We start from the raw sequence: 57,671 nt of genomic DNA on the forward strand, positions 1-57,671 counted from the left end.
CAGACATGGCTTTTTTTCTCCCCTCGCTCTACGGCACTCACTGCTTTCTGTCTTAAATCATCACTATAGGGTGCTGCCATGAAAGCTTCTCCTCATTTCTTTTTCTCTATTATGTCCTAACTATCCCGCTCTTTGCTATAATCAATGATTTTCAATAACAAATTATAGAAAAAAAGGAGGTCTAGCGACCCCCCTTATACTCAATACTTAGATGACAGCCAAATTAGTAGCGGCCAGCATTGGGTTTATGAACAATAAAGCTCATGGTTTGACATTGTTTGATGTTGTCAAAAGCGATCACGCGGATGTAGCAATCAGAATACTCGGTGCGGCACTCGCGAACTTCATTAAGAACTTCTTGGGGGCCAGAAACAGAGAATAAAGGCAGTTTCCACATCGTCCAATGATAATCTGCGGGTTTGGGATCTTTTTCAAATTCCACAGCAGGAATATAACCCTGATCGATCATGTATTGAATTTGTTTAGCAATTTGTTGATCGGTGAGGGGGGGCAAGTAGGAAAGAGTTTCGTAACGCTTCTCTTTAGGTAAAGTTTTCATGGGTTTCTTGATTCCTTATGGGTTGGGTAGATCATCAACATCGAGATTTAATTCCGATGTCTCTGGTTGACTTATAGCAGTACGGGTGAGACGTTCCAAAAGTTGCCGACGATGTTCGGTATTGTCATTAATAATTCCCGTTTTTACCATCTCTGGCAAGAACTCTAAAACCTGTTCGGCTAAATGTTCTCTTACCGTCATGATCCGCAAAACTAACTCTTTATTCTCAGTCATTAACCCCGCAATATAGGCCTCGCCATCCTGAATGGAATGGCTAGAAGTATAGTGACTCAGCCAAATAGCCAAAGTGGGATTAGTTTCTGACAATTGATCGATAATCGTGCGAACCGCTTGGTAAGTTAGGTAACTTTGTAAGACTTTCGCGGTATCTTGAACAACTTTTTTCGGATACATTTTATACAGTTTTCAGTTATTGGCTAGACAGTTATCAGTGTTGAAATTCTAGCGACTGCTTGCCGATTTTGGGCAAGTCCCCAGCATTATTTTGCACCGATAACTGCTAACAACCTTCTGAAGGGCTGTATTAGAGGGTATCCATAGCCTCGAACTCGAATTTGATTTCTTTCCAGAGTTCGCAAGCGGCAGCCAGTTCAGGACTCCAACGGCAAGCTTCCCGGATAACGTCGTTACCTTCGCGGGCCAAGGAGCGTCCTTCGTTACGAGCTTGGATACAAGCTTCCAGAGCCACACGGTTAGCGGTGGCACCCGGTGCGTTACCCCAGGGGTGGCCGAGGGTTCCACCACCGAACTGTAAGCAGGAATCGTCACCGAAGATTTCCACCAGCGCCGGCATATGCCAAACGTGGATACCACCAGAAGCAACCGGCATTACCCCGGGTAAGGAAGCGTAGTCTTGGGTGAAGAAAATACCACGAGCGCGATCTTCTTCCACATAGTCTTCACGCATCAGGTCAACAAAACCCATCGTGATGCCGCGTTCACCTTCGAGTTTACCGACAACGGTTCCCGAGTGCAGGTGATCACCACCAGAGAGACGTAAGCACTTAGCTAAAACGCGGAAGTGGATACCATGATTTTTCTGACGGTCGATAACCGCGTGCATTGCCCGGTGAATGTGGAGCAGTAACCCTTTGTCGCGGCAGAATTTCGCCAGGGTGGTGTTAGCGGTGAAACCACCGGTGAGGTAGTCGTGCATGATGATGGGGGTTTTGATTTCGGCAGCGAATTCAGCCCGTTGCATCATCTGCTCGCAGGTAGGAGCAGTTACGTTTAAGTAATGTCCTTTAACTTCGTTGGTTTCTGCTTGGGATTTAACGATCGCCTCTTGGACAAAGAGGAAACGATCGCGCCAACGCATGAAGGGTTGAGAGTTAATATTTTCGTCGTCTTTGGTGAAGTCTAAACCACCGCGGAGACATTCATAAACGGCACGACCGTAGTTTTTAGCGGAAAGGCCGAGTTTGGGTTTGATGGTGCAACCGAGTAAGGGGCGACCGTATTTGTTTAATTTGTCCCGTTCAACGGTGATACCGTGGGGAGGACCTTGGAAGGTTTTGATTAAAGCGACGGGGAAACGGATATCTTCTAAACGGAGACCGCGTAGAGCTTTGAAACCGAAAACGTTACCAACGATCGAGGTGAGGATGTTGGTGACGGAACCTTCTTCAAATAGATCTAAAGGATAGGCAACGAAACAGAAGAACTGGTTATCTTCGTTGGGTACGGGTTCGATATCATAACAACGGCCTTTATAGCGATCGAGGTCGGTTAAGTTATCGGTCCAAACGGTGGTCCAGGTACCTGTGGAAGATTCCGCCGCTACCGCCGCACCTGCTTCTTCAGGAGGAACTCCTGGTTGGGGTGTTACCCGGAAGCAAGCTAGTAGATCGGTATCTTTGGGGGTGTAGTCGGGGGTGTAGTAAGTCAGGCGGTAGTCTTTTACGCCGGCCTGGAAACCTTTGGATTTGGCTTGCACCATTGGGATTATTCCTCCATAAACTGCATGATTAGTCGCACCTGTAAAATCTCGCCGTCAACCGACATAGATTTTTCTTAAGCTCCTTTCCCCTGCTGCCAGGAGCGAAGTTAGGGAGCAATTTTCACTAATGTTTTTTTCAACTGATCATCTTAACACGAACTTTATCCTATTCTGATCATTTTTTTTCTCTATCTCTAAAATTTTGATTGTTTTTTTTTCTCGGGGGGATTAGTTTCTTTAATCTGTCGTCATCTAACTTTGACAATCTCTACAAAAACACAAAAAAATCAACAAAAATTTACCTGATTGACACACAGAAACTTCTGCTCATCAGGCTTTGAGCGATTAAAACTACTCCTTAATTGAGGAAGATTATCAATAATTACAACCTCAAAAAGTTGTCGGCAATCGCTAAATATTAATGGGATTTCTAAGCAATTATACCCAGTACCTAGAGGACAGTTAGACAGCCGTGAACTCTAGATAAATTAGGTCTAATTACTCAGTAATTATTGTTGAGATTTTTGGCTTGTGAACGATTATTTTCCCCTTCAAGAATTATGGTTATTGTTGCCATTAAAACGATGACGTTCTGGAAATAGCGTGACCAATAACTGATTGATATAGACCTTTCCGACCACCGATGCTTGATTCGGTCGGTTAGTAGTAGATGCTTGTTCTCTGGTTTCCGCAGGACTGGCCTCGGCGACCATTTCCTCGCCATCCCAAGGACTGGCCACGGTTTCGGAGACCACTTCCTCCACTGACGGCACTGGGGACACTTGACTGACTACGGGTTGCGGTTCCGGTAAAGGGGGCCTTTCCGGTTCCGATCGGGTCGCTGACACCTCGATGGTAATTTGACGGGAAGTATCTCCGATCAGGGAACCGGACGGTACGAGCGACATCGCTGCCACAGAAGCATTAAAAATCGTTGTGGTTGACCCGATACAGGCATTTTCACCGATTTCACCCCGACCGACAATTAGAACACCTGTACCTAAAATTGCCCCTGCACCGATAGTAATCACACCCTGATAGGCGGTTAAAATTGTTCCCATACCCAGGCAAGCACCCGCACCGATAATTATTTGGCTATTGGGGGCTGCTCGGAGAATCACCCCCGGAGCCACGATCGCACTCTCATCAATGGTTACATCACCATTGACATAGAATTCCGAGCGGCTAATAGGTTGAACGGGGGGTAAGGACATAATTGACAGTTACTCAGTGATCAGTGATCAGTGAGCGGGGGTTAGGGGGTAGGGGTTAGAGTTTCCGGTATTTTTCCCGATCCGCCAACACCTAACACCTATCTCCCTTCACCGATCGCCGAGTCCTGAAATTAAGGGCGTTGAATAATCGATTCGAGAACACGACGTTTCGCTTGGGAGTCAATCCCGATTAGACGAACGTATTCCCCTTGATGGTCGCGCAGACAGGTTTCTAAAGCGGCCACCACATCGGATTCGCGACTGCTCTCGATCGGGGTGCAGCTTTGCCAAGAACTGGTTTTAAAACGACGTTTATCCGCGTGTTCGGCCCCGATTTTGTGACCTTGGTTCAATAAAGAGCGAATTTGAGTGATCGTTTCCGCCGTTAAGGTACTGGTTAAAGTGGCAGTACCGCCGCCGGAGGAACTGGAAGCAGAGCTTTTGAAACTCGGTTCAGCAACGGTGGCGGTTTTACCGTTGCCATTGCTAGCCACCGAACCATCGGGACGCTGGATCACCGTTTCTAAAACCCGTTTTTTGGCTTTAGCATCGATACCGAGTAAGCGGACGTATTCGCCGCTATGTTCGCGTAAACAATCTTCCAAAGCAGTAATTACATCAGATTCGCGATTGCTTTCGATCGGAGCGCAACTCTGCCAAGAACTGGTTTTAAACCGGCGTTTATCGGCGTGTTCGGTGCCGATTTTGTAGCCTTGGGCGAGCAGGGAACGAATTTGAGCGATCGTTTCCCCACTTAAGCTACCACTGCTGCTATGACTGGCTCCGTTACTAGCGGGGGCGCTGTAGCTGCTGGCTTTGCCGCTGCCGTTACTAGCGGGGGCGCTGCCGGGGCGGTGAATAATCATTTCGACGACCCGTTTTTTCGCTTGCGGGTCGATCCCGATCAGGCGGACATACTCATCGCTATTTTCAGTCACGATCGCTTCAATATCGCGAATGATGCCCGCTTCGCTCTTGGTTTCGATCGCAGGTCCGGTTAACCAAGAACTGGTTTTAAACCGGCGTTTATCCGCGTGTTCGGTGGCGATTTTCAGCCCTTGGGCCAGCAGGGAACGCACTTGTACGGACAGGTCCGAATGGCCGTTACCGTTGCCATGACCGCCGTGGACGGCGGTGGTGGTGCGGGCCGGTTCTCCCGGTGTGTCTTCGGGGCGTTGGATAATCATTTCCAGTATGCGCCGTTTAGCGGCGGGATCGACTCCGATCAGGCGGACGTATTCGCCTTGCAGGTCTCTGAGGGAGGCTTCTAGGGATTGGGATACCTGTTCTTCGCGGCCGCCGTCGATAAAGCCGGCACTTAACCAAGAACTGGTTTTAAAGCGGCGTTTGTCAGCGTATTCGATGCCGATCTTGTAGCCTTGGGAGAGGAGGGAGCGAACCTGCGCTCGAATGTTTGTATTTAAACTCATAGGTGTCACCGAATTTCTATATAGCGTCTCATTAGCGATGTTTATAGCGGCTGCTGGTGCAGGAGTCGCTGGACTGTGGGCCTTGACCGGGACGCTGGGGGCGAGGTCGATATCGACAATGTGACGAGTGAAGGCTCGATCGATTTCTGTGACATCGGGTAAGCGGTCGGCCTGTTGTTGGCTGGTGATCACGGAACCGGATGGCACGAATTTACCGGCGGGGATTTCCACGTCTTGAACGAGGGCGTGCATCATGACGATGCAATCGGCCCCGATGCGGGCATTAAAGACGGTGGAGCGAAAACCGATAAAACAGCGATCGCCCACATAGGCAGGCCCGTGAATGAGTGCCATGTGGGTGATACAGCTGCCCCGGCCGATCCACACCGAATATTCTCGGCCGTCATCTCCCACCACACGGCTTTTTTCTAAACCGTGGATGATTGCTCCGTCCTGAATTTTGCTGTCGTCGCCAATGTGAAAGGGGGTTCCTTCATCGGCGCGGATGGAAGTCCCCGGAGCGATCACCACTCGCGCCCCGATCTCGATAGCGCCACTGAGGTTAGAGAAGGTGTGGACTTTGGCACTCTCGTCTATGCGCGTTTCCTCTGGGGATTTGGTCCGCTTTTTCGGACTAGCCGCCGTTGTGCGGACGACCATAGTTAGTCTTCCTCCATACTGAATTTGGCTGGCTGGTTGTTAATTAACTGTGTTTGGGTCCTATCGATTTCTAACCGGATTGACGAAATTCGTCTCTCTTGCTGTAGAGGGTGCGATTTTCTACGGTTATAGTGTCAATAATCCCCACCACCATCGCGTCAAGGGGGCGATTGTTCTGCCCGTCTTCGATCCGAGCCGCTCCTCCCCGGGACACTAGCACCCATTCATTAAGCCCCGCTCCGACAATATCACCCGCTACTTCGTATTTAGGCAAAAGTTGCCCCTGTGCGTCGATGAATTGCAAAAGCAGAAGTTTCACTCCCGTCATACTGCGCGGTTTCAGGGTGCTAACGACGGTTCCGCAAACTTTGGCAATTTGCATGGAATTTGTTTACACTAAAAGTTAGTTGCGCTCTAGATTCGTCTTAAAGGTTGTGGGTTAACACTTTCACGAAACTGTTCCACGGCTTCTGTATAACGGATGGGAAGAACGTATTCGAGGTTTTCGTGGGGACGGGCGATGATGTGGGTCGAGAGGACTTGACCACCCTTAACACGATTAGATGCCGCTTCTGTCCCCGCCGATACGGAGGCCTGTACCTCCGAAACGTCCCCCCGGACGATGACGGTGACGCGACCACTACCAATTTTTTCGTAACCTACTAGGGTTACGCGGGCGGCTTTCACCATGGCATCAGCCGCCTCGACGACGGCTGGGAAACCCAAGGTTTCCACCATGCCCACTGCAATTGACATAATATTTTTGTCTCCTAATGGTTGGCTTTCTTCGACTCTATAGATGCTGACCCCGATTAACGGTGTTTAATAGCTGCGGAATTGCTCTACTTCTTCGGTGTAGCGAATGGGCAGCACGTATTCGAGGTTTTCGTGGGGACGAGCGATGATATGGGTAGATAGCACTTGTCCTCCGTTAACCCGGTTGGCGTTTTCCACTCCGGCAGCCACAGAAGCTTGCACTTCTGAAACGTCTCCCCGGACAATGACAGTGACGCGACCACTACCGATCTTTTCGTAACCCACTAGAGTCACCCTGGCGGCCTTGACCATGGCATCGGCCGCTTCCACAACGGCGGGAAATCCTAGGGTTTCAATCATTCCTACTGCAATTGGCATTTTTTTGTTCCTCGCTTGTCAAGCCAAACTAAACTATTAATTTCGTTAGCGTTATCAACTTTGTTTCAGTCAAATTCTTTCCTTGTTACTTTTCCTGCTCTAGCTTTGGTGGCAGTCGGGATCGTGGCAAGGTGGGGGTAAGACCATCCTAGATTTTATCTCGATCGTGACCGTTTTCATCCACTAATTTTATTTTCTAGGGCTGGTTGGTAAAAATTTGACGAGTCAGGCAAAATTATCAACCTAAAAAAAGCATAGGAAACTATGACACCTTTGACAATATAAAACATTATGATTATTTCTCATCTTCCGGTTAACGAAAGTTAATCATTCCTTCCCTTCGTCCATCAGCCTCAGCAATTCTGAGGAGATTTACGGTCAAAACCTTTGCTATGACTGCATTTGCCCTTTAACTTCTCTCTTGGCAGCTCAATTGTCTCTGCTGGATTTACTGGCAGATAAAAGCCTATTTTTCCCTAATTTCGGCTTTTTTATAATTTTTTTATACTATATACGGCTGGGGTTGGGGAGAGAGGAGTGGGGAGAATAAATAAAAATAATCTCCTGACTCCTGACTCCTGACGGCTAAAAAACTGATCACTGATTCTAGCGATCGATCTCACCTTCGTAGGGTTGGACACCGATCGAGGGATAATTATCGTGGTTAGGACTGAAAACTTCTAACACTGCATGAGCTAACTTTTGGAAAAAGTCGGGACTCTCGTGCAAGGATTTGAGTGCCGCTTCTAATTCAGGACGGGAGAAATCGAAGCCTTGGGAGCGAGCTATCTCTAGTAATTGCTGAGGATCTTGGGTTGAGCGCATTTTTTGACCCAATTCTTCGTTTTTAGCGGCTAAGGCGAAGAAATCGAACACTTGATTTTTAGACATATAAATACTTTTCCTTTGATGATTAAAGGTGTGGCCTCGGCGGCGTGGAGGTTAAACTGCCTAGTTATGGTTTATTTTTATCCTACCAGTCAGGAGATATCCTCAAAGCAAAAGTTTCGTTTTTATTTGCTTGTATGGCTGAGTATGCTTTTTCTGGGAAGTGGGGTGTGGGGTGTGGGGTGTGGGGTGTGGGGTGTGGGGTGTGGGGTGTGGGGACAATAAATAAAAATAATCTCCTGACTCCTGACTCCTGCCGACCGCCGACCGCCGACCGCCGACCGCCGACCGCTTCTTTCAAGTCAGAGGATAAATAGCCTAAAATAGAAACCTGCACTCTTGTTTCTGTAGCCAGCATCATGAATAAGTCCCCACGTCGTTACCATATCACCACCTTTGGTTGTCAGATGAATAAAGCTGACTCCGAACGCATGGCGGGTATTTTAGAAGATTTGGGGTTTCAATGGTCTGAGGATGCCAACGAAGCCGATTTAATCCTCTACAATACCTGTACAATTCGCGATAATGCCGAACAGAAGGTGTATTCCTATCTCGGTAGACAGGCTAAACGCAAACAAACTCAACCCGATCTTACTCTAGTGGTCGCTGGCTGCGTGGCCCAACAGGAAGGGGAACAATTGTTAAGACGGGTTCCCGAGGTGGATTTAATTATCGGTCCCCAACACGCAAACCGCTTGGGAGACTTATTACAACAAGTTTTTGACGGTTCCCAGGTGGTGGCCACCGAACCCATCCACATCATGGAAGATATCACCAAACCGCGCCGGGATAGTAATATTACCGCTTGGGTGAACGTCATCTATGGTTGCAATGAACGCTGTACCTATTGTGTGGTTCCGGGGGTGCGCGGGGTGGAACAATCTCGCACTCCTGCGGCAATTCGAGCAGAAATGGCACAATTAGGACAACAGGGGTATAAAGAAATCACCCTTTTAGGTCAAAATATCGATGCCTACGGACGGGATTTACCCGGAGTGACGGCAAGCGGCCGACATCTGCACAATTTCACCGATTTACTCTACTACATTCACGATGTGGCCGGCATTGAACGTCTCCGTTTTGCCACCAGTCACCCCCGCTATTTTACCGAACGTTTGATTAAAGCTTGTCAGGAATTACCTAAAGTTTGTGAACATTTTCATATCCCTTTTCAATCGGGGGATAATGATGTTCTCAAGGCGATGAAACGGGGCTATACTCAGGAAAAATACCGACAAATTATTGCTAATATTCGCGATTTAATGCCAGATGCTGCCATTAGTGCCGATGCGATTGTCGGATTCCCCGGAGAAACAGAGGCACAGTTCGAGAATACTTTAAAATTAGTCGATGAGATTGGTTTTGATCAATTAAATACGGCGGCCTATTCTCCCCGTCCCGGGACTCCGGCCGCTATTTGGGATGATCAATTAAGTGAGCAGGTAAAAAGCGATCGCCTACAAAGATTAAATCATTTAGTGGCAACAAAAGCCGCCGAACGTTCCCAAAGATATTTAGGCAGAATTGAGGAAATTTTAGTGGAAGACGTTAACCCTAAAGATGCTAGTCAAGTTATGGGAAGAACTAGAGGCAATCGCTTAACTTTCTTTACCGGAAATATTGAGGAATTGCGCGGCAAATTTGTTAAGGTTAAAATTACCGAAGTCCGTCCCTTTAGTTTGACGGGAGTGATCTTTTAAGTAGTGGTGCAAAATTAATTTCTTGTTTAGGAGAGGCAATAGGCAATAGGCAATAGGTAGTTAAATATGTATAACTAATTTTGCTTAGTTACTTAATAGTTAACAGTTACCTCTCAGCAGTGAAAAAAGGCAATAGCTATCGGGAATAATTGGGTATTTTATGGATATTATCGCTATTTTGCAGCAAGATTATCAAAGATTTCCCCTCGATCAAACCTATGATATTTATGCTGATAACGTTTATTTTCAAGACCCTCTCAATCAATTTCGGGGGATTAAACGCTATCGGGAAATGATTGGTTTTATGAGTCAATGGTTCCAAGCTATCAAGATGGATGTCCACGCAATTGAACAGCAGGGAAATATTATTAATACCCGTTGGACATTGCACTGGACAACTCCTTTACCTTGGCGGCCTCGCATCGCTATTTCTGGACGCAGCCAATTAACTCTCGATGACAATAATCTGATTATTTCTCATATTGATTATTGGGATTGTTCGCGCTGGGATGTGCTGCGTCAGCATTTACCTTTTCCCAGTTCTTAACTAGATTTTTTAACCAGAAAATGCCGACCAACGAGTGCTCGTTTGCTTGATAAAATCCTGTAAAAATGCTAGGCGCTGATTTTGTTCCCAGACCTGTTTAACTTTATCCTGCAAACTCGTCCAATTCCAATCATTATTCAGCTGCTCGTTAATTTCCTGTTCTTGAAAATATTCAATTAAACTTAAACCAGCTAAACGAGTTAGATAGGCTGCCCCAATTCCCTGCACTGTACCACCGGCGATATAAGTAATCGCATTTCCCTTGAGAATCGTTCCTAATGCCTGGGTTGTCACTTCTACCATGCCCAATTGTACCATCATTTTCCCCAGGGTGGCCATGGCTGTTTTTGCTTGTTCAAGGGACATTTTTTGTTGATAAATTCCCCCTAAATCCACTAGCATTTGAGCGTTAGTAGCTGCTGCTAAAACTAAATCTAGGGCCGCTAGGGGATTAGCAAAAGTGGCAGTAGCGGCTATCCATTGGTATTGTTCGATAACAGGTAAAGCCTTTTTGCGTCGGGATTGATTAAGTAATTGTTTGGTTTCCTTGGCTAATTCTAGCGCTTGTCTCCAGATAGTTCCAAGAACTAATTCGGACTTTTCTTGTTCGATAATTTGTCGGAGATGATTATCTAAAGGAGCGATAACCACGGTTTGAGGTTCCGTCCATTCCTTGATTTCTCCATTGCTTTGATGTTGACGAACTTTTAGGGGTTCAGGGGCAGCAGCTATGGCTAAAATATGATGAGCGGGAATAGTTTCTTTTAGTCTTTGTTTCAGTGAAAGGAGTATTTCTTCTCTGGTTTCGGCGGGTAAACGATCCTGTTTATTCAGTAACAGGATAACACGCTGGTGCATTCGATCGAATTGCTGGAGGATTTGCCATTCGGAATCGGTTAAATCCCCATTGATAAGATAGAAAACTAAGTCGGCTGCTAGGGACTTTTTCTGGTTAGCGGTGGAATCGAAAGTTAGAAGCGGTTCCGTTTCCAGAAAAGCGATAGATTCCCCAAAGTTGCCGCTTTCTAGTAGTTTTTTTAAGGCAGTTTTACCAGTTTTTCTCGCACCGGTAATGGCAATTTTCAGGTCTTGGCGACTAAATTCTTGGTTTAATTGGGTTAAAGTGGTTTTCAGTGGGGTTAAGTCTTGATTTGGGTCTTCTTTGGCCAGATAATTAATTATCTTCTCGGCCTTGCTAATCGCTTGTTTAACCTTTTCTAGACTCAAGGGAGTGGGGGAGGAAAAATCGATTTTCGAGTGGGGTTTTTGCCAAAACCAGATACCAGCACCAAGAGCAAACGCACCTAAAATACCCCAGGAACCGATTTCGCTCAGTGTACTATTGAGAGTTTCCCCTAGGGTGAAAGCGATGGTAATGCCTATCCCCATCACTAAAATCGGTTTACCCAATCTTACCGTCATTTTCCTCATCCTCGCCAACTGCTGTGATTATTCTAGCTTTTTTGTGCTGGATTTCATCCCAAACTCAACTTTTTAGCCGACAATTCCCTGGGTTCGCCCCGGCCTCTCTTGCCTAAAAAGCCCCAGATATGTCATAATGATCGATTGCGTGTAAATTTACCCGATCCCCTGTTGTTATGGCTAGTAAAAAAGGCGTTCGCCTGATCATCACTGTAGAATGCACGGAATGCCGCAGTAATCCCGATAAGCGTACCCCCGGCGTTTCTCGCTACACCACCAGCAAAAACCGTCGCAATACCACCGGCAGACTGGAAATCAAGAAATACTGTCCCCACTGCAATAAGCACACCGTCCACAAGGAAATTAAGTAAGCACACTTTAGTTAAAAAGTCAAGCAATCTTTACAAATCTATGAGCTACTATCGTAAACGTCTCTCTCCCATCTCCCCCAGTCAACCGATTGACTACAAAGACACCGAACTACTCCGCAAATTCATCACCGAACGCGGCAAAATTCTGCCTAGACGCATCACCGGTTTGACTTCTAAACAACAGCGAGATTTAACGGAAGCGGTAAAACGGGCCCGTTTAATGGCTTTATTACCTTTTGTCAACCAAGAAGCCTAAATTCAGTGATCAGTGATCAGTAATCAGTAATCACTGATTACTGAAAATAACATATATAGTTAACTAATTACAGCAGTTATCTTAAATGGTGAGGTAGGAAGTTCTCCTTTTGGAGAGCCGGTCGTCCATACCAAATTAGGTTATGCTTCATCTTGATGAGAAACGCTGTAATTGAACTCTGATAAGTAATAGGACAAAATTAAATTCTTGGTGAGGATAGGCACTCATGCAATATGTGTGATTAATTGTGTCTAGCTACTTAACTTAAAACTTAAACCTGATCACTGATAACTGATAAGCGATCTCAGTATATTGGGGTTGCTTTCTCGTTTTTGCAAAGAAATATATCGAAATCGGCAGCGGATAGGAAAATTCGTGCGAGAATCTTAAAAAATAATTAAATCGCCCTAGTAGTAGCCAACGATTTTGTGATTATCGATCCAAATCCACCAATTAGCACAAAGGGAGGCTCTTATGGAAAAGCAGCCATCAGCAATCGATACCGAGTTAGATGGACAGCTACAAGAGGAGGATTCCGAGCAGTTTCTGCGTAGTATATTTAATTCCGTGCAAGCGTCGATTTTTGTAGTGGACGTGCTGGAAAATAGAGATTTTCGCTATGTGGGAGCAAACCCCGTTCATGAACGCTGGACAGGACTGCGCTCATCGGATATTAAAGGCAAAACTCCCGAACAAATCCTTCCCCCCGATGATGCGCGTAGTGTGCGGCAACACTATAGTGATTGTGTACGTTACGGAACGACTATTTCCTACGAACAGTATTTACCTTTTCAAAATATACCCTACTGGTGGCTAACAACTTTAACACCCCTACGGGATAACAATGCGCGTATCTATCGTTTAGTGGGAACCAGTACCAATATCACCGAACGCAAACAGGCCGAAGAAGCTTTAAGATTACAAGCAGAACGGGAACAACTACTGGGGGTAATGCAGGAAAGAATCCGGCAATCATTGGATCTTGATCGCATTTTGCAAAGAACCGTTAAAGAGGTGCGACAATTCCTCAACTGCGATCGAGTATTAATTTATCGTTTATTCCCCGATCATAGTGGCATGATTGTGGTGGAATCCCATACTGCGAGGATTAATTCTGTCTTAGGAAACAGCATCCAGGATCCCTGTTTTAATTTATCCCCAGAACGTCTGGAAAATTATCGTCGCGGGAGAATTCAAGTTATTGAAAATGTCCATAATTCGGGACTTGATCCCTGTTATCGCAGCCTGCTAACCTCTTTGCAAGTACAGGCTAACTTGGTGGTGCCAATTATCTGCGATAACCAACTCTGGGGGTTACTAATTGCCCAAAATTGCCAAAAAACTCGCTCTTGGCAATCCCAAGAAATCGATCTGCTCAAACAATTAGCCATTCAAGTGGGAATTGCCATTCAACAAGCGGAACTGCACCAACGGGTAAAATGCTTGAATACTGCCTTAGAATCGGAGGTTCAGCAAAGAACCGCCGAATTGCAGATGACTTTGAAGTATGAAGCATTAATCGGACGGATTACCGAAAAAATTCGCGATAGTCTCGATGAAAATCATATTCTGCAAACTACCACTAGGGAATTAGTGCAGGTTTTACCCGTAGAACGCGCCCAAATTGAGCTTTACGATCCCAGTCGCAGCAAAGCCACTATTGTCCACGAATATACCACTCAAAAGCTTATCTGTCAGGGAATTACCCGTCAAATTAGCGATTTTCCCGAAATCTATCAACCGCTGCTGCACAAACAAATTTTACAATTTGTCGATCGTCTTCCCCTTGGCAATCCGCAAATTGGTCGTGTTAACCGTTGTGCTTGTCCTATCTTTGACGATCAGGGTTTTTTGGGCAATCTTTGGCTAATTCGACCGTCTAATCAGATTTTTAACTCCTTAGAAACTAATTTGATTCAACATATTGCCGCCGAATGTGCGATCGCTATTCGCCAGGCGCGACTTTACGAATCTTCCCAAGCACAAGTGAGGGAATTAGAAAAACTGGAAAGATTAAAAAGCGAATTCCTGAAAACCCTTTCCCATGAACTGCGAACCCCGATTACCAGCATTCGTCTAGCGGTGGAAACCCTAGAAAGTCTCCTAGAAGATCAAGGAATCGAGATCGATCCAGAGGATTCGATCGGTCAACTGTTGCAAATTCTTAACATTGAATCTCAGCGTCAGAGTAAGTTAGTTAATGATCTGTTGACTTTAACCTATCTGGATGCGGAAACCGAACCCCCGGCGATCGAAGCGATCGACTTACTTTCTTGGCTACCCTTATTAGTGGAACCTTTTCGCACTCTCACCCGCGAGCGACAACAGCAGTTAATTTTAGATATAGATGGGGATATACCGGAAATTAACACCAGTCTGTGTCATATCGAGCGCATCATAGCGGAATTACTGACTAATGCTTCTAAATATACCCCAGAACGAGGAATAATTAGGGTAAATGTCTGGCGTGCGGACGAGCAAATATTAATTAGTGTGAGCAATTCAGGTGTAGAAATCGCTCCAGAGGAATTATCAAAAATATTCGCCCCTTTTTATCGCATTCCTAACCACGATCCCTGGCGCTACAGTGGTACTGGTTTAGGTTTAGCTTTGGTCTGCAAACTGATTAAACCCCTGAATGCCACCATCGATGTCACCAGTGCCAATGCTGTCACCACTTTTACCCTCACCTTGCCAATCTAGTCGAGCAGAAAACTTTTTAGAAAAAAACCTTGCAATTATTTCGAGGGCGTGCTATGTTGATAAAGGACTGAAAAACGCCGAGATAGCTCAGTTGGTAGAGCAGAGGACTGAAAATCCTCGTGTCCGCGGTTCAAATCCGCGTCTTGGCATCGAAAAAACACTAAAATTTGCCCTGTATTTACTTTCTAGTCTGCTAGGTTTTGTAAATGCAGGGATGGGCGGTTAAAATGCGTCTTAGCTTATAAGTGATGATACGGGCCGCCGATATTCGATCAGATTTGAGTCTTCAGTTCACTGATTACTGATCACGGAAAAGTCTCCCCAACCGGCAACCACTTTTTGATTTTTGGCTTGACGTAAGCGGTCACGGATTAAGATAATCTAACAAGTATGTACGATAATGAAATCCTAGACTCTAACAACTCCTTAAATAATCCTCTCGATGGGAGCGATCCGGACCTAGCAGCGGAAATCCCCCCCGATCCAGAGGAAATGCTCTCATTGCTTACTTCTGATCATCTGAGCGAGAGAATGATCGCGGCCCGCGCCTTTTGTGAATTGCGTGACGAAAGAGCGATCGCTCCTTTACTGAAGATGTTAAGCGATGTCTGTCCCCTAGTGCGTGTCAGTGTCGCCTACGCTTTGGGCAGAAATCCCAGTCTTAGTGCCGTGGAGCCCTTAATCGATTTACTGGCCAGAGATTGGAATGGTTACGTCAGAAAAGGGGTGGTTTGGGCCCTGGGTAACTGTGGTGATCGCAGAGCGATCGAACCTTTGGTTCATGCTCTCAAAACTGATATTTCGGCCGTGCGATTATGGGCAGCCAGTAGTTTGGCCCAGATTGCCAAGGTCAATTATGAAGATATCATCACCGTCTTGCCGCCTTTAATTGAAGGATTGCGCCGAGATTTAATCGCGGCGGTGCGGAGTAATTGCGCTTGGTCGATCGGTCAATTATGCCGAGAATTGCCCTTAAATGTGATTTATGCCACGGCGATCGATGCTTTGATCGAAGCCTTGGTGGAAGATGAGGATTTAGGTGTCAAGGAAGATGCGAGAGGTGCTTTATTAAAAGTGGGCGATCCGAGAGGATTACAATTGATCGAGGAATTAGAGCTTGAAGGAATTATCTAAACCGCTAATTTTGGGCGTTACGGGGGCATCAGGGCTGATTTATGCCGTCCGTACTCTCAAATATCTACTTTTAGCCGACTACACGATCGATCTAGTGGCTTCCAAATCAGCTTACACTGTCTGGCAAGCAGAAGATAATATTCGGATGCCGCCAGAACCGGAGCTGCAAGAACAATTTTGGCGCAGTCAATGCGGGGTGATGGAAGGGGGAAAATTACGCTGTCATCGTTGGGGGGATGTGGGGGCAACGATCGCCAGTGGTTCCTATCGCACCCTTGGTATGGTAATTATTCCCTGTAGCATGAGTACAGTGGCTAAATTAGCGGGGGGGTTAAGTTCCGATTTGCTAGAAAGAGCGGCGGATGTGCAGATTAAGGAGGGCAGAAAATTGGTTTTAGTGCCGCGAGAAACCCCTTTTAGTTTAATTCATCTGCGTAATTTAACCACTTTAGCCGAGGCGGGCGTTAGAATTGTGCCAGCAATACCGGCATGGTATCACCATCCCCAATCGATCGAGGATTTAGTCGATTTTGTCATCGCTCGTACTCTCGATCAGTTAGATATCGATTGTGTGACAATTAATCGCTGGCAAGGACATTAACAGTTATCAGTTATCAGTTATCAGTTATCAGATGTAAGTTTTAAGTTAATTAGTTAGTTAGTTATCTTTATCTTTATACCTGTTTACTGTTTACTGATCACTGTTTACTGATCACTGTTTACTGATCACTGTTTACTGATCACTGTTTACTGATCACTGAGTCAAGGGAGGTAAAAATGGGCTGGATTATGGTCTTATTTGCGATCGCTGTAGGCGGATTACTGATCTGGCAGAATCTGGGAGTGATCACTTTGGTCTTTTTTGGCGGTATTATGACGGTAAAACTGCCCCTAGCGGTCTGGGTGTTACTTTTCACCCTAGCGGGAATTATCAGTGGTTTAACCCTGCAATTTCTCTATAGTTTTGGTCGTCCTTTAGCTGCCCCAAAAGCCTCCCCTCGTATAGGAAATAATCCTACAGTCCCACCGCCATCTCCCCGACCTACCTATATTCAAGATTCTGCTCCGTCTCCACCGAGTAACGATTGGGAAAGAGATAGCGGTGATGATTGGAATTTTGATACACCCCCCCTTCGACGTAGCTCAGGGCAAGCCGAAAAACCGACGATCATTCAGGAGCGGGAAGAATTCTCGCCTAGGCTTGCAGATGAGGAGAAAGCAAATTTTGTCAAGCCACCAAGTGACAGTTCTCAAACCGGCTCGGTTTATTCCTATAGTTACCGCACAGCCAAACAGACTCGCGGGGAAAAAGCCGATCAAGTGTACGATGTCAATTATCGGATTATTACGCCCCCCGCCGAGGATCAAAACGAAGTAAACAAAGCGGATGAAGAAGAGTGGATTTAACTTTGACAGAGACAGAACCAGTGCTGATCAGCTAAAAATTGCTAAAAAGACGGTAAAAAAAGGCTAAAAAACTTAAAAAAGCTAATTATGCCCCTCGTTGGCTCTCTGGTTCGTTAAAGAAAAATCTAAGCTAATCCGATAATACCTGCTGGCAAATCCTGCTAGGGGGGTTTTATCTGTTAAAATTTCTTGTCGTCGTGAAGTGAAGCGGGAAGAATATGCGAATTCTATTTGTGGGTGCCGAGGCCGCCCCAATTGCCAAAGTTGGGGGAATGGGAGACGTAATTGGGGCATTACCGAAAGTCTTGCGTCAGCTAGGTCATGATGTGCGGATTTTTCTGCCCTACTACGGTTTTCTCCAGGAAAAAATGGACATCCCTTCCGAACCCATTTGGTCAGGATTCGCCATGTTTCAGGATTTTTCAGTCTATGAAACGGTTTTACCCGATACAGATATTCCTCTCTACCTCTTTGGTCATCTAGCTTTCTCTGGACGCAGTATCTACGGAGGCGAAGATGAGGCCTGGCGATTTACCCTATTTGCCAATGGTGCGGCGGAATTCGCCTGGAATTACTGGAAACCGCAAGTTATTCACTGTCATGATTGGCATACGGGCATGATTCCCGTCTGGATGCACCAAGACCCCGATATTAGCACCGTTTTTACGATCCATAATCTCGCCTACCAGGGTCCTTGGCGGGAGGCGTTAGAAAAAATGACTTGGTGTCCTTGGTATATGCAGGGCGATAATACTATGGCTGCGGCGGTTCAATTTGCCAATCGCGTCACGACTGTCTCTCCCACATATGCCCGTCAAATACAGACCCCCATTTATGGCGAAAATTTAGAGGGATTATTGTCCTATATTTCTGGCAATCTGGTGGGGATTGTCAACGGCATCGATACGGAGGTGTATAACCCAGCTAAAGATGTTTATCTTAAGCAGAATTTTACCCCAGAAACCATCGAAAAACGTCTGGCTAATAAAATTGCCCTGCAAGAAGAAGTGGGGCTACAGGTCAGCAGAAATGCCTTTGTCATGGGGATGGTGACGCGTTTGGTAGAACAAAAAGGTATTGATCTAGTGATGCAAATTTTAGATCGCTTTCTCACCTATACTGATGCACAATTGATTATTTTAGGTACAGGCGATCGCTATTATGAAACCCAACTATGGGAGATGACTTCCCGTTTCCGGGGGCGAATGTCCCTGCATCTTCTCTATAGTGATGCCCTTTCCCGTCGCATCTATGGGGGGGCCGATGCTTTGTTAATGCCTTCCCGTTTTGAACCCTGTGGCATTTCCCAATTAATGGCCATGCGTTACGGTTGTATTCCCATGGTACGCCGCACCGGTGGTTTAGTCGATACGGTATCTTTCCACGACCCGATTCAGGAAAGAGGAACAGGATTTAGTTTTGATCGCTATGAACCTTTAGACCTGTTTACCTGTATGATCCGGACTTGGGAAAGTTTCCGTTATAAACAGGATTGGCAAAAACTACAGCAACGGGCAATGACTCAAGATTTTAGTTGGTATAAATCCGCTTTGGAATATCTCAAAATCTACAAACAAATCACCGGACAATCCGATCAATTATCCGATGAGGAAAAAGATAAATTTGTCGCCCTGACTAGCAGTTAAATCCTGATTAAGTAGGGGTGAAGATATATCACCCCTACTGGCTAGAAATTAATCGGTAACGGCGTTGAGAAGAACTTCCGCTAGGGTCATATCTTCCATATCATCGATAGTAATTGTGTCAACAATATCGAATTTGGCCCCCGCCGATTCTAGTTGATCGTCTAAAGCTTTGAGAAATTCTGTCGCTTGTCGATCATGGCCTACTTGAATCAGAGAAATGGCTAATTCTTCATCCCGATCGAGTTTTCGAGAAGCTTCGATAATTTGACGCATCACCGCTTTGCGATCATCTGGTTCTCCGTCGGTAATCACCAGAATAGTTTCTCCGTTGGGTTTAGTTTTGCCAGCAGTTTTGCGCTGAAAATAATTATTGAGGGCATCTTGGAGAACAGCGGCTAGGTCTGTCCTCCCCATGGGTTCATTTTCTTGATAAATTTGTGTCACCTTATCGGAAGTAACATTATCATAGCGTCGGAAACGTCCGGAAAAAAGATAGATAGTGATGCCGTCGGGATCGAATTCCTCGCACTTTCTAGCCAAGGCGAGGGTGGATTCTTGGGCAATTTGCCAACGGGTTTTCTCGCTGGGTTTATCAGCAGTGGACATACTGCCACTTTTGTCAATAATCAGAGTATAATCTCTGTTTTCTACCATAGGGGCTATACCTCCAAGCAATTTGCGCTCGTCCTAGTCTAATAATTATTAAACTCTAGGATGGAAACTCTACCTCGATCGACTAGGGTTTTTTAACTATTGGGGGAAGGAGACAGCGTAATCAACAGCAGAAACTATCGCCAGAAAACCGGTCGGGCTAAAATGAAAAAAGTATGAAAATTATTTCTTAACCTGATACTGTTAAATTAGCCGATGAGTGATAGCAAATCGATCGCCTCAACCGAGAAAAAGCCAGATCATCCACCTTCTTGGAGTTTTTGGACGGTGTTTAGTTCCACCTTCCTAACCATATTTTTTGCTGAAATCGGCGATAAAACCCAATTAGCCACCCTTCTCATCAGCGCCGAATCTCAATCCCCCTGGGTGGTTTTTGCCGGGGCAGCCAGCGCTTTAATCGCTACCAGTCTCCTCGGTGTCCTGATTGGTTATTGGATTGCGCGTCGTCTTTCCCCCAAAACCTTAGATATCGGTGTCGCTATCCTTCTCCTTTTGATCACTGGTTTACTGGTCGGCGATATTCTCTAAGCAATCAGTGATCAGTGTGACTGTTTACTGTTTACTGTTTACTGTTCACTGTTCACTGAAAAAAGCTTCCCATCTCCCTAGAATTTATGAATTGGCAATTATTCGGACTGACATTTATCACGGTTTTTTTGGCAGAAATAGGCGATAAAAGTCAATTAGTAGCGATCGCTCTCGGTGGCAGTTCCAAATCACCTAAAGCTGTCTTTTTTGGCTCAATTACCGCCTTAATCTGCACCAGTTTCTTAGGAGTCCTTGCGGGCGGCAGTATGGCGCAGTTATTCCCCGCTAAGATATTAAAAGCGATAGCGGCCATTGGTTTTGCGCTGCTTGCTGTCCGGCTGCTTTGGCCAGATTCAGATTGATAATTGGGTTTGCGGCAAAAAGCTTTTCGGTGGGGGCAGGGTGTGGGGTGTGGGGTGTGGGGTGTAGGGTGTGGGGTGTAGGGTGTGGGGTGTAGGGTGTGGGGTGTAGGGTGTGGGGTGTGGGGTGTCGGAAGAATAAATAGAAATAATCTCCTGTCTCCTGTCTCCTATCTCCTGCCTCCTGTCTCCCGACTCCTGATAGCTAAAAAACTGAGGCAAATTCCAGAAAAATAATTAATTTTTTGGAAAAAAGTAGCGAAAATTACAAAAAATATCCAAAAAGTAGCGAAAATCACAAAAAATCTGCTAACCTAGCCGTAATATCACACAGATATTTGTAGAAAGATTCCCGAAAATCTCCTCAGCAAAAACATCCGTGTGAAGTAGCTAATATTGTCAGCGAGGTTAGTTCAAGATCATCATGTCAAATTTAGGACGACGTAAATTTCTCCTGTACGGTTCTGCCACTTTGGGAACCAGTATTCTGTTAAAAGCTTGTGGTGGCAATCAAAGCCAAACCCCCACGGCTAGTCCTAGCCCAGCTGCTAGTCCCGCCCCGGCTTCTGGAGAGACAATTAAGGTGGGTATTCTGCACTCCCTCAGTGGCACCATGGCCATCAGTGAAACCAGCGTAGTTGATGCGGAAAAACTGGCGATCGAGGAAATCAATGCCGCCGGTGGTGTTCTTGGTAAACAGATTGAGGCAGTGGTGGAAGATGGCGCTTCCGATTGGCCAACTTTTGCCGAAAAAGCCACCAAACTGATCGATCAGGACAAAGTTGTGACTGTCTTCGGTTGTTGGACTTCCGCCAGTCGTAAGGCGGTTTTACCCGTGTTTGAAGCCAAAAACCATATGCTCTGGTATCCTGTCCAGTACGAGGGTCAAGAGTGTTCTAGAAATATCTTCTACACTGGTGCTGCACCTAACCAGCAGATCGAGCCGGCAGTGACTTGGTTGCTGGAAAATAAAGGGAAAAAATTCTTCCTCGTCGGTTCCGACTACGTTTTTCCCCGCACCGCCAACACGATTATTAAAGAGCAGTTAAAGGCGAAAGGCGGCGAAACCGTGGGCGAAGACTATCTACCCCTAGGTAACACGGAAGTTACCCCGATTATCACCAAAATTAAGCAAGCTTTACCCGATGGTGGCGTTATTTTCAACACCCTCAACGGTGACAGTAACGTGGCTTTCTTTAAACAACTGCAAGCGGCCGGTTTAACTCCCGATAAATATCCGGTCATGTCGGTGAGTGTTGCCGAGGAAGAAGTTAAACAGATTGGTAAGGAATATCTCCTCGGTCAATACGCTTGTTGGAACTATTTCCAAACCGTAGATACCCCCGCTAACAAAAAATTTGTTGAGGCTTTTCGAGCTAAATTCGGTCAGGAGCGCGTCACTAACGACCCGATGGAGGCGGCCTACATCATGGTCTATCTCTGGAAGCAAGCGGTGGAACAAGCGGCAACCGCCGATGATCTCGACAAAGTTCGCGCCGCGGCCGTGGGACAAAAATTCGATGCTCCCGAAGGACCGGTGGAAATGTTCCCCAATCATCATATCTCCAAAACCGTCCGCATTGGTCAGGTGAGAGATGATGGTCTATTTGACATTGTTTGGTCAACTCCGGGGGTAGTGGATCCGCAACCTTGGAACCAATTTGTCCCCGAAACTAAGGGCTTTGCCTGTGACTGGACGGATCCGGCCAAGGGCGGTAAATTCAAAATGGAAAAATCCTAGTTTTAGGAATTTTTCCAGACAGTAACGAGAGTGAGGTGGGCATTACTGTTCACCCCACTTTTTAAAGCTTAAAAATGCACAGGAATAACGAAAAGTGTCAGCATTATTGGAAGGATTGTTTAATGGTATTAGCATCGGTTCTGTGCTATTGCTGGCCGCTTTAGGACTAGCGATTGTCTTTGGACTGATGGGGGTAATTAATCTCGCTCACGGTGAGTTAATGATGTTAGGGGCCTACAGTACTTTTGTGGTGCAGAATATCTTTAAAGGTTTCGGTTCTCCCCTCTTTGATACTTATGTTTTATTCGCCCTACCGATCGCTTTTTTAGTGTCGGGATTGGCGGGATTATTATTAGAAAGGGGGGTGATTAGGTTCCTCTATGGCAGACCCCTAGAAACGCTGCTGGCCACTTGGGGAGTTAGCTTAATTCTGCAGCAATTTGTCAGAAGTGTCAACGGGTTATTAGTAATTAGTTTAATAGTTTTCTGTCTGTTATTTTTTGGGGCGATGACGGTGTTAAGTCGTCGCCTAGATTGGGAGAGAATTCGCAATTTAGCTATCGGTGTCACCCTGCCTTTATCCCTAGCTATCGCTGGATTATTAGGCTATCTTTTATCTTTTAATCCGGTTCTCGCTCGACCCTGGTTTAGTGCCAGAAACGTCGATGTCACGGCTCCTGCTTGGTTACGGGGAGGTTTACCTTTACCCGGTTTTCAAATGCCCTACACCCGTCTATTTATTATCATTTTAACTGCCCTTTGTTTGTTAGGAACCTATTGGTTTTTAAATAAATCTTCTTGGGGTTTACGCATTCGTGCCGTCACCCAAAATCGCCAGATGAGTGCCTGTTTAGGCATTCCGACAAATCAAGTGGATGCTTTGACTTTTGCCCTCGGTTCGGGATTAGCTGGAGTTGCTGGTTGTGCGATTAGTTTTTTGGGTTCCGTCGGTCCAAATGTGGGACAAAATTATATCGTTGATACCTTCATGGTAGTGGTGGTGGGGGGAGTGGGTAATCTCCTAGGAACTATTATCGCAGCTATGGCCATCGGTGTGGCTAATTATTTAATTGGTTCGGGAACTTTTGCCCTGATTTTTGGTTCCGTAGAAGCACTAAAACCCCTAACGGATTTCTTCACCTTTTTCTCCACCACTAGCATGGCAAAAGTGATGATTTTTGCTTTAATTATTGCTTTCTTGCAATTCAAACCTGCGGGAATTTTTCCTCCTAAAGGACGTACTGCCGAGTTATAGATTATGATTACCGAAACCATCACTAGAAACGAATCCCGACAACGGGAAAAGAAAAAGTTAATCACGGAAATCGCTGTTATTGTTGGTTTAGTGGTCATCTTTGCGGTGTTACTGCCCTTAGCTTTGTCGGCTTTCCGTTTGCGTTTATTGGGGCGATTTCTTTCCCTGGCTATTGTCGCTTTGGGGATAGATTTAATCTGGGGTTATACTGGTTTATTAAGTCTTGGTCATGGCATCTTTTTTGCCCTCGGTGGTTACGCTTTGGCCATGTACCTAAATCTTCAGTTACCCCCCGGACAAATGCCCGAATTTTTTACTCTCTACGGGGTGACAGAATTACCTTTTATTTGGCAACCTTTTTATTCCCTACCTTTGACAATTCTAGCCCTAATTATCGTACCAGCGATCGTGGCGGGATTATTAGGTTATTTAATCTTCCGCAACCGCATTAAAGGGGTTTATTTCTCGATTTTGACCCAAGCGGCTTTACTGGTATTTTTTAACTTTTTTAACGGCCAACAAAAGTTAATTAACGGCACTAATGGCTTAAAAACCGATACCCAAACAATTTTCGGGTTGCTGGTAGGCTCCGATGCCGTTCAAGTGGCCTTTTATTTACTCACAATTGTCTGTTTACTGGCTATTTATCTGCTCTGTCGTTGGTTAACTACCGGCAGATTTGGGCGCTTGTTAGTCGCCATTCGCGATGACGAAGTGCGTGTCCGTTTTTCCGGTTATGATCCTACTTGGTTTAAGGTGTTAGTTTTTGCCATTTCTGGGGCGATTGCTGGTGTTGCCGGCGCTCTTTATACCGTGCAAACGGGAATTATCACCCCTAACTCTATGGATGTGGCTTTTTCCATTGAAATGGTGATTTGGGTGGCTGTGGGGGGACGTGCTACCCTTGTGGGGGCAGTTATCGGTACTTTATTAGTACGCCTAGCCCAAACTTTTTTAAGCGAACAATTTCCGGAAGTCTGGGTATTTTTCCAAGGGGCCCTATTCCTAATTGTGGTGACAGTGCTTCCCGATGGTCTTCTCGGTGGAATTAAACGTTTGCTGACTCATTTTGGTTTCCGCAAAACTTTAATCACCTATCCTAGTATTGAGGAAGCTCCGGAAGTGCAACTGGAAAGAGAAGAATTAGAGCATGAGTGATTTTATTCTATTAGTATTCAGGAGTCAGTTTTCAGATGTGAGTTTTCAGTTCACTGATTACTGTTTACTGTTCACTGTTCACTGAAAATACTTCCCAACTCCCTCTTAGAAATTATGACTGGAAAAATCTTAGAAATCGAGAATCTTACCGTTAGTTTTGGGGGTTTTAAAGCTCTCAATAATCTTAATTTCAGTATGGATACGGGAGAATTGCGAGTGATTATCGGTCCCAATGGTGCGGGAAAAACCACTTTTTTAGATGTGATTACGGGGAAAGTGCAACCCACCATCGGACGGGTATTATTTAAAGGTCGAGATCTCCGCAAAATTCCCGAATATGCGATCGCTCGTTTAGGTATTGGTCGCAAATTTCAAACTCCTAGGGTATATTTAAATCTAACTGTCCGAGAAAATCTCGATTTAGTTAGTAATCGCAATAAAAATGTTTTCTCAACTCTTTTCGGTCGTCCTCCTCTAGAAGATAGCCGACAAGTTATTGGTTTATTGGAAATAATCGGGTTAACTGCTAAAGCTGATTTACCCGCTTCTTTACTCTCCCACGGGGAAAAACAACGCTTAGAAATTGGCCAATTAGTGGCTCAGTCACCAGATTTACTGCTAGTAGATGAACCCGTAGCAGGATTAACCGATGAGGAAACGGAAAACGTGGGTAATTTGTTATTAAATCTAGCGGAAAGTCATTCGATTATTGTCATTGAACACGATATGGAATTTGTCCGTCAAATTGCCCGCAAAGTCACGGTTTTACACCAAGGAACTGTTCTCTGTGAGGGGAATATGGAGCAAATTCAAAATGATCCGAAAGTTATTGAAGTTTATCTAGGTTCCTCGGAAGAATAAAGAGTAAAATGATTAAAATTAGTTAAAAAGGGTTGACAATGTTACACATATCTGATCTCAATGTTTACTACGGAGAAAGTCATATTTTAAGAGATGTTGATCTTAACATTAATGCGGGAGAAATGGTCTGTTTAATCGGACGTAATGGCGTGGGTAAAACTACCCTATTAAAAACCTTGATGGGTATCTTAAAACCGCGAGCGGGAACAATTAATTATGAGCAACAAAACCTGATTAATAAAACCTCAGATCAAAGAGCCAGATTAGGACTGGGTTATGTGCCGCAGGGTAGGGATATTATTCCCCGTTTAACGGTAAAAGAGAATTTAATTCTCGGTTTGGAAGCTTTACCCACAAAAAGAAAAAATGCCACAATTCCCGAAGAAATCTTCGATTTATTTCCCGTTTTAAAAACCATGTTATCGCGGATGGGAGGAGATTTAAGCGGTGGACAACAACAGCAATTAGCCATCGCTCGCGCCTTAGTGGGGGAACCAAAATTATTAATTTTAGATGAACCCACGGAAGGAATTCAACCGTCAATTATTCTCGAAATTGAAGCGGCGGTGCGGCGTATTGTTGCCAGCAAAGGAATTGCCGTTTTATTAGTAGAACAACACCTGCATTTTGTCCGCCAAGCTGATCGATATTACGCCATGCAGAAAGGGGGAATTGTTGCTTCCGGTTTCACAAGCGGATTAAGTCAAGAAGTCATTCAGCGATTTTTGTCGGTTTAAACTTAACTTTTTCCTTGATAAGTAGGTAGGTGTTAAAAATTATCAGACACCCCCCTTATCAAGGGGGGATTAAGGGGGGATCAAAGAAAAAATCTATCTTCAATTTAATTATAACCACTTACTTATATGACTCAAATAGTCGTAATTGGTGGCGGGGCAGCGGGATTTTTTGGCGCAATTAAAGCGGCAGAATCTAACCCAAAAGCCGGCGTTACTATCCTAGAAGCGGCAAAAGAACCTCTGGCGAAAGTGCGGATTTCGGGAGGGGGACGCTGTAATGTCACCCATCATTGTTTTGATGTTTCCCAATTGGTTAATTATTATCCTCGCGGTGGCAAAGCACTACGGGGAGCTTTTAGTCGGTTTCAACCCCAAGATACTATTAAATGGTTTGAATTGCGGGGGGTAAAACTCAAAACAGAAGCGGATGGACGAATGTTTCCCAGCACCGATAATTCTGAAACTATTGTTAATTGTCTGCGGGAAAGTGCGACTTTTGCTGGGGTTAATTTAAGGCTAAATTCCCCAGTTAAATCGGTAAAAAAACAGCAAGAAAGTTTTTTGATTGAATTAAAAAGAGAGGAGCAAATTAGGGCAGATAAGCTTTTAATTGCTACGGGAAGTAGTCCTTTTGGTTATCGCACCGCTCAAGATTTAGGTCATTCTCTAGTCTCTCCTGTCCCTTCTTTATTTACCTTTCAAATTGCCGATCCTCGTCTGCAAGATTTGTTAGGGGTTACTGTGGATAAAGTGCGAGTTCGTCTTGGGGGAAGCAAATTAGAACAAATCGGACCCTTGTTAATTACCCATTGGGGAGTCAGTGGACCGGCTATTTTAAAACTTTCTGCTTGGGGGGCGCGGGTACTTCACGAGCAACATTACCGAATGCCTTTAATCATTAATTGGTTGGGGGATTATCATCCTGAAAAATTGCGAGAAATTATCTTACAAACTAAAAGTGAATATCCCAAAAGAAAACTTTTTAATTATTGTCCCTTTGAGCAGTTACCTAAGCGTCTTTGGCAGAGTTTATTAAGTTACTTGACTGTTAACTCGGAAACTCCCTGGGCAGAATTATCTAAAAATACTCTCAATCGATTAATGACTGAATTACAGCAAGGGGAATATCAAATCAAAGGAAAAGGGGTGTTTAAGGAGGAATTTGTCACCTCTGGGGGAGTGAATCTTCAGGAAGTGGATTTTAAAACTATGGAAAGTAAAATCTGTCCGGGGTTATATTTTGCCGGGGAGGTACTAGATATCGATGGAGTCACGGGGGGATTTAATTTTCAAAGCGCTTGGACCACTGGTTATCTCGCCGGACAAGCTATGGGCAATAGATAGCAGTATGCCGGTGTATTAGGCTGCCCCAATACACCCGACGGCAATCAAACTCCGAGAAAATCTCATTTTAACTGATAGTTGATAACCGATTCCTTGATGCTGTTATTCCCAAATTGGACCGGCTGCAATTATTTCTTGGGAGGCAGTGGTAAATTGACGGAAATTTTCCACGAAACGATGGGCCAATTCTCGCGCCTGTAGGTCGTAGGATTCGCCATCTTGCCATGCTTGTCGCGGGTCGAGGATTTTTTTGGGAACTCCCGGGACAATTTCGGGGACGAGAACTTGAAAGATGGGATGAGGATGGAAAACTACTTCCTCTAAATCGCCATTTAAAGCGGCGGAAACCATAGCGCGGGTGTGTTTGATCGAAATGCGATCGCCAACTCCGTAGGGACCGCCAGACCAACCAGTATTAATCAGATAAACGGAGGTTTCGGGATGTTGTTCTAAACGTTCCCCTAACATTTGGGCATAGACAAGGGGTGAGAGAGGGAAGAAACATTGACCGAAACAACTGGAAAAAGTCACCTGTGGGGCGCTGATTCCCCGTTCCGTTCCCGCTAATTTGCTAGTATAACCGGAGAGGAAATGATACATCGCCTGGTTTGTGGTTAATTTGGCGATTGGCGGCAGTACCCCAAAAGCATCGGCAGTTAAGAAGATAATAGTTTTCGGGTGGGTTCCCATGCCAGATACGGCACAATTAGGAATATAACGCAGGGGATAGGCGGCGCGGGTGTTTTCGGTCAAACGTCCATCATCGTAGTCGGGAAGGCGATTATCGGGGGAAAGGATCACGTTTTCGAGAATAGTGCCAAATTGAATCGCCGCCCAGATTTGGGGTTCGTATTCGGCACTTAAACGGATGGTTTTAGCGTAACAACCGCCTTCAAAGTTAAAAATGCCATCTTCTGACCAACCGTGTTCATCATCACCGATGAGGCTGCGTTTAGGATCGGCGGAAAGGGTGGTTTTACCCGTACCGGAAAGACCGAAAAAGAGGGCCGTATGACCGTGTTTATCCATGTTAGCGGCACCGTGCATCGGTAAAACCCCTTGTTTGGTCATCAGGTAGTTCATCATCGAGAAGACGGATTTTTTGATTTCGCCAGCGTAGCGAGTGCCACCGATGAGAACGATTTTTTTGGCCAGGTTGAGGACGATAAAGGCTTCGCTGTTCAGGTCGTCATCCTCGGGATCTCCCTGTAACCCCGGCAGGGCAATCACGGTAAAATCAGTTTCATGGGCAGCTAGTTCGATCGCACTGGGCCGGAGGAATAACTGATGGGCAAAGAGGTTATGGTAGGCGATTTCGGTGACAACGCGCACGCCAAAGCGACAATTAGGATCGGACCCGACGTAACCATCGAAGATATATAGGTCTTTTCCCTGTACATAGGCGAGGACTTTTCGGTATAACTGCTGGAATTTTTCCTCGCTAATCGGGGCGTTATGCTGATTCCAGTCGATTTCCTTTTCGCTGGTGGTTTCTTTGACAATGAATTTATCTTTGGGGGAACGACCGGTATATTTACCCGTTTCCACCACTAAAGCCCCATTATCGGCTAAAACGCCCTCATGATGTTCGATCGCCTGTTCGACTAATTGCGGTACGGAAAGATTGCGATAAACGCGACCGAGATTTTTCATGCCTAGGTTTTCGAGGCCGTAGGTGGGATGAATTTGATTTTCTAATTCGCAGTGGAAATTGACATTCTCCATGCGATCGGACAAGGAACAAGAGATACTATCATTGGTCAGCGTGTGTAGAGTCGGCATAACCCCAATTCTCCTGATAATTTAGTTGTCGGTTTAGAGCTAAGTTCCAGGTCTCTGATTAGTGCAGTTATAGAAACTAGAAAAACTCCGTTCTCTGTCCTTTTCACTCCCAGACACCTAAGGAGCTATATTGATTAGTTTATTTGACGATATTTGCCTGATTAATCTGGTCTTTTGCTGTCGGTAAAGCCAATTTTAGAGCGGTAATTCAGGCTTATTTGCGTATTTACCCGTCATCTCCCAGTCAGGGTTTTTACCTTTTCCCTCTTGCCGATCTAACTGCTTTTTCTAGATATTTTTAGTCTATCTGTACAATAGGATACGGACGATGTTTTTTTTACAAAAGTTAACAGCTAAACAAAATTGGTCCGCTAATCTAGCAGTTATCTTAATGGTGGGGTAGGAAGTCTCTGGTTTTGGGCAACGTCGGAACGCCGGAACAATAGCTGGTCGTCTAGAGATGATGCCAAAGATCATAAACGTGGTCAAATTGATTTCACCGCTAATAAAAAAAGTCGATTGACACAGGAACCAGTTAGCGGCCAAAATTGACCCTATTAGCCGTTGGCAAGCCTTAGAATTGATTGTGTAACAGGTTAATTAAGTCTAGCTCGATCTCGAAAAAAACAACTAATAATGATCATCGCAGGAGAAAGAAGCGGAGTCGGTAAAACTACGATTACTCTGGCAATCTTGGCCTATTTAATCAGTCGTGGCGATCGAGTGCAATCTTTTAAAGTCGGGCCCGATTATATCGATCCCATGTTCCATACTCATTTTACCGGTCGCCCCTGTCGCAATCTCGATCCGGTTTTAACTTCTGAAGACTATGTAAAAACCTGTTTTGCCCAACATTGTCAAAATGTCGATTATGCTCTGATCGAAGGGGTAATGGGGCTATTTGATGGTATTCAATTAAGCGAGACTCAATTTCCCGATTATGCCAGTACCGCCCATATTGCCCGTATTTTAGGGCTTCCTCTGCTGTTAGTTATCGATTGTAGTCGTTTATCTACCTCTGTCGCCGCTATTGTCCGCGGTTATCAATCTTTAGACAAAAATCTCCATCTAGCCGGAGTTATCCTCAATCGGGTTGGTAGCGATCGCCACCAGCAATTACTGCAAACCGCCCTAGAATCAATCAATATGCCGATTGTCGGGGTTCTGCGTCGTCAAGATTCCCTGACAATTCCCGATCGCCATCTAGGATTAGTTCCCAGGGATGAACTAGGAGAAATCAGGCAACTGCAAGATCAACTGGCTTCTATTGCCCAAAACTGCTTTAATTGGGACATTCTCTTGCCTTTACTGACTATTTCTCCCCAAGAGAACCCGAAAAATCCCCCAGAATCAAATAAGCTTTTTCCCCCTATCCGTATCGGTATTGCCAGAGATAAGGCTTTTAACTTTTATTATCCCGATAATCTCGATATTTTAGCCAATTTAGGCGCGGAATTAATCTTTTGGAGTCCCTTGCAAGGGGCAAATTTGCCCGAAAACCTACAAGGATTGTACTTTGGTGGCGGTTTTCCCGAAATCTTTGCCCCAGAATTAGCCGCTAACACCCCTATCTTAACTCAGGTGAGAAAAGCGATCGCCTCTGGAATGCCTACCTACGCCGAATGTGGGGGATTAATGTATTTATGTGACAAAATAGTTGATTTTGAGCAAAAAAATCATTCTATGTTGCAAATAATCCCCCAATCTGCTATAATGTCGCCGAAGTTAACCCTAGGTTATCGGCAAGCCATCGCCAAACAGGAGACGATCCTGCTCAAAGCAGGTCAACCAGTGCGCGGCCATGAATTCCATCGCTCCCAATTAAGCGGGGTGAGCGACGCACCGATTTATCAACTGCAAGCATTCCCCAAAAGTGACATCAATGCCGAAGGGTGGCAAGGTAAGAATCTGCACGCTTCCTATCTCCACCTACATTTTGGGGCTAATCTCAGCCTGCCGAAAAAATTTTTAGCTGCCGGCCTTGATTTTTTCCGCACAGCTGCGTTAAGCTAGTTGCAGATAAATTCAATAATTAATCCGTTAAGGGATACAGGAGGTGATGTCGATGGTAGAAAGTAGTAAAAGCATGGGTCTCTTAATCGACAATAGCCGGCTGTGCGCCGGGGCTGTTCTCTAGATCCCCACGTCTAAACAAGATTTAGACTAGCTGGAGTTCCTTCCGGCAGTCTGGTGTCGATTCCGATGACCCGCTACACCGCCCTTACCGAGCAATTGGTAAGGGCGGATAGTTTTTGAGGGTTTGCCGTCATCTGGGAACCCCAGAACCAGAAGTAATACCAATTTTGTCCTAAGTGAGCCTTTCTTGACTTTAACTCTACGGGCGTAAACTAACCCAGCGCCGCTTCTGGTTTGGGGACACCGTTTTAACGCCATTGACCGAGATAATATCATTGGCCAAATTCTCCGCCATCATGGGAATTAATCGGTTTATATTATTCTTATAAGCTTTTATCCAGAATTGAGAGAGTTTCTCTCTCGCCTCCTCATTGACGTAGATAGTTTTATCTGGCATAATCAATACCATTGCCACGTGACCGGAGTTTTCTGTGATGGCAAAGACAAACTGATCACGGTCGGACTTGAGACCTTCGTACCAGTAGTCTATGTGTTCTTCTAATTCGTATTCATAGAGAGCGCGTTCCATCTTGCCATCTTGTAGCAAGGCTTTACGCAGTGTATTGGCTATCTTTCTTTGTTTCATGGTCTTGTCCCTGTTTTTGTCGGCGTTAAGTTTTGCTGATTAGACATCACTCCATATTAGGAGCACTACTATAGAAATCATCAATTAACCTGACAACAACCCAGTCCAGTCGTCGTTATCAAAATCACAGAACCTTGCCCGACTCGTCTAGATGAGCCTGTTATTTGAGATTAAGTTTTCTCTCCGTAAGGATTCTAACCTACTTTAGTTTTTGTTTAAGTGCCGTCAGGAGCGACAGGGTGGCCACTTTGTTAACTGGTCAAGGGAAAAAAAATGAGATCGCATCTTTCCCTAAGTAATTAAATTGTGTATAATGGCAAAAGAATAGAAAGGCTATATGCGTCGTCAAACTGTGTAGTCAACCTATAAGGTGTGAGGAAAAAACCATCATGTTAAGAATGTTCTGGAAATCATTGCTGGTTAGCCCAGCGATTTTGGGAGCTACTCTGGTAGCTTCTGCCAATGCTAGTAGCTTCGATCCCGCCAAATCTACCAGTGTTTCTACCGAATTTAACAATCTAGAAATCGCTCAAGTTCAGGACAACGCTGCAGGAACTGGCGAATTACTCAATCAGCTCGAACAGTACGGTAACGAAGGTCAAGTTGCACCCGTACAGGGCAACACCATCGATCAAGTCACCAGCGTTAACCAACTGCGCGATGTTTCCCCCACCGCTTGGGCCTATGAAGCCCTAAGAAGCCTTGTGGAGCGCTATGGTTGTATTGTTGGTTATCCCGATCGCACCTTCCGCGGCGACCGAGCTTTAACCCGTTGGGAGTTTGCCGCTGGTTTAAACGCTTGCTTAAACGTGATGGAACGTTTAATTCAAGATGGTGTCAACGTCCTCAAGGAAGACTTAGATGCCCTCAAGCGCTTGATGGATGAGTTCCAGGCCGAATTAGCGGCGTTGGGAGCTAGAGTTGATAACTTAGAAAGCCGGGTGTCTTTCCTCGAAAATAACCAATTCTCCACCACCACCAAATTAGCTGGGGAAGTTATCTTCGCTGTCACCGATACGGTCGGTGCTGGTAGCCCCGCCTCCCAGGCCGCCATGCAATACCGCGCTCGTTTGCTGTTAAACACGAGCTTCACCGGTCAGGACGTACTGAAAACTCGTTTAGCGGCGGGTAGTGCCACTCCCTTCGGATTTGATTACAAATCGACCACCACACTACAAAATGGTGATCCCGCTTCCGTCAGATTCGATAATCTGCAAAGCCCTTCCCTATTCCAAACTTGGACCGCGGCCGGTAACGGTAGCAATGTGGTTCTCGACTGGTTGGCCTACTATACCCCGATTGACTTAGGTTATTTTGGTCGCTTCAACACCTACGTCGCCGCTTGGGGCGGTATTTGGAATGACTTCGTTCCCACCACTAACCCCTTCTTTGAAGACTTCGACGGTGGTAATGGTGCGCTTTCGACCTTCGCTTCCGAAAACCCCATCTACCGTATCGGTGGTGGTTCTGGGGCCGGTGTTAGCCTACAGTTAGGCTTCCTCCAAAGCATTGTCGGTCCGACCTCCCTATCTTTAGGTTACTTAGCCGGTGGTGGTGGCTCTAGTTCTGCGGCCAATCCTAACCCGGGTAATGGTCTCTTTAACGGAGATTACGCCGCTTTAGCACAGATTAACGCTAACCTCTTTAACTTCCTCAACGTTGGCTTCACCTACGTTAACGCTTACCAAGGTGCCGATACCGCCATCTTCGGTAACGGTGGTTCCTTCGGTGTAACGGGGACTTCCGCCGCTAACCTTTCCCAAACTCAGTTAAATACCCTGCTCAACGTCAACGGCAACGATCCTGATAGCGTCACCCTACAGGATGAAGTCGGTTTCTTCAACTTCGGAGCCAAAGTATCCAACAGCTACGGTTTAACCGGTGCAGTGGATATTGGTTTCGCCAGCTTGAGTGCCTTCGGTTCCTACTCCACCGTGCGTTTACTCGGTCTCGGTGATGCGGAAGTGTGGACCTACGGTGCTGGTATTGCCTTCCCCGACTTGGGTAAAGAAGGAAATATCTTAGGTCTGTTTGCTGGTGCGCAGCCCTACATCGGTCACTTAAGCTTCCGGGAAATGGGTCTAAAAGTATCTAACATCGTTCCCTACCACGTTGAATTGTTCTACAAGTACCAAGTCACCGACAATATTTCTATCACCCCCGGTGTCATCTGGATTTCTGCACCTGAACAGTTCAAAGGCACTGGTAACGAGTGGATTGGCACTCTCCGCGGAACCTTTACCTTCTAGGATTTCCTAAATTAAACCCGAAACCCCACCCATGGTGGGGTTTTGTTTTAGGCAAATAGACGCTGATATTCTATCTGGATACAAGCATCCATAATCACATTTAAACCCGCCTCGATCGCTTTTTTTTCGGCAACTGGGTGATAAATTCTCAATTGTGTCCAAAGGGTAGCAGCCCGAATAGCAATAGCTGACTCGACAATTTCAGGTAAATAATCAGGATGACGAAAAACGTTAACAATATCCACAGGTTCGGGGATAGCCTCTAGAGAAGGATAGCAGCTTTGACCGTCAATTTGCTTGACCATAGGATTGACCGGATAGACTCGATAACCCACCGCTTGCAGGAATTTGGCCACCTGATAGCTGGCGCGGCTCGATTTCTCGGAATGCCCGACCACTGCGATAATTTTACTATTGCTGAAGATGGTTTTGAGCGCACCATCGTCCCCTTTAATATTCGGCATTGTCCCACCTATCTTAGAACCGAGTTTCGTTTCCCATAAAGATGAAGTTTAACCTAATTTGGTATCGACTTTTGACTCCAGCTTTAGCCACTCTCAAGAACTGGCAGCAATGTTTAACTTTTCTACAGGAAAAACAGTTATTACAAATCGAAATCAATCCCTCGGTATCTGTAGGAAAATTTACCCGATGGTCGCCCCTAAATCCTCTGACTTTAGTTACCACAAAACCTGATGAATTATCTTAGTATTATCATTCCGACCCTGAACGAGGAGTTAAGAATTGCCGCAACATTAAAACAGATAGGAGCGGGAGTAGAAATTATTGTTGTCGATGGGGGAAGTACCGATAAAACTAGAGAAATAGCCGAACAATTGGGGGCGAAAGTAATTATTTCCCCCAGTAAAGGTCGTGCATTTCAGATGAATTTAGGAGCCAAAATAGCCAAAGGAGATATTTTGTTATTTCTGCACGGAGATACTTTACTTCCCCATGAATTTCAAAAACAAATTATCAATACTTTATCCCAATCTGGGATAGTAGCGGGGGCTTTTAAATTAAAAATTGATGGAGAGGAAAAAACCCTGCGTTTAGTAGAAAAATTAGTTAATTGGCGTTCTCGCTGGCTTTCTCTTCCCTACGGAGATCAAGGAATATTTTTAAAAGCCTCAATCTTTGCCGATTTGGGCGGTTTTCCTGAGTTGCCAATTATGGAAGATTTTGAATTAATACAAAGATTGAAAAAAAGGGGTAAAATAGCCATAGTTGCTGCTCCGGTGATTACCTCAGCAAGACGTTGGCAAAAATTAGGAGTTGCCAAAACCACCTTAGTTAATCAATTAGTAATTATTGGTTATTATCTAAAAATTCCGCCCCACTTGTTGAAAAGTTTTTATCGTTTATGGTAATAAAATAAAGGCTGGCTTAAAAAGTATTTTAGGTCATTGTGTAATGTGGGGGCGCAACGTGGTCAGTGAGTTTATCGAACTGCTGACACCGAAAATGTAATATAGGGATGCAGCCGATTGCGTTTAGGAGTCCGTCGATAAAAACTTTTCTTTCCCGAAGTACCGATCGATAGGATAATTGATAATCAGAACATCTGCTCTGAGAATATGTCTCTTGATCGCCGTCAATTTCTTTATCTTTTAGGTGCTACCCTTGGCACAGCCACTCTTGCTGGTTTTAACTCTGCCGCTTTTGCCGCTACCAGTCCTTATAGTCTTATTGCCCTCCCCTATAGCTATGATGCCCTAGAACCTTATATTGATAAGGAAACGATGCAATTTCATCACGATAAACACCATGCAGCCTACGTTAATAATCTCAATCTGGCAGTGGCAAAATATCCAGAATTGCAGAAAAAAACAGTAGTAGAATTAATTAAAAATCTTGACTCTTTACCCGCCGATATTCGCACCACTGTCCGCAATAATGGCGGCGGCGATCTTAATCATACGATGTTTTGGCAGATTATGTCCCCCGATGGCGGTGGCGAACCAAAAGGAGAAATAGGAGCGGCAATAATCGCTAAATTTGGCAGTTTCGAGGAATTTAAAAACGCTTTCAACCAAGCAGGTACTAAACTTTTTGGTAGTGGTTGGACATGGTTGGTTTTAAATCAGTCAGGACAACTGGAAATTATCAGCACTGCTAACCAAGATAGCCCCCTAATGATGGGATTACAGCCAATTATGGGCAATGATGTCTGGGAACACGCCTATTACTTAAAATATCGTAATCAACGGGCTGAGTATTTAAAACAGTGGTGGAATGTGGTTAACTGGGAGGAGGTAAATCGCCGCTATCTTCAGGCAAAAGCTTAACCATGACAACTTTTACGGTAACAGTTCCCGCTACCACTGCTAATATTGGGCCCGGCTTCGATTGTCTCGGAGCGGCCTTAACTTTATATAATCAGTTTACTTTTACCCTGCTGCCGGCAACAACAGCTAACCCTGTCAGCATTAGTGTCAAGGGAAATGAATCAGCTAAAGTTAGCCAAGGGGCTGATAATTTAATCTACACTTCTTTTTTGCAAGTTTATCAAAAAATAGGACAGAATCCGCCCCCTATCGCCATCGAGATCGGTTTAGGGGTTCCTCTGGCTAGAGGTTTAGGTAGTTCTGCCACTGCTATTATCGGTGGGTTAGTGGCCGCTAATCAATGCGCCGGAAATCCTTTATCTATGGGGGAAATCGAAGCATTAGCGATCGCATTGGAGGGTCATCCAGATAATGTGGTGCCAGCTTTGCGGGGCAACTGTCAGCTATCGGCAGGGGACAGCACAAATTGGGCTATTTGTCAAGTATTTTGGCAAAAAAATCTCATTCCCGTCTTGGCGATTCCCGATTTTGAACTGGCTACGGAAAAAGCTAGGGCGGTTTTACCGGAAAAAATTAGCCGTCAGGAGGCAATTTTCAATATTTCCCGCTTGGGTTTATTATTGCGGGGATTGGAGACGGGTAACGGCGATTGGCTGAGAATTGCCCTAGAGGATAAACTGCATCAACCCTATCGGCAATCTTTGATCCCGGGTTACGAAAAGGTGAAAAAAGCCGCCATTAACGCGGGTGCTTACGGGATGGTAATTAGTGGCGCAGGTCCGAGCCTATTGGCTTTAACTAACCCCGACAATGCCCAAAAAATAGCCACAGAGATGACCAATGCTTGGGAGGAAGTGGGGATTAACTCTGAGGTGAAAATTTTGGCTTTAGATACCCTAGGGGCGCGGGTAAACTGTTATGAATTATAAATTATGAATTATGAATTATGAAGTGGGGGAATTATGAATTATGAATTATGAATTATGAATTGGGGAGGTGGGGAAGTGGGGAGCTTTTCAGTGATCAGTAAACAGTGAACTGATCACTGATAACTGATAACTGATCACTGACTCCTCACTGCCAAAAGCGTTAGTATAAAAATAAATATAAATAATTATTAAGAAAATGACGCGAATTACCGTTATTGGTGCAGGGATTGGCGGACTAACGGCGGCGGCATTATTGGCGCGTCGAGGTTATCAAGTCACAGTATATGATCAGGCGCTTGTCCCTGGGGGTTGTGCCTCGACTTTTTCCCGTCGGGGTTTTACTTTTGATGTGGGGGCAACTCAAGTGGCAGGATTAGAAGTAGGGGGCATTCATCAGCGCATTTTTGCTGAATTAGGGATAGATTTACCCGATTCTGTCCCCTGCGATCCCGCCTGTGCCGTTTTTCTGCCGGGGGAAACCACTCCGATTAACGTCTGGCGCGATCGGCAAAAGTGGCAAGAGGAAAGACAAAAACAATTTCCGGGCAGCGAACCTTTTTGGCAATTATTACAAAAACTTTTTCAAGCAAGTTGGCGTTTTCAAAGTCGCGATCCAGTTTTACCCCCGCGCAACTGGTGGGATTTAGGGCAATTAATCGCCGCTTTGCGTTTAGATACTGCCATTACCTTCCCCTTTACTTTGATGACTGTGGGAGATGCTCTGCGATTATACGGCTTAGAGAGGGATAAACGCCTAAAAACCTTTCTTGATCTCCAGTTAAAGCTTTATTCCCAAGTTACTGCCGATGAAACTGCTTTACTTTATGCCGCCACCGCTTTAGCAGTTTCTCAGTCTCCCCAAGGTTTATCCCACCTTCAGGGTAGTATGCAAGTATTAAGCGATCGCCTAGTAGCAGCTTTGGAAAAATACGGCGGTAAATTGCAAATGCGCCACACAGTGGAAAAAATACTGACAGAAAAAGGAAAAGCCACGGGAATTATCGTCAGAAATCAAAAAAATGGTCAAATACATCCAGAAATGGCCGATGAGATTGTCGCTAATATCCCGATCCAAAATTTACCACAATTAATCGATCGCGAAGCCATTCCCAGTCTTTATCACCGGAGAATCGAAAAACTTCCCCCCGCATCCGGTGCTTTTGTGGTTTACTTAGGAGTTGATCGCGCTGCTATTCCCCCCGATTGTCCCCCCCATTTGCAATTCCTCTACGATGACGATGGCATAATCGGCGAAAATAACTCTTTGTTTGTTTCCGTGAGTAAAGAAGGGGATGGCCGCGCTCCAGTGGGAAAAGCGACGATTATTGCTTCTTCCTTCACCGATACCAGTCTTTGGTGGCGAAAAGGAGAAGATAATTATCAGCAATTAAAAGCAGCATACACCCAAGAGGCGATCGAGCGTCTCGGTAATTATTTCCATCTCAGTCCTGATCACATCGTTCACATCGAATCAGCTACTCCTCGCACTTTTGAACGGTTTACGGGGCGAAATCAGGGCATTGTCGGCGGTATTGGTCAAAGACTGTCCACTTTTGGCCCTTTTGGCGTAGCGACGCGCACTCCGATCCCCCATCTTTGGTTAGTAGGAGATTCCACCCATCCGGGAGAAGGTACTGCCGGAGTCAGCTATTCGGCGCTAACGGTAGTTAGACAGATTGAGAATCAATTATTAGCTTCTAGTTAAGTGGGTGGGTGGAATTAAATCCGACATTCCGCACATCTTCATATACCTTTATATATTTTTACATTCCCCAAGATGTTTTGACGAAAAAGCTTCATTGTAGAAACTACTATTGAGAACATTTTCAATAATTGATTTTTTCTGAGAAAACAAATTACAATTCTTCACCTTGATGAAAATCGATCCTTGTAGCTACAATCTTTACTGGCAAAGGGTTGTAAGCAATATGTTAGTAAAAATTATCAATTGAATGTTAAGAAGTGTGGAAAGTGGTTTGTAATTATTCTGTACAAAGATGAGAGGATTTTTCGTACCTGCTCTGATACTCTGGCTTTTATTCACCTTTAATGAGAGGAAATAACCTAGTGAAGCTCAATGCCCTTAATTCTTTAGCTTTCGCCACAGGGACAGCAACTCTACTGCTGGGTGGCGTGTCTTCTGTGAGTGCTTATACCATTTATACAAATCGGACTGCCTGGGAAGCGGCACTCGCCACTAACCCCTCGTACAAGATTACCACCGATACCTTTAGCAATACTATTTCTTCGGCACAGTCAATTACCCTAGATTCAGGGATTGTTTCCACTAATTCCGCTCCTCCCATACTGCCTAATCCTCCGTTTAATAACAACAGTGTCAATTCTGGTGTTTACGATAATGCTTCCGGTACACTTCCGGGTGCTTCTGATACCATAACCTGGCAGTTTCCTGCTACCGTGTTGGCTTTTGGTGCTGACTTTTTCCGCGTTGATGTGTTAACTGTTACTGGCAATTTTGATGGCACAGGAGACCAAACTATTTCTATCAATCCGACAATTGGTGGAGAGAATGGGTTTCTTGGTATTATCGGGACAGCAGAATTTAGTTCTGTTATCTTTGCCAATAATACAACAGGTGTCGATAGTTTTAGTATTGACAATGCTTCCTTTGCCACCAAAGTTCCTGAACCCAATGCGGTTGTTGCTTTCGCCATACTTGGGGGTAGTCTGTTGTTAATTAAGAAAGCCAAGGGCAGCTGACTGGCTGATAATCAGTGATCAGTGATCAGTGATCACTGATCACTGAAAAGATGGCAAGAAACTGCTATTTAATACTGCACACTTACCACATACTGCTCACTTAAAACTCAAATCTGTTAACTGATCACTGATCACTGTTATAAAGCGCCAGCTGCCGTGCGATCGAGTATTCCCGCTCCTAGATGAGAGGTAATATTAATTGCTTGCAGGACCGGCTGAGAGTCAACTCCTTTGGGATAATCGATAACACTAACCGCGCCATTTCCCTGTTTAATATTCCAGAAATTGGCGGGTTTTAAACCCAATAAATAACAAAGAATCACCTTATTAATGGCATCGTGGGCCACTACCATAATTGTCTTAGGACTATCGCTATTACTATAGGTTTTAACGATTTGCCGCCAACAAGCGATCGCTCGATCCCAAACTTCCTGTAAATTCTCCCCTTCCGGCATTTGCACGGTTTCTGGGGCATTTTTCCAGTCTTCTAACATCCCGGGGAAACTCGCTTCAATTTCCTCCTCTAATTTACCTTCCCAAAGTCCGTGACAGATTTCTGTCAGATCCACTTGGGTATCTAAGGTGACATTGGGGTGATATTGCAGGATAATTTGGGCAGTTTCCTTGGGACGGGACAAAGGACTGGTGACAGCGTGATCGATCGCCGTTTCTCGCAGAAATTCGGCGGCTTTCTCAGCTTGAGCTTTGCCATTATCATTGAGGGGAATATCGCGCACACCTTGAAAACGTTTATCCCGATTCCATTGGGTTTCTCCGTGACGCACCAGCAGCAGCCTAGAACCTTGGAAAGGAGGACGTGGTGGGGGTAAAGCTATCCCTAGGTGTGCCGTTTGATTGAGGGATTCCACCTGAACAGGATCACCAAAATTACGCGTAAAATTGAGAACATTAACACAACAGTTAGATTGTTGCAGGGAATGGTATAAGGAAACCGGAATACCGATGGCACTGAGGATTAAACAGCGATTAATGCCGTTATGGGCAACAATGAGGATAGTTTGGCCCTCGTGTTGGGGAATAATTTCTCGCCAAAAATCCTGCGCTTGTTGATATAGGGAGAGAACGGGATAATGTTCTTGACCATCGGGCAGTATCATCTTAAATTCGTGAGGTTTTTGCTGCCAATCCCGATATTCTTGGGGGTATTGAGCTTTTACCTCCTCTTTGACCATATTTTCCCAGATAGGCAGATCGATTTCTAGTAACTGCGGAGTGGGTTGAATGACGGGAGAGTTATTTAAACGAGACTGAATCACCTCAGCAGTAGATTTGGCTCTTTGGAGAGGACTACAGTAAAAAGCGGCGATATCGATTTGACTGAGGGCATTTCCTACTTTTTCCGCGTCCAGATGGCCTTTTTCCGTCAAAACCGAGCCATCACTGCGACCTTGTATTTTCTGTTCTGCATTATAACTGCTTTGTCCATGACGAACAATAATCACACGGGTAGCCAAGCGGTTCAGTCTCCTTAACTAAAAGTCTCAATATCAGATTACAGGCGATCGGGATCGGAGTACAAATCAGTGATCAGTGATCAGTAATCAGTAATCAGTGATCAGTAATCAGTGGAGACTGTTAAGTAAACAGTGGGTAGCATCGATCATTTGTACTAAAATTTCCTTATGCAGTTTCAAGGCAGCACAGCGTATCAAAACTTCCTGACATGAAAATCTCTTGGGGATCAAGGGTTTGGCGGTTTTATCAAGAAATCATGACAAAGTACTTGGTCAAAATCGGAATCTTACTGTTTAATAGGTATTTATAACAAGCGATCCCCTTGATCCCCATCGAGTGGATCTCTCGTTCACACAGCAATCGATGAGTAGTTAGAAGGATTACCCAGATAACTGCTTTTGCAAATGCTCAAAAACATTTGCCGTCGTAACTAATCGGAGAGTGTCAACTCATGGTCCCAGAATACCCCCCCTTAGATGAGATGACCTTGCGGCAACTACGACGAGTTGCCAGTCAATACAGCATCTCTCGTTACAGTCGGATGCGGAAAACGCAATTAATCGAGGCAATTACCCAAGCTATGGGAGTAAGCGGCAATTTTAAATCTACTATTAAAGAGGAAAAACCAGTGGAAGCAGCAAAATTTGAATTAGGTCAAGCTAACCCGATCGAAGATATCCTAGGTTCAGTGGATGATGGTTTAGGAGATCTGCCCGGTGGCTACGGTGAAAATCGCATTACCCTCCTACCTCGCGATCCTCAGTGGGCCTATGCTTACTGGGATATCCCCAACGAATCGAAAGAAGATCTACGTCGTCAAGGGGGACAACAGTTAGCCCTGCGTCTTTATGATGTCACCGATATCGATCTCAATAGCCAAGGCGCCCACAGTGTCCAAGAATATCTCTGTGATGAATTGGCCCGGGAATGGTATTTACCGATCCCGGTCAGCGATCGAGATTATGTTATCGATATCGGTTATCGTTGTGCTGATGGTCGTTGGTTAGTTTTGGCCCGTTCTCCTTTAGTGCGGATTCCTCCCGTCTATCCTTCCGACTGGATTGAAGATGTTTTTGTCACCGTTAACTGGGAAGAAGAACTGGTGGGCAAAACTGTTTACGAACTCGTTCCCCCCAGCAAACGCTACGGCAGCAGCGCCGGAACCACGGGAACTAGCCCCATCTACGACCAAATTTTCGAGAGTGTCGGCGACATCGAGGCCCTACGGGTGGCCGGTTCCTTGTTTGGTTCCATGCAGCACGTCGCTGGTTCCGTACCGATGTCGGAAGTGATCAGTTCTTATGTATTCCCCTCTGGAGTTGGTATGTGGGCAGTTCCCACGGTATCGGGACTAACCGCTTCCGGTATCGGGATGACTGCTTCTGGTATCGGTATGGGTGCTTCGGAAACCCTACAACGTCCGCGCAAATTCTGGTTAGTTGCCGATGCAGAATTAATCGTCTATGGTGCCACCGAACCAGATGCCACCGTAACTATCGGTGGTCGTCCGATTAAACTCAATCCCGATGGCACTTTCCGCTATCAGATGTCCTTCCAAGATGGTTTAATCGATTATCCGATTATGGCCGTGGCCGCCGATGGTGAACAAAATCGTTCTATCCACATGAAATTTACCCGGGAAACCCCCTCTCGCAATACCAACACTAAAGATGAGGCGGTTCTAGAATGGTTGTTCTAGATTGGGTTTTCTAACGTTACCAAAGCCAACCTAATTACTTCCCCCTAACTGAGATTTAGTTAGGGGATTTTTTTTGGGGGTTGCTTGCCGCTATCAACTTCTATTCCCAAATCTGACAGCTTAAATCGCCCGATTTTTGGGAAAGACGCAGATTTTCACCGTAATCGACGGGAACATCGATCACCGTAGGGACATCTTGCCGGAAAGCCTCCTCTAGTGTCGGGATCAAATCCTGAGTAGATTCCACCCGATAGCCTTTTAATCCCATACTTTCAGCAAATTTAACAAAATCGGGATTACCAAACTTAATAAAAGAAGATGTCCCAAAATAGTTTAACTGCTTCCATTCGATTAAACCGTAACCGCCATCATTAAAAATGAGAGTGACGAAGGGAGTTCCCACCCGCAAAGCTGTCTCCAACTCCTGACAATTCATCATAAAACCGCCGTCCCCCGTCACCGCCACAATGCGCTTATTGGGATAAACTAACTTAGCGGCGATCGCACCAGGGATAGCAATACCCATAGCGGCGAAACCGTTAGAAATAATGCAAGTATTGGGACAATCGGAGTGATACTGGCGCGCCATCCACATTTTATGAGCGCCCACGTCACAAATAGCGATATCTTCCGGTCCCATCACCTGACGCAGATCGTAGATCAATTTTTGTGGCTTGATCGGAAAACCCGTATCATTGGCATAGGTTTCGTAATCAGCCCGAATTTCCGTCTTTAATCCCGCGGTGACAGGAGTTGGTTTATTCTGGCGATCGGCCCGTTTGAGGATATCGATGAGAGAATCGGTGATATCACCCACCACTTCCACCACCGGGGCATAACTGCTGTCAATTTCCGCCGGAGTCATGCCGATGTGAATAATCGGTAATTTCCCCTCTGGATTCCATTTTTTCGGCGAATACTCGATTAAATCGTAACCAACAGCAATAATTAAATCACTGCGATCGAAGGCACAACTAATCAAATCCCGTTGCTGTAATCCTACCGCCCAAAGAGCCAGAGGATGGGTATAGGGAATCACCCCCTTACCCATAAAAGTGTTAGCCACAGGGATATTCAAGGCCGTGGCGAATTCCGTTAAAGCCTCACTAGCATTAGCGCGAATTGCCCCATTTCCCGCCAAAATCAAGGGATTTTTGGCTTTAGAAATCACTGCCGCCGCCATATTCAAAGTCCGATAGGAAGCGTAAACTTTTTCCTGACTGTCGAGGGGCAAAGGACTACCATCGGCAGGCATAGCGGCGATATTTTCAGGAAGATCGATATGAACTGCCCCCGGTTTCTCACTTTGGGCGGTTTTAAAGGCTCTCCGTACCACTTCTGGGGTGATACCTGGCCGCACGATCTGTTTATTCCATTTCGTCACTGGGGCGAACATGGCCACCAGATCCAGGTATTGATGGGATTCAATGTGCATCCGATCGGTTCCCACCTGGCCGGTGATGGCCACTAAGGGCGCCCCATCCAAGTTAGCATCGGCTACCCCTGTCATCAGGTTAGTCGCCCCCGGTCCTAAGGTGGAGAGACAAACCCCCGCTTTTCCCGTCAAGCGTCCGTAGACATCGGCCATAAAAGCCGCGCCCTGTTCGTGACGGGTGGTGATAAATTTGATCGAGGAGTTTTTCAGGGCTTCCAAAACATCGAGGTTTTCTTCCCCGGGTAGCCCAAAAATATACTCGACCCCTTCATTCTCTAGACATTTAACTAGAAGTTCGGCTGTGTTTAATTCCCCCATAGTTCCCTCCTGTAGAGCTTACTTCATCAGTAAAGTCTCTAGAGATAGTTCATCCCGGCGGATTGAGGTTGTTGCGCTCAACTCGTCGGGATGATATCAGTAGACTATATGTACCAATGTAGCTGACTAAAATTTTGTTTAAGTCTATCCATATACCATTGTGACTTAGATCTTGACCCTTGGCAGATTATTTATTAGCACAATGGAGGGGAATTTTTTTTAGACCGTTAATTCTTCGGCGGCGTGGGCTAGTTGGGCGGCGACTTTGGCTAAATAGGGACGACTTAACCACCAGATAAAGGGGGACAGCCAACCGCGCAGGGTGACAGAATAGGAAATATAAGTACCACAGAGGGTTGATTCCACTTGGTAGGTCATTTTTTGTTCCATGCCGGGGATAGCGAGAACTCTGAGGCTGAGGAGTTCCCCGGGGCGGACATTTTCCACGAAAACCCGGATAGGAATGGGAGTCAGACGGGTGACAGCTTGATAGATTAACCCCGGTTTAGCGATTAAACCCAAGGGAACATCAGCCTTGGCGATCAAAGGATGCCAAGAGACATCGGCCACATTGATTAATTTTTGCCAGAGGACATCGACGGGGGCGCTACTGACCACCCGATAGGTTTTGTAGAGTGAAAACTTACAGAATAGTCTGCCTTTGGCCGCTACAATCCTTAGGGAAAAATTGAGAATCACCGATTGCCTCCCGCAAAAATAATCCAGGGAATCTTCTATTCTAGAAAATAAATGGCTTTCCGGGAGTGTGAGCTTTTTATAATTTTAACTTAGTGTCAGCAGAAGTCCCTCGCTTAAGTGCGATCGGATAAAGGCTGACTTTGTATATAGACAATTCTCAAAAACTGAGCCACAACAAACAGATCTCGACCACTATTGCTTACGCGATAACCGAGCTTCGGCGGGTCGTGTTACCAGAAAAAGTATGGGTCTTTTAGCAAATTAAATTGTATTCAGTGCAGATAGAGCATCAAGGATGAAGGGAAATCCTGTCAGAGAAGCAACCCTCTGGGGGTGTTAAATTCTTAAACAATTCATCTAATTTGACTTCCAAGCTTTCTTTGACTACTGTTGAGGTTACTGCTGCCATGATTTTTCAATCATATACGACCTCTTCATTCTAGATCATTTGCCTTTTTCTCTATTTAATTTGGTATGTAACCAACAATTCCCGACAGAGAAGTCATCATAATCGGTCAGAAACCGGACCTAGCCGCCTCTACCGATGATGGCGTGGAGGATCGCCTCGGTGGTGTTATCCTTGACATCAGCGATCACTATATCGACGAAAGTAGTCGTCTCAAAAGCTACCTCGACCTTTAGCCCTGGCGGAAAACTTTCCCGTCAGCGAGCGATCGCATTTTTCATCGTCTCTCCAGAGGGTTATCAATAAAAGCGCTCGCTATTTACAGGCCATTACTGCGATTGTGTAGGCGTTATTATTCATCCCGTTAATATTAAAATTAATCTGATAGGGCTGTCTACCCGTGGGTGATTGGAAGGGTAAAGAATAGGTTTCACCCCGTTTCATTTCGACATTTTTCTGGAAGGCACTATTAACCGAATTATCGGGATACTTGAGATTGATCGTTACTCCGTATTTGCCATCGTTTTCGGGAACCATGACCCCTTTAAAAGAGGCAAATTTCACCCCGGAGGGAACGGCGAAATCGGTGTTAAAGTTATTCTTTCCTATGGCATCGATCTGTTTGCGGATATGGGTCTGATTAGTGGCTACTTCCTTGAGGTACTGACAGTTTTTCGGAAGTTCTGTAGCCTGATCTTTAGTAGCGGCAACAACCCCTATCGAGGTCAGTCCGAGGATTAAACCGACACAGAGAAGGCTGAAAGTTTTTGTCAACATGATAGTTTTTCCCGTTAAGGTTTTCTAAAATTGGCTCTTCGGGGACGATTAAAGATAATTAAGCCTTAATTGTCCCGCCTTGACTTTTTCCGTGACCAAAGTTCTCACTAATTCTAATTCTTGGCGCGGTACTTGGTCATTATCGCTCGCAGTGGAGCGAGTTCTCCTGTTTCTTCTGGGGTTAATTTCTGTGCGTCAACCCGTGAGATTTTCAGAGAATTGCTCCTCGTTTACTACTAATATTTAACGTTGGCAGGCTCGGAGAAACTATCAAAATTCTGCAAATCTAACTTTTATTTTGTTAAGAATTATCTCGCAAAGTTGCCGACGGACACTCACCGAACATTTTCTTATAATCTTTGGCAAATTGACCCATGTGCCAGAATCCCCACTGTAGGGCGATCGCACTAACGGTAATTCCTTGACCCGCAGACGCTTTTAGTTGTCGTCGTACCCCGTTAAGACGTTGAATTTTGAGATAAGTCGCCGGTCCCAGGCCAAAACATTCCTGAAAACCGTAACGGAGGGTACGTTCACTGATGTGCAGTTCTTGGCAGAGATCGAGGATCGAGAGGGGGCGATCGAGATTGTCCAGTAAGATCTCCTCTGCTCGCTTAATGTAGGGATGTCGTATTGAAGGGCGCAGCGGCGGATCGTTTTGATGGGAATCGAGTACATCTAGAACCAGAGAGATAAAATCCTCTCGGATCAGCGATTGCATAGCTGGCTCTAGAATTGTCTGGGGTTGTCTACAGAAAAGCTCAAAAATATATCTTAAATGAGAGCGGAATCGTCTCAGGACAGTCGGCTCTGGTTGAATTGCCAGGGTTGAATCCGTAATTAAAGATGCTACCCCGAGCCGATCGGTTTGTTCGGCCTGGGAAAACAGAGAATCGTTATCGATAGTAACCAGAGCGAGGGGCAAGTTTCCCGATCGAAGCATATCGATCCCCCTGGAACTTTTCTGCAAGAGAGCGGAATTCGACGATAAAGAATACCCGTGCCACTTGAAGACTCGGGGTGTAGACAAGGGTATCCCGACGGTGATTGTCCCGGGAGGAGAATCCCCTTGAGAACGAATTCCTCGATTGTAAATCGGTCGGGCGAATTGTATGCCCCCGACTTGAGCTACGAACAGTTCCCCCTCGAAAGTTCCCGCCTCGATCGGTCGATGAACCATGTCCCAACGAAAAGCTCTCATCCGCGACCCTAGTTCATCGATATCGTGAAAAGTAATCGTCTCGATCAGGGGCTGTAAATTGATATTCATTTTGTCTGATTTGGGATAGCGAAATTATTAAAAATTATTAAGTATTATTAAGAGTTATTCTCTTGTAAATATGCAGGATACCTCACTAATCTTAATTGTAGAGTTTTTTGGCTTTTATGGGTTAATAACGTCAGACTCTGACTTTTTTCCTTGATTGAAAGAAATAGGGGTTTCTCGTTATCCGCAATATTTTTTAAAATTTATGGTCAATTCTTAATAAAAAAATTACCGAAAAGTTCTATCTATAAGTCTAAGTTTGCCATTTTTTGATAGCGATCGCTCTTAGCAAGCGTCTATAATAGTCTTCTAGAGGCTAATAGATAGAAACTCGCTGTTTATTCAAGCAAGAAAATTTAGAAAGAAGATAGGAGATAAATACCCTTAAAATTAATTAGCAGGAGGAAATATTACCAATTAAAGGTTCGCTGCTATGAAATTCCGTCAATTGATGCGGGCAACAGAAAATAAATACAATCGGCTGCTGGCAAATCTAGTCTTGCTCTACATTATTTACCCATTTTTAGTATATCTACCCCTGGGAGATTTGCTGATTTTCTTTTTCTTCTCCCTCTCCCTGATCATCGCCGTCTATCAGATCGATCGCAGTAAATTGGCTTTAAGATGTAATATCAGTCTGTTTGTAATTGCACTTATCCTGAGAGTATTCGGCAGGATTATCCCTATTTATAGCGATTTAACCGGTTGGTTCGATCTGTTTAGTACATTAATTTCTCTAGCTTTTATTAGTTTATGCGTGTACTCGATTTTACGAGAATTAATTCTCGCCGAACAGGTAACATCCGATATCATCAAAGGTGGAATTTGTGTCTATTTTCTCCTAGGATTTTTCTGGGCATCCGGTTATAGTATCGTCCAGATTTTCGAACCCGATTCCTTTAGCTCCGCCGCTAAAACCGTCAACCAGGCGGATATAATTCATTTCAGCTTTACTACCCTAGCTACGGTTGGCTACGGTGATATAGTTCCTACCAGTAAAGTCGCTAGAGTTCTAGCCAATTTAGAAGGAATGACTGGAGTTCTCTATCCCGCCGTTTTTATCGCTCGTTTAGTCAGTTTACACAATGGTCGTTAACCAAAACAATCCAGCGCCTTGGAGAATATTAGATGATTATGCGTCGCTTTATGCCGATTCTTTCTTTACTTTTGCCTTGGGTCACTGCCGCAGGAGTCTTGGCGGAAATACCGACTCTATCCCAGGAAATCCGCCCAAAAACGGCGGAACAGGTGATCGAGCAACTCTGTGCTAATTTAATCAAACAGCGAGCGTTCACCGTCAATATGGATGTCACCTATGACGATGTACTCGACTCTGGGGCAAAAGTTCAGTACAGTGCCTATCAAAACATCTGGGTAGAGAAACCCGATCGCCTGCGCTCGGACTACACTGGGGATGAACGAGTTACCCGCTTTTTTTACGATGGTAAAACCTTCACCCTTGCGGATCTGGAACGGGATCTATACGTCACGAAACCAGCACCAAATACTCTAGATGAAGCCTTAGACCAAGTAGAGCAAAGGTACGGGATCAGCATTCCCATGTCAAATCTGGCAGCGAACGATCCCTGTGCAGAGCTAATGGCCGATGTCAAGCAAATTATTTTTATCGGCAACGACATGGTCAACCGCGAACCGATGTATCACCTGCTGCTGATTGGTAGCGATCGCGATTATCAAATCTGGGTCACGCAAGATGCCACCCCCCTACTGAGGAAAGCGATTATCACCTATAAAACTCTACCCGGTTCACCCCAGTACACGGCAATATTATCCGACTGGAATTTTAATCCCAGTATAACCGCCGATACTTTCACTTTCCAACCGGGATCAGAGTCGATCGGGATCGAACTTCTACCCCCTAGGAATAATCAATCCCAGCCATAAAAAAATCAAGGAGTCCGGGCCATGAAAAGATCTTTATGTCAAAACTTATGTGTTCTTGCCGCCCTCCTTTTGGGTACAAGTTTACTGATCACGGATTATGTGGACGCTCGCGGTGGCGGTGGCGGCGGTAGTCGTGGCGGTGGCGGTGGTAGTCGTGGCGGTGGTGGAGCTTCCCCACGGGTTAACCGCAGTAGTGATCTGCAAAACCGAGGGAATTTTAGTAATCGTTCCCAACCCTCTAGAGATTTTTCTGGAAGACAGGGAGAACGGCAAACTAATCAACAAAACCGTCAAGGGGAACGCAGCGCAAGACAGGGTGAACGGCAAACCAGTCAACAAAACCGTCAAGGGGAACGCACGGAAAGACAGGGTGAACGGCAAACCAGTCAACAAAACCGTCAAGGGGAACGCACGGAAAGACAGGGGGAAAGACAGAACGAACGTACTGAAAGAACCGATATCCGTCAAGGGGAACGCACGGAAAGACAGGGTGAACGGCAGCAGCAGGTTGGTGATCGCCAACAGAACCGTCAGAACTTTATTGACGATAATCGCAACGGTTACTGGCGTGGTGGCGGTTGGTACGGTGGCGGTTATTACGTCCCCCCGGGTTGGGGTTGGGTGGGGTTGACCACTGGCCTAGTCATCGGTTCAGCGATCGCCACTCTCCCCCCCTACTACAATACCGTCTATGTGGGTTCTACTTCCTACATTTACTCGGACGGCATCTATCTTCAACCTAACGGTAGTTCCTACACGGTGGTGGCCCCGCCAATCGGCGCAATTGTCACCTATATCCCAGACGGCTGCACTACAATTACGGCTGACAATACGCTTTATTACAATTGTAGCGGTATCTACTATCAGCCCCTGTTTGAGAATGGTTCCACGGTTTATCAGGTGGTTCGCTTCTAATCGGTTTCTTCTTCATCAATAATTGCCGATCGATCTAATAATAATAAATCTCGCAGGCGATCGGTATCTAATTCTGTTAACCAATTTTCCCCAGCATCTACGGTTTGTTCCGCTAATTGTTTCTTGCTTTCGATCATCTCATTAATGCGTTCCTCTAGGGTTCCCGTACAGATGAATTTATGCACCTGAACATTGCGTTTTTGTCCGATGCGAAAAGCGCGATCGGTGGCCTGGTTTTCTACTGCTGGATTCCACCAACGATCGATATGAAAAACGTGATTAGCGCGGGTTAGATTTAATCCTGTTCCCCCTGCTTTCAGGGAGAGAATAAAAATCTTCGGTCCTTGGGGATCATTTTGAAAGCGCTCGATCATTTCTACCCGATCTTTTGTTTTGGTAGAACCGGAGAGAAATAATATTTCCTCGGCTAATTTTTTCTGGAGATGGGTTTGTAGGAGTTTTCCCCACTCGGCAAATTGTGTAAAAATTAAAGCTCGATCGCCTTCTGCTATCACTTCCTCTACCATGGCTTCTAAGCGTAATAATTTACCCGATCTTTGACTGGTTTCTAAACTATTTTCTTTCAAAAAATGGGCGGGATGATTACAAATTTGTTTTAGTTGCATTAGCAAGGTTAAAATTAATCCATGTTTCTGAATTCCTTGAGTTTCTTCAATTTTCTGGAGCGTTGTCTCGACTAATTGTTGATAAAGTTGTCCCTGTTCTTTCGATAAACCACAAAAAATATTCATTTCCTGTTTTTCTGGTAAATCTTCAATAATATTTTTATCGGTTTTTAATCTCCGTAAAATAAAAGGACGGACGAGGGAACGCAAATTATGCAGGGATTCTTGATCGCCGTATTTTTCAATGGGAAGGGCAAAACGACGCTGAAAAAAGGATTGAGTTCCTAAAAAATTGGGATTGAGAAAATCCAAAATTGACCATAATTCCGTCAGGCGATTTTCTACGGGAGTTCCCGTTAAGGCAATCCGAAATCCTGCGGGTATTTTTCGCACTGCTTGGGATTGTTTAGCCGTAGAGTTTTTAATATTTTGAGCTTCATCTAAAACTAAACCTTGCCATTGTACTGCTTCTAAACTGGACAGATCACGATAGATTAAAGGATAACTGGTAATAACAACCGATTTATTTTTTACCTCTTGAGCAAAAGCTTGACCTTTTAATCTTTTTTCGCCATGATGCACAAAAACCGCCAGGGTGGGAGCAAATTTTCTTAACTCATGTTCCCAGTTATTAACCACAGAAGTGGGAGCAACTACTAACACGGGGTTAACTAACATATCGTCTTCTTTTAATGCTAGTAAAAAAGCGATTAATTGCGGGGTTTTTCCTAAACCCATATCATCCGCTAAACAAGCACCTAAACCCCACTTTTCTAGGAAAGCTAACCAACTAACTCCCTTGAGTTGATAGGGGCGTAATTCTCCCCGAAATTCCCGCGGTGGGTTGATTAATTGAATCCCTTGATTGTTATTTAAATTATCAATTAATTCCTTTAATGCTCCCTCCGCTTGGAAATTAACTACCGGCAGTTTAGCAATTAGATTATTATCTCCTGAACTCAAGCGCAGGGCATCCTCCACCGAGAGATTAAGGGGAGCGATGGTATTATTTAAAATTGCCTGAGCTGCTTTAACATCCGTAGGTTGTAGGATTAACCATTTGCCCCCCACTTCCACCACTGGCGATTTTTTCTCTAATAACTTATCAAAATCTTTTTTCGATATTTCCTGTTCCCCTACCACTAATTTAAGCTGAAAGTTTAATAAACTGGTTAAACTTAATCTTTCTCCTTTCTTGGGAGTTACACTGGCAGCAATCTTAATTCCTAATCTTTGTTCATTACTACCAGCAGTTAACCCCGTTGGCAAAATTACCCCTAATCCCTGCTCTTGCAATTGCCAAGCGATCGAGCGAATAAACTGATAAACTTCGATCGAATCAAGAGAACATTCCTCTGGGTGTCTTTGCTCTAAACTAATTCTAATCGGTTCGTACAATCGCGATGCTAATCCCAATCCTTTTAAGAGAATTTCTTGGGGATTATTGACAACTCTTTGATAACTATGATAACTTTCTTTCCCCTCTAACCAAATCAACTTGGCACTAATGAGAAATTCGGGATCATCTAACGCTTGTAAATAATAGGTGAGTTTCCACGCTGTTCCCAGACTGGGAGGTTGTAAGGATAAACAGACACGGTATTGATTCTCGATTAATTGGCGATTATTGCCATTAACTAAACTTTCTTGGATAGGAAAAACCCAGTTATTATAAGCATTTTCTAGACGCTGTAAATTCTTGGCTTCCAAAGCAATGTCATGATGATCACCGCTTAAAGATTGTAGCCAGGGTTTTACCATCAATGAGGGGGAAATATTAACAGTACTATCTATTTTTTGTCGTAAACGAGCATCGACAATATTTTTTAAGCAATCGAGAATAATTGTTTGGGGTTCGCTATTTTCTTGATAAGCAAGACAAACCGGGGGGATGGTTTGGATAAACTTAGCTAAACGAGTGCGATCGATGGTACTATCTAACAGGGGATACCAGCAACTTTCACCCTGATTTATTCCCGCTAAAAATTTCCCTCTTGCTAATAAATCTAAACTCCAACGGTGCAAATACAGCCAAAATCGTAGATCATTGCCGATAAATTCGGCCTTAGCTAGGGGCAATTTCTCCCATAACTGTACTATCATCCCCGCAGAAAAAGTTAATCCTGATATCTGCCATGGTTGCCAAGACAAGGATTTAGTTGAGGGTTCGAGAATTTGCCCAGACAGCAGCGGTAAAAAATATTTTTTCTTAGGGGGAGAATAACTAGGGAGACTGAGCTTGATTGATTCTGGAGAATACTGGTTAAGCTGAGGAGAAAATTTCTCGATAAATAGGGCTAATTCCCCAGATTCTAGACAAAAAGGATGATTTTCCTTTGTTTCACTTAATTCCTTCCCTTGCCACTGTTCACCCCAAAGAAAAAAAACACTATCCTGCGAACCAATCAGCCAATTACCGTGTAGAGTAGTCATTATGAAATAGGGAAATTCCTTTAAAAAACTTGCTGTTGAAAAGGTAACAAATCTCGATTTTGTCGCTTCTTCTGACGTTAAGAGCCTCTAATCTTCTATTTTAGTGGACAAGGGCTGATTTCTCAAGCAGAATCTAGTTAAGCGATTAGCCCCGATCAAATGGTTATTATCAGTAATAATAAATAGATTTATTTTTAAACTATGTACAAATTGATCGCCCTCACCCTCGTCCTCAGTCTTCCCCTTAACTTGTCCCTAGTTGGTCAGACGGAAGATTTAAACCACCTACAGCAATTATTATCCACCCGAAAATGTCCCCAATGCGATCTGAGCGGTTCGGGGTTAGTGCAATCGAATCTAGTCGGGGCAAAATTAAATGGGGCCAATCTCGTCGGTGCCAATCTTAGTCAAGCTAATTTGAGTGGAGCGGATCTGAGTGGTGCCAATTTAACCGGAGCCTCTCTTTTTGGTGCTAATCTGACTGGAGCGAACTTAACTGGAGCAATCTTGACGGGTGCGGATTTAAGAGGTGCTTATCTCAATAATGCTAACCTCGACAACACCAAACTAGACACTGCCTATGTACAGGGTGCGGTGGGAATTCCCAGTAGTGCTGGTACTCCTGAACTATTCTACGGACTAGGGATGGTGGAAGGAAAACAGGGACGCACCAGCGCCGCTATAGAAAATTTTAATAAGGCCTTGACAATTAACTCAGAATATGCTCCAGCTTATCTGGCCCGGGCCATGGCTCACTATCGTCTGGGACAAAATGCTCTAGCGGCCCAGGACGCTCAAATGGCTTCGACTCTCTTTGAACGACAAGGTAATACCCCCGGTTACGAAGCGGCAGAGAATTTTATTAAAGGCATGGAAATCGCCCTAAAACCGCGAGAACAAGGTGGTGGCAACGCTCAATTAGACCAAATGGTGCAGGGGATTGGTTCTCTGCTCTTACAGTTTGTTTTACCCGCTTTGGGACTGTTTTAGTCCTCGTCCGCTGGCTCTTCTAAATGTTCCGAGACCGCGTAATAAAGGTCAAGGACATGATGATCGGCAAGACGATAAAAGACTCTCCGTCCCTGTTTTTGGTATTTAACTAATCTTAAGGCTCTTAGGGTTCTTAACTGGTGGGATACGGCTGATTCACTCATCCCTAAATCGTCGGCTAAGTCACAAACACATAATTCTCGTTTGGCTAAAAGCGATAGAATTCTTAGGCGGTTGGCATCCCCCAAAAGGCTGAAAAATTCGGCCATTTTTTGGGCTTTTTCTAGTTCTAATCCCTGCAAGTGCTGGAATTTCCCCTCTTGGTGATGGGATTCCCCACAAACCGGTGCTATTTTCTCTATGGCCATGTTTTTTCCCGATCGGTTTTAAGGAAAAGTTGAGAAAGGGAGGTATCGATCGAATCTTCAACCCCGATACTTGTCCCTTTCTCCTCAATAACTAAATTTAACCGCAACCACAGCCTTTGTGTCCACAGCCTTTTTCGTTAACGTGACCATCGGCACAAGCTTGGCAACAGTAGTATTGATCGTTTTTTTCGATGGCATCGGCGATCGATACTACACACAAACAGGATTCACAAGCACATTTCATGGTGGTGACAGCGATCATGGTTACTACCTCGGAACTTCTTTACTGACTTTAGTATAACATCTGAACAGATGTTCATGGATTGAATAAAGTTAAATTTTTCTAAAACTCAGACAGGAAAGTTGAGGCCGTTATCTCAAGGGTGAGGTGGGAAGTTATCAGTGATCAGTGATCAGATTTGAGTTTTCAGTTTGCATATAGAGCTTTTCACGTTACTGAGGTATCGACAAGTTTTGCCAACAAAGAGTTTAAGCCCCTTGCCCATGCCTCATTCTGATGAAAACTGCTATATAATCTAAGGTAGAAAAAAGTTAAATACTGACTAAACCGCCCAATCATAACAACTGAGCCGACAAATTCTGATGTTATTAGCATTAAAAGAACTAACTGTTACCCCAGGCGACCGCCTGTTGTTAACTTCACTCACTTGGCAAGATTATGAAAAAATTCTTGACGAATTGGGAGAGCGACGGTCAATTCGTCTATCTTATAGTCAGGGAACTTTAGAAGCAATGACTCCTCTTTTTATTCATGAAAATACCAAAGTTTTAATCGGGGATTTGGTTAAAGTTCTCCTAGATGAATTAGCGTTAGACTATGAACCCGCCGGATCAACAACCTTTAAAAATCAGCAAATGGATCAAGGAATAGAACCAGATGAGTCTTTTTATATCGAAAATTGTGCCGCTATTCGGGGAAAAACGCGCCTTGATTTGGCTATTGATCCCCCTCCCGATTTAGCAATTGAGATTGATATTACTAAGCGAACCCGATTTAATAATTATGAGCGATTGGGTGTTCCTGAATTGTGGCGATATAATGGAGAGAGACTGGAAATCAATGTTTTGCAAGGATCAGAATATGTTGAATCTTGCCAAAGCCGACTATTTTCTCAATTTAATCTAATAGAAAAAATTCCAGGAACGCTACAAAATAGTCAAAAAATCGGTAGTGCCATGGCATTAAAACAATTCCGAATTTGGGTCAAGCAAACGCTTAATCCCTGACTTTAAATGGACAACGAAGTCAGGGAACTGAGGTTTCCTACTGTCTTTTTACTGCTCACTGATTACTGTTTTTAGACGCAGAACGGCCTACCAACGATCGCCAGCATCGTAAATTGTTAAACGTCCGACTCCTAGAGCTAATCCGGGAGAATTGTCTCCGGGGGGATAAGCAGTAATTCCAAACTGATAGACACCACCATAATCGGGATTTCGTACTGGTTTCAGACCGATAGAAACGGTATTACCGGGGGGGACAGGAGGATCAAAAATGACCGTAATCGTCTGAGTATTGGGGTCAAAGGTAGTGGATTTTAGGGTTAATTTTTCGCCTCGCTGATTGCGATCGCCAAGAGAAGCAAAAGTTTGATCAACAAGAAAAGCAATAGTTTGAATATTAGGCTGCTGTTGTATGGTTACTTTACCCAAGAGCGCCCCGAGAGACGGCGGTAGAGCGATGGTAAGATAGTATTTTGCCCCCCAAGCACGCACGGATTGGAAAGTAGCGAAGAAATTAACCAGAGTGGGAGAACCCTCAAAAAATACTCTGCCATCGGGAAATTGTCCTGCGAGGGAAACAGAAGCATCAAAAGCGAGTATAGCAATCAAAGCGAGTTTAGATAGACTTTCAATCTGTTTTAAAGGCAAAAAAGGAATTTTCAAGGTAAAAGCTACTATAAAATATTGATTGTCAAGGGCAATTATACCAAATTCACTTAACCCTAAACCTCTGCC

Annotated in this window: 56 protein-coding genes and 1 tRNA gene; 33 read left to right on the top strand and 24 right to left on the bottom strand. The window is 44.9% G+C overall.

Annotation, left to right across the window (positions count from 1 at the left end):
* Window positions 1-223: 223 nt before the first annotated feature.
* The 10 genes from IM473_RS02760 to IM473_RS02805 all read right to left on the bottom strand — a co-directional run bounded on the left by IM473_RS02760 (window position 224) and on the right by IM473_RS02805 (window position 8,206).
* On the bottom strand, window positions 224-559 hold the full coding sequence (locus IM473_RS02760) for a ribulose bisphosphate carboxylase small subunit (RefSeq protein WP_002741682.1): 336 nt from the start codon (window positions 557-559) through the stop codon (window positions 224-226).
* A gap of 15 nt (window positions 560-574) precedes the next feature.
* On the bottom strand, window positions 575-973 hold the full coding sequence (gene rcbX, locus IM473_RS02765; protein WP_002732424.1) for a RuBisCO chaperone RbcX: 399 nt from the start codon (window positions 971-973) through the stop codon (window positions 575-577).
* A 130-nt stretch (window positions 974-1,103) separates the two neighbouring features.
* Entirely contained in the window at window positions 1,104-2,519 is a 1,416-nt protein-coding gene (locus IM473_RS02770; protein WP_002753365.1) for a form I ribulose bisphosphate carboxylase large subunit, read from the bottom strand.
* A gap of 551 nt (window positions 2,520-3,070) precedes the next feature.
* Complete coding sequence (gene ccmN, locus IM473_RS02775) at window positions 3,071-3,733, bottom strand: beta-carboxysome scaffolding protein CcmN (protein WP_287657157.1); 663 nt, start codon at window positions 3,731-3,733, stop codon at window positions 3,071-3,073.
* 131 nt (window positions 3,734-3,864) lie between these two features.
* A complete protein-coding gene (locus IM473_RS02780) occupies window positions 3,865-5,823 on the bottom strand; it encodes a RuBisCO small subunit-like domain-containing protein (RefSeq protein WP_287657159.1) in 1,959 nt (652 codons plus the stop codon).
* A 70-nt stretch (window positions 5,824-5,893) separates the two neighbouring features.
* Entirely contained in the window at window positions 5,894-6,205 is a 312-nt protein-coding gene (gene ccmL, locus IM473_RS02785; RefSeq protein WP_002734360.1) for a beta-carboxysome shell vertex protein CcmL, read from the bottom strand.
* 32 nt (window positions 6,206-6,237) lie between these two features.
* Window positions 6,238-6,579, bottom strand: a complete 342-nt coding sequence (locus IM473_RS02790; protein WP_002733426.1) for a carbon dioxide-concentrating mechanism protein CcmK — start codon at window positions 6,577-6,579, stop codon at window positions 6,238-6,240.
* A gap of 66 nt (window positions 6,580-6,645) precedes the next feature.
* A complete protein-coding gene (locus IM473_RS02795; protein ID WP_002734613.1) occupies window positions 6,646-6,957 on the bottom strand; it encodes a carbon dioxide-concentrating mechanism protein CcmK in 312 nt (103 codons plus the stop codon).
* Between the two features lie 606 nt (window positions 6,958-7,563).
* Complete coding sequence (locus IM473_RS02800) at window positions 7,564-7,848, bottom strand: Nif11-like leader peptide family natural product precursor (RefSeq protein WP_002741693.1); 285 nt, start codon at window positions 7,846-7,848, stop codon at window positions 7,564-7,566.
* Between the two features lie 82 nt (window positions 7,849-7,930).
* A complete protein-coding gene (locus tag IM473_RS02805; protein ID WP_287657162.1) occupies window positions 7,931-8,206 on the bottom strand; it encodes a hypothetical protein in 276 nt (91 codons plus the stop codon).
* On the opposite strand from IM473_RS02805, the gene miaB reads away from it, so the two are divergent.
* Together miaB and IM473_RS02815 are read left to right on the top strand one after the other, a co-directional pair.
* On the top strand, window positions 8,205-9,545 hold the full coding sequence (miaB, locus tag IM473_RS02810) for a tRNA (N6-isopentenyl adenosine(37)-C2)-methylthiotransferase MiaB (protein WP_287657165.1): 1,341 nt from the start codon (window positions 8,205-8,207) through the stop codon (window positions 9,543-9,545). The genes IM473_RS02805 and miaB overlap by 2 nt on opposite strands.
* A gap of 160 nt (window positions 9,546-9,705) precedes the next feature.
* Entirely contained in the window at window positions 9,706-10,092 is a 387-nt protein-coding gene (locus IM473_RS02815; RefSeq protein WP_104398393.1) for a C6orf136 family protein, read from the top strand.
* 9 nt (window positions 10,093-10,101) lie between these two features.
* Here the strand turns inward: IM473_RS02815 and IM473_RS02820 are convergent, their stop codons facing one another.
* Window positions 10,102-11,514: a slr1306 family protein gene (locus IM473_RS02820; protein ID WP_287657166.1), complete on the bottom strand. Its 1,413-nt coding sequence runs from the start codon at window positions 11,512-11,514 to the stop codon at window positions 10,102-10,104.
* Window positions 11,515-11,690: 176 nt separating this feature from the next.
* On the opposite strand from IM473_RS02820, the gene rpmG reads away from it, so the two are divergent.
* From rpmG to glgA, 8 genes are all read left to right on the top strand, one after another.
* Window positions 11,691-11,885 (top strand): 50S ribosomal protein L33, encoded by a 195-nt coding sequence (rpmG, locus tag IM473_RS02825; protein ID WP_002734724.1) that lies wholly within the window; start codon window positions 11,691-11,693, stop codon window positions 11,883-11,885.
* A gap of 40 nt (window positions 11,886-11,925) precedes the next feature.
* A complete protein-coding gene (rpsR, locus tag IM473_RS02830) occupies window positions 11,926-12,141 on the top strand; it encodes a 30S ribosomal protein S18 (protein WP_002770735.1) in 216 nt (71 codons plus the stop codon).
* 474 nt (window positions 12,142-12,615) lie between these two features.
* The gene (locus IM473_RS02835) at window positions 12,616-14,844 is read left to right on the top strand and encodes a sensor histidine kinase (protein ID WP_287657167.1); all 2,229 of its coding nucleotides are present in this window, start codon (window positions 12,616-12,618) and stop codon (window positions 14,842-14,844) included.
* A gap of 76 nt (window positions 14,845-14,920) precedes the next feature.
* Window positions 14,921-14,993 (top strand) — tRNA-Phe (locus tag IM473_RS02840).
* Between the two features lie 241 nt (window positions 14,994-15,234).
* The gene (locus IM473_RS02845) at window positions 15,235-15,978 is read left to right on the top strand and encodes a HEAT repeat domain-containing protein (protein WP_287657169.1); all 744 of its coding nucleotides are present in this window, start codon (window positions 15,235-15,237) and stop codon (window positions 15,976-15,978) included.
* Window positions 15,962-16,579, top strand: a complete 618-nt coding sequence (locus IM473_RS02850) for a flavin prenyltransferase UbiX (protein ID WP_104398397.1) — start codon at window positions 15,962-15,964, stop codon at window positions 16,577-16,579. The genes IM473_RS02845 and IM473_RS02850 overlap by 17 nt, the downstream gene beginning before the upstream one ends.
* Window positions 16,580-16,755: 176 nt before the next feature.
* Window positions 16,756-17,385, top strand: coding sequence for a LapA family protein (locus tag IM473_RS02855; RefSeq protein ID WP_287657172.1), 630 nt, complete (start codon window positions 16,756-16,758; stop codon window positions 17,383-17,385).
* Window positions 17,386-17,603: 218 nt separating this feature from the next.
* The gene (gene glgA / locus IM473_RS02860; protein WP_002741723.1) at window positions 17,604-19,031 is read left to right on the top strand and encodes a glycogen synthase GlgA; all 1,428 of its coding nucleotides are present in this window, start codon (window positions 17,604-17,606) and stop codon (window positions 19,029-19,031) included.
* 48 nt (window positions 19,032-19,079) lie between these two features.
* Here glgA and IM473_RS02865 read toward each other — a convergent pair whose 3' ends face one another.
* Window positions 19,080-19,685: a vWA domain-containing protein gene (locus IM473_RS02865; protein ID WP_002733700.1), complete on the bottom strand. Its 606-nt coding sequence runs from the start codon at window positions 19,683-19,685 to the stop codon at window positions 19,080-19,082.
* A gap of 213 nt (window positions 19,686-19,898) precedes the next feature.
* Between IM473_RS02865 and IM473_RS02870 the strand changes: the two genes are divergently transcribed.
* The 8 genes from IM473_RS02870 to IM473_RS02905 all read left to right on the top strand — a co-directional run bounded on the left by IM473_RS02870 (window position 19,899) and on the right by IM473_RS02905 (window position 27,686).
* Window positions 19,899-20,231, top strand: a complete 333-nt coding sequence (locus IM473_RS02870; RefSeq protein ID WP_287657175.1) for a TMEM165/GDT1 family protein — start codon at window positions 19,899-19,901, stop codon at window positions 20,229-20,231.
* An 86-nt stretch (window positions 20,232-20,317) separates the two neighbouring features.
* Window positions 20,318-20,593, top strand: a complete 276-nt coding sequence (locus IM473_RS02875) for a TMEM165/GDT1 family protein (RefSeq protein WP_002732425.1) — start codon at window positions 20,318-20,320, stop codon at window positions 20,591-20,593.
* A gap of 421 nt (window positions 20,594-21,014) precedes the next feature.
* Window positions 21,015-22,331 carry an urea ABC transporter substrate-binding protein gene (urtA, locus tag IM473_RS02880; protein ID WP_110578168.1) on the top strand — a complete coding sequence of 439 codons (1,317 nt, stop codon included), beginning with the start codon at window positions 21,015-21,017 and terminating at the stop codon, window positions 22,329-22,331.
* 94 nt (window positions 22,332-22,425) lie between these two features.
* A complete protein-coding gene (locus IM473_RS02885) occupies window positions 22,426-23,586 on the top strand; it encodes an ABC transporter permease subunit (protein WP_150977896.1) in 1,161 nt (386 codons plus the stop codon).
* Between the two features lie 3 nt (window positions 23,587-23,589).
* Window positions 23,590-24,744 (top strand): urea ABC transporter permease subunit UrtC, encoded by a 1,155-nt coding sequence (gene urtC, locus IM473_RS02890; RefSeq protein ID WP_287657177.1) that lies wholly within the window; start codon window positions 23,590-23,592, stop codon window positions 24,742-24,744.
* 114 nt (window positions 24,745-24,858) lie between these two features.
* Window positions 24,859-25,605, top strand: a complete 747-nt coding sequence (gene urtD / locus IM473_RS02895) for an urea ABC transporter ATP-binding protein UrtD (protein ID WP_287657179.1) — start codon at window positions 24,859-24,861, stop codon at window positions 25,603-25,605.
* A 38-nt stretch (window positions 25,606-25,643) separates the two neighbouring features.
* Window positions 25,644-26,342: an urea ABC transporter ATP-binding subunit UrtE gene (gene urtE, locus IM473_RS02900; protein ID WP_287657182.1), complete on the top strand. Its 699-nt coding sequence runs from the start codon at window positions 25,644-25,646 to the stop codon at window positions 26,340-26,342.
* Window positions 26,343-26,468: 126 nt separating this feature from the next.
* Entirely contained in the window at window positions 26,469-27,686 is a 1,218-nt protein-coding gene (locus tag IM473_RS02905) for a BaiN/RdsA family NAD(P)/FAD-dependent oxidoreductase (protein WP_287657185.1), read from the top strand.
* Between the two features lie 102 nt (window positions 27,687-27,788).
* Here the strand turns inward: IM473_RS02905 and pckA are convergent, their stop codons facing one another.
* Complete coding sequence (pckA, locus tag IM473_RS02910; protein WP_287657186.1) at window positions 27,789-29,468, bottom strand: phosphoenolpyruvate carboxykinase (ATP); 1,680 nt, start codon at window positions 29,466-29,468, stop codon at window positions 27,789-27,791.
* A gap of 636 nt (window positions 29,469-30,104) precedes the next feature.
* Between pckA and IM473_RS02915 the strand changes: the two genes are divergently transcribed.
* Window positions 30,105-31,481 carry a cobyrinic acid a,c-diamide synthase CobB gene (locus IM473_RS02915; protein ID WP_287657188.1) on the top strand — a complete coding sequence of 459 codons (1,377 nt, stop codon included), beginning with the start codon at window positions 30,105-30,107 and terminating at the stop codon, window positions 31,479-31,481.
* 322 nt (window positions 31,482-31,803) lie between these two features.
* Here the strand turns inward: IM473_RS02915 and IM473_RS02920 are convergent, their stop codons facing one another.
* A complete protein-coding gene (locus tag IM473_RS02920) occupies window positions 31,804-32,190 on the bottom strand; it encodes a hypothetical protein (RefSeq protein WP_353737455.1) in 387 nt (128 codons plus the stop codon).
* Window positions 32,191-32,579: 389 nt separating this feature from the next.
* Between IM473_RS02920 and IM473_RS02925 the strand changes: the two genes are divergently transcribed.
* A complete protein-coding gene (locus IM473_RS02925) occupies window positions 32,580-34,439 on the top strand; it encodes an iron uptake porin (RefSeq protein WP_287657191.1) in 1,860 nt (619 codons plus the stop codon).
* 47 nt (window positions 34,440-34,486) lie between these two features.
* Here the strand turns inward: IM473_RS02925 and IM473_RS02930 are convergent, their stop codons facing one another.
* The gene (locus tag IM473_RS02930) at window positions 34,487-34,903 is read right to left on the bottom strand and encodes a CoA-binding protein (protein WP_125731644.1); all 417 of its coding nucleotides are present in this window, start codon (window positions 34,901-34,903) and stop codon (window positions 34,487-34,489) included.
* Between the two features lie 41 nt (window positions 34,904-34,944).
* Between IM473_RS02930 and IM473_RS02935 the strand changes: the two genes are divergently transcribed.
* The 6 genes from IM473_RS02935 (at window position 34,945) to IM473_RS02960 (ending at window position 40,377) form a co-directional block, all read left to right on the top strand.
* On the top strand, window positions 34,945-35,148 hold the full coding sequence (locus IM473_RS02935; RefSeq protein WP_287657193.1) for a hypothetical protein: 204 nt from the start codon (window positions 34,945-34,947) through the stop codon (window positions 35,146-35,148).
* The gene (locus IM473_RS02940) at window positions 35,135-35,809 is read left to right on the top strand and encodes a TIGR04283 family arsenosugar biosynthesis glycosyltransferase (protein WP_287657195.1); all 675 of its coding nucleotides are present in this window, start codon (window positions 35,135-35,137) and stop codon (window positions 35,807-35,809) included. Before IM473_RS02935 ends, IM473_RS02940 begins: the two co-directional genes overlap by 14 nt.
* A 207-nt stretch (window positions 35,810-36,016) precedes the next feature.
* Window positions 36,017-36,727, top strand: coding sequence for a superoxide dismutase (locus IM473_RS02945; protein ID WP_287657196.1), 711 nt, complete (start codon window positions 36,017-36,019; stop codon window positions 36,725-36,727).
* Window positions 36,728-36,729: 2 nt separating this feature from the next.
* Complete coding sequence (gene thrB, locus IM473_RS02950) at window positions 36,730-37,656, top strand: homoserine kinase (protein WP_287657197.1); 927 nt, start codon at window positions 36,730-36,732, stop codon at window positions 37,654-37,656.
* 196 nt (window positions 37,657-37,852) lie between these two features.
* Window positions 37,853-39,361, top strand: coding sequence for a C-3',4' desaturase CrtD (gene crtD / locus IM473_RS02955; protein ID WP_287657198.1), 1,509 nt, complete (start codon window positions 37,853-37,855; stop codon window positions 39,359-39,361).
* 344 nt (window positions 39,362-39,705) lie between these two features.
* Window positions 39,706-40,377 carry a PEP-CTERM sorting domain-containing protein gene (locus IM473_RS02960; RefSeq protein ID WP_353738131.1) on the top strand — a complete coding sequence of 224 codons (672 nt, stop codon included), beginning with the start codon at window positions 39,706-39,708 and terminating at the stop codon, window positions 40,375-40,377.
* A 137-nt stretch (window positions 40,378-40,514) separates the two neighbouring features.
* Here the strand turns inward: IM473_RS02960 and IM473_RS02965 are convergent, their stop codons facing one another.
* A complete protein-coding gene (locus IM473_RS02965; RefSeq protein WP_287657200.1) occupies window positions 40,515-41,852 on the bottom strand; it encodes a histidine phosphatase family protein in 1,338 nt (445 codons plus the stop codon).
* Between the two features lie 452 nt (window positions 41,853-42,304).
* Between IM473_RS02965 and IM473_RS02970 the strand changes: the two genes are divergently transcribed.
* Complete coding sequence (locus tag IM473_RS02970) at window positions 42,305-43,552, top strand: DUF4912 domain-containing protein (RefSeq protein WP_287657201.1); 1,248 nt, start codon at window positions 42,305-42,307, stop codon at window positions 43,550-43,552.
* A gap of 100 nt (window positions 43,553-43,652) precedes the next feature.
* Here the strand turns inward: IM473_RS02970 and IM473_RS02975 are convergent, their stop codons facing one another.
* Together IM473_RS02975 and IM473_RS02980 are read right to left on the bottom strand one after the other, a co-directional pair.
* Window positions 43,653-45,305, bottom strand: coding sequence for an acetolactate synthase large subunit (locus tag IM473_RS02975; RefSeq protein ID WP_287657202.1), 1,653 nt, complete (start codon window positions 45,303-45,305; stop codon window positions 43,653-43,655).
* Window positions 45,306-45,524: 219 nt separating this feature from the next.
* Entirely contained in the window at window positions 45,525-46,004 is a 480-nt protein-coding gene (locus IM473_RS02980) for an SRPBCC family protein (RefSeq protein WP_158201537.1), read from the bottom strand.
* A gap of 544 nt (window positions 46,005-46,548) precedes the next feature.
* On the opposite strand from IM473_RS02980, the gene IM473_RS02985 reads away from it, so the two are divergent.
* A complete protein-coding gene (locus tag IM473_RS02985) occupies window positions 46,549-46,716 on the top strand; it encodes a hypothetical protein (RefSeq protein ID WP_287690346.1) in 168 nt (55 codons plus the stop codon).
* 9 nt (window positions 46,717-46,725) lie between these two features.
* Here IM473_RS02985 and IM473_RS02990 read toward each other — a convergent pair whose 3' ends face one another.
* Together IM473_RS02990 and IM473_RS02995 are read right to left on the bottom strand one after the other, a co-directional pair.
* Complete coding sequence (locus IM473_RS02990) at window positions 46,726-47,187, bottom strand: hypothetical protein (RefSeq protein WP_002800691.1); 462 nt, start codon at window positions 47,185-47,187, stop codon at window positions 46,726-46,728.
* Window positions 47,188-47,488: 301 nt separating this feature from the next.
* The gene (locus IM473_RS02995) at window positions 47,489-48,457 is read right to left on the bottom strand and encodes a helix-turn-helix domain-containing protein (protein ID WP_287657204.1); all 969 of its coding nucleotides are present in this window, start codon (window positions 48,455-48,457) and stop codon (window positions 47,489-47,491) included.
* Window positions 48,458-48,887: 430 nt separating this feature from the next.
* Between IM473_RS02995 and IM473_RS03000 the strand changes: the two genes are divergently transcribed.
* From IM473_RS03000 to IM473_RS03010, 3 genes are read left to right on the top strand one after another with little or no spacing between them, the layout of a single operon-like run.
* Window positions 48,888-49,550: a potassium channel family protein gene (locus IM473_RS03000; RefSeq protein ID WP_287657205.1), complete on the top strand. Its 663-nt coding sequence runs from the start codon at window positions 48,888-48,890 to the stop codon at window positions 49,548-49,550.
* A 32-nt stretch (window positions 49,551-49,582) separates the two neighbouring features.
* Window positions 49,583-50,359 carry a DUF2092 domain-containing protein gene (locus tag IM473_RS03005; protein ID WP_287657206.1) on the top strand — a complete coding sequence of 259 codons (777 nt, stop codon included), beginning with the start codon at window positions 49,583-49,585 and terminating at the stop codon, window positions 50,357-50,359.
* A gap of 21 nt (window positions 50,360-50,380) precedes the next feature.
* Window positions 50,381-51,274 carry a DUF6515 family protein gene (locus IM473_RS03010; RefSeq protein ID WP_287657207.1) on the top strand — a complete coding sequence of 298 codons (894 nt, stop codon included), beginning with the start codon at window positions 50,381-50,383 and terminating at the stop codon, window positions 51,272-51,274.
* On the opposite strand, the gene IM473_RS03015 is transcribed toward IM473_RS03010, so the two are convergent.
* Entirely contained in the window at window positions 51,271-54,333 is a 3,063-nt protein-coding gene (locus IM473_RS03015; RefSeq protein WP_287657208.1) for a sll1366 family intein-prone helicase, read from the bottom strand. The two genes, IM473_RS03010 and IM473_RS03015, sit on opposite strands and share 4 nt — an antisense overlap.
* A 201-nt stretch (window positions 54,334-54,534) precedes the next feature.
* On the opposite strand from IM473_RS03015, the gene IM473_RS03020 reads away from it, so the two are divergent.
* Complete coding sequence (locus IM473_RS03020) at window positions 54,535-55,323, top strand: pentapeptide repeat-containing protein (protein WP_287657209.1); 789 nt, start codon at window positions 54,535-54,537, stop codon at window positions 55,321-55,323.
* Here the strand turns inward: IM473_RS03020 and IM473_RS03025 are convergent.
* Window positions 55,320-55,691: an ArsR/SmtB family transcription factor gene (locus tag IM473_RS03025; protein ID WP_287657210.1), complete on the bottom strand. Its 372-nt coding sequence runs from the start codon at window positions 55,689-55,691 to the stop codon at window positions 55,320-55,322. The two genes, IM473_RS03020 and IM473_RS03025, sit on opposite strands and share 4 nt — an antisense overlap.
* 97 nt (window positions 55,692-55,788) lie before the next feature.
* Entirely contained in the window at window positions 55,789-55,953 is a 165-nt protein-coding gene (locus IM473_RS03030) for a metallothionein (protein WP_158200921.1), read from the bottom strand.
* 341 nt (window positions 55,954-56,294) lie between these two features.
* On the opposite strand from IM473_RS03030, the gene IM473_RS03035 reads away from it, so the two are divergent.
* Entirely contained in the window at window positions 56,295-56,939 is a 645-nt protein-coding gene (locus tag IM473_RS03035; RefSeq protein WP_287657212.1) for a Uma2 family endonuclease, read from the top strand.
* Between the two features lie 87 nt (window positions 56,940-57,026).
* On the opposite strand, the gene IM473_RS03040 is transcribed toward IM473_RS03035, so the two are convergent.
* Window positions 57,027-57,599: a DUF2808 domain-containing protein gene (locus IM473_RS03040; protein WP_287657213.1), complete on the bottom strand. Its 573-nt coding sequence runs from the start codon at window positions 57,597-57,599 to the stop codon at window positions 57,027-57,029.
* Window positions 57,600-57,671 lie beyond the last annotated feature (72 nt).

This window comes from Microcystis sp. M015S2 (assembly GCF_020245945.1).
In the GTDB taxonomy this organism is placed as follows: Bacteria; Cyanobacteriota; Cyanobacteriia; order Cyanobacteriales; family Microcystaceae; genus Microcystis.

Excerpts from the sequence above, each read along its gene's own strand:
- IM473_RS02875 (WP_002732425.1), top strand. The coding sequence starts at position 20,318 with ATGAATTGGCAATTATTCGGACTGACATTTATCACGGTTTTTTTGGCA.
- rcbX (WP_002732424.1), bottom strand. The coding sequence starts at position 973 with ATGTATCCGAAAAAAGTTGTTCAAGATACCGCGAAAGTCTTACAAAGT.
- IM473_RS02820 (WP_287657166.1), bottom strand. The coding sequence starts at position 11,514 with ATGACGGTAAGATTGGGTAAACCGATTTTAGTGATGGGGATAGGCATT.
- IM473_RS02905 (WP_287657185.1), top strand. The coding sequence starts at position 26,469 with ATGACTCAAATAGTCGTAATTGGTGGCGGGGCAGCGGGATTTTTTGGC.
- IM473_RS02995 (WP_287657204.1), bottom strand. The coding sequence starts at position 48,457 with ATGAATATCAATTTACAGCCCCTGATCGAGACGATTACTTTTCACGAT.
- urtD (WP_287657179.1), top strand. The coding sequence starts at position 24,859 with ATGACTGGAAAAATCTTAGAAATCGAGAATCTTACCGTTAGTTTTGGG.
- IM473_RS02945 (WP_287657196.1), top strand. The coding sequence starts at position 36,017 with ATGTCTCTTGATCGCCGTCAATTTCTTTATCTTTTAGGTGCTACCCTT.
- IM473_RS02780 (WP_287657159.1), bottom strand. The coding sequence starts at position 5,823 with ATGGTCGTCCGCACAACGGCGGCTAGTCCGAAAAAGCGGACCAAATCC.
- IM473_RS02800 (WP_002741693.1), bottom strand. The coding sequence starts at position 7,848 with ATGTCTAAAAATCAAGTGTTCGATTTCTTCGCCTTAGCCGCTAAAAAC.
- glgA (WP_002741723.1), top strand. The coding sequence starts at position 17,604 with ATGCGAATTCTATTTGTGGGTGCCGAGGCCGCCCCAATTGCCAAAGTT.
- IM473_RS03000 (WP_287657205.1), top strand. The coding sequence starts at position 48,888 with ATGAAATTCCGTCAATTGATGCGGGCAACAGAAAATAAATACAATCGG.
- IM473_RS02845 (WP_287657169.1), top strand. The coding sequence starts at position 15,235 with ATGTACGATAATGAAATCCTAGACTCTAACAACTCCTTAAATAATCCT.
- pckA (WP_287657186.1), bottom strand. The coding sequence starts at position 29,468 with ATGCCGACTCTACACACGCTGACCAATGATAGTATCTCTTGTTCCTTG.
- rpmG (WP_002734724.1), top strand. The coding sequence starts at position 11,691 with ATGGCTAGTAAAAAAGGCGTTCGCCTGATCATCACTGTAGAATGCACG.
- IM473_RS02760 (WP_002741682.1), bottom strand. The coding sequence starts at position 559 with ATGAAAACTTTACCTAAAGAGAAGCGTTACGAAACTCTTTCCTACTTG.
- IM473_RS02985 (WP_287690346.1), top strand. The coding sequence starts at position 46,549 with ATGATGGCGTGGAGGATCGCCTCGGTGGTGTTATCCTTGACATCAGCG.
- IM473_RS02815 (WP_104398393.1), top strand. The coding sequence starts at position 9,706 with ATGGATATTATCGCTATTTTGCAGCAAGATTATCAAAGATTTCCCCTC.
- IM473_RS03005 (WP_287657206.1), top strand. The coding sequence starts at position 49,583 with ATGATTATGCGTCGCTTTATGCCGATTCTTTCTTTACTTTTGCCTTGG.
- IM473_RS02915 (WP_287657188.1), top strand. The coding sequence starts at position 30,105 with ATGATCATCGCAGGAGAAAGAAGCGGAGTCGGTAAAACTACGATTACT.
- IM473_RS02870 (WP_287657175.1), top strand. The coding sequence starts at position 19,899 with ATGAGTGATAGCAAATCGATCGCCTCAACCGAGAAAAAGCCAGATCAT.
- IM473_RS03035 (WP_287657212.1), top strand. The coding sequence starts at position 56,295 with ATGTTATTAGCATTAAAAGAACTAACTGTTACCCCAGGCGACCGCCTG.
- crtD (WP_287657198.1), top strand. The coding sequence starts at position 37,853 with ATGACGCGAATTACCGTTATTGGTGCAGGGATTGGCGGACTAACGGCG.
- ccmN (WP_287657157.1), bottom strand. The coding sequence starts at position 3,733 with ATGTCCTTACCCCCCGTTCAACCTATTAGCCGCTCGGAATTCTATGTC.
- IM473_RS03010 (WP_287657207.1), top strand. The coding sequence starts at position 50,381 with ATGAAAAGATCTTTATGTCAAAACTTATGTGTTCTTGCCGCCCTCCTT.
- IM473_RS03025 (WP_287657210.1), bottom strand. The coding sequence starts at position 55,691 with ATGGCCATAGAGAAAATAGCACCGGTTTGTGGGGAATCCCATCACCAA.
- IM473_RS02975 (WP_287657202.1), bottom strand. The coding sequence starts at position 45,305 with ATGGGGGAATTAAACACAGCCGAACTTCTAGTTAAATGTCTAGAGAAT.
- IM473_RS02835 (WP_287657167.1), top strand. The coding sequence starts at position 12,616 with ATGGAAAAGCAGCCATCAGCAATCGATACCGAGTTAGATGGACAGCTA.
- IM473_RS02970 (WP_287657201.1), top strand. The coding sequence starts at position 42,305 with ATGGTCCCAGAATACCCCCCCTTAGATGAGATGACCTTGCGGCAACTA.
- IM473_RS02935 (WP_287657193.1), top strand. The coding sequence starts at position 34,945 with ATGAAGTTTAACCTAATTTGGTATCGACTTTTGACTCCAGCTTTAGCC.
- urtC (WP_287657177.1), top strand. The coding sequence starts at position 23,590 with ATGATTACCGAAACCATCACTAGAAACGAATCCCGACAACGGGAAAAG.
- thrB (WP_287657197.1), top strand. The coding sequence starts at position 36,730 with ATGACAACTTTTACGGTAACAGTTCCCGCTACCACTGCTAATATTGGG.
- IM473_RS02920 (WP_353737455.1), bottom strand. The coding sequence starts at position 32,190 with ATGAAACAAAGAAAGATAGCCAATACACTGCGTAAAGCCTTGCTACAA.
- IM473_RS02925 (WP_287657191.1), top strand. The coding sequence starts at position 32,580 with ATGTTAAGAATGTTCTGGAAATCATTGCTGGTTAGCCCAGCGATTTTG.
- miaB (WP_287657165.1), top strand. The coding sequence starts at position 8,205 with ATGAATAAGTCCCCACGTCGTTACCATATCACCACCTTTGGTTGTCAG.
- IM473_RS03030 (WP_158200921.1), bottom strand. The coding sequence starts at position 55,953 with ATGATCGCTGTCACCACCATGAAATGTGCTTGTGAATCCTGTTTGTGT.
- IM473_RS03020 (WP_287657209.1), top strand. The coding sequence starts at position 54,535 with ATGTACAAATTGATCGCCCTCACCCTCGTCCTCAGTCTTCCCCTTAAC.
- ccmL (WP_002734360.1), bottom strand. The coding sequence starts at position 6,205 with ATGCAAATTGCCAAAGTTTGCGGAACCGTCGTTAGCACCCTGAAACCG.
- rpsR (WP_002770735.1), top strand. The coding sequence starts at position 11,926 with ATGAGCTACTATCGTAAACGTCTCTCTCCCATCTCCCCCAGTCAACCG.
- IM473_RS02770 (WP_002753365.1), bottom strand. The coding sequence starts at position 2,519 with ATGGTGCAAGCCAAATCCAAAGGTTTCCAGGCCGGCGTAAAAGACTAC.
- urtA (WP_110578168.1), top strand. The coding sequence starts at position 21,015 with ATGTCAAATTTAGGACGACGTAAATTTCTCCTGTACGGTTCTGCCACT.
- IM473_RS02940 (WP_287657195.1), top strand. The coding sequence starts at position 35,135 with ATGAATTATCTTAGTATTATCATTCCGACCCTGAACGAGGAGTTAAGA.
- IM473_RS02990 (WP_002800691.1), bottom strand. The coding sequence starts at position 47,187 with ATGTTGACAAAAACTTTCAGCCTTCTCTGTGTCGGTTTAATCCTCGGA.
- IM473_RS02795 (WP_002734613.1), bottom strand. The coding sequence starts at position 6,957 with ATGCCAATTGCAGTAGGAATGATTGAAACCCTAGGATTTCCCGCCGTT.
- urtE (WP_287657182.1), top strand. The coding sequence starts at position 25,644 with ATGTTACACATATCTGATCTCAATGTTTACTACGGAGAAAGTCATATT.
- IM473_RS02930 (WP_125731644.1), bottom strand. The coding sequence starts at position 34,903 with ATGCCGAATATTAAAGGGGACGATGGTGCGCTCAAAACCATCTTCAGC.
- IM473_RS02855 (WP_287657172.1), top strand. The coding sequence starts at position 16,756 with ATGGGCTGGATTATGGTCTTATTTGCGATCGCTGTAGGCGGATTACTG.
- IM473_RS03015 (WP_287657208.1), bottom strand. The coding sequence starts at position 54,333 with ATGACTACTCTACACGGTAATTGGCTGATTGGTTCGCAGGATAGTGTT.
- IM473_RS02805 (WP_287657162.1), bottom strand. The coding sequence starts at position 8,206 with ATGATGCTGGCTACAGAAACAAGAGTGCAGGTTTCTATTTTAGGCTAT.
- IM473_RS02960 (WP_353738131.1), top strand. The coding sequence starts at position 39,706 with ATGAGAGGAAATAACCTAGTGAAGCTCAATGCCCTTAATTCTTTAGCT.
- IM473_RS02865 (WP_002733700.1), bottom strand. The coding sequence starts at position 19,685 with ATGGTAGAAAACAGAGATTATACTCTGATTATTGACAAAAGTGGCAGT.
- IM473_RS02790 (WP_002733426.1), bottom strand. The coding sequence starts at position 6,579 with ATGTCAATTGCAGTGGGCATGGTGGAAACCTTGGGTTTCCCAGCCGTC.